The organism is Luteimonas lutimaris (assembly GCF_039537065.1).
In the GTDB taxonomy this organism is placed as follows: Bacteria; Pseudomonadota; Gammaproteobacteria; order Xanthomonadales; family Xanthomonadaceae; genus Luteimonas; species Luteimonas lutimaris.
The window spans coordinates 56,791-113,444 of the sequence record NZ_BAAAZU010000004.1; the positions used below are offsets into that span (position 1 = coordinate 56,791).

Genomic DNA, 56,654 nt, shown 5'->3' on the forward strand with positions numbered 1-56,654 from the left:
GCGTGGCCGGAGGCACAGGTCGACTTCGCGCGCCCGGAGCTGTTCGCGCTGTCGCCGCCGCTGGAAGTCGAGATCGAGGGCAACAACCTCGACCAGATCCGCGTGGCCGGCAACCGGCTGGCCGACATGCTTCGGCAGAACGGGCACTACGCCGACGTCAAGTCGTCGGTGGAGCAGGGCTTCCCCGAGATCCAGGTGGTGTTCGACCAGGACCGTGCCGCCGCGCTCGGCCTGACCACGCGCCAGATCGCCGACGCGGTGGTCAACAAGGTCAAGGGCAACGTCGCCACCCGCTACAGCTTCCGCGACCGCAAGATCGACGTGCTGGTGCGCCTGCAGGAGTCCGAGCGGTCTTCGGTCGACGACATCCGCCACCTGATCGTCAACCCGACCGGCAGCAAGCCGGTGGAGCTGGCGTCGGTCGCCGACATCATCGCCACCACCGGGCCGAGCGAGATCCACCGTTCCGACCAGCGCCGCGTGGCGATCGTGTCGGCCAACCTGCGCGACATCGACCTGGGCACCGCGATCACCGAGGTGCAGGACATGGTGGCGAAGAACCCGCTGGGCGCGGACGTGGGCATGCACATCGGCGGCCAGGGCCAGGAGCTGGGCGAATCGATCCGCTCGCTGCTGTTCGCGTTCGGCCTGGCGGTGTTCCTGGTCTATCTGGTGATGGCCTCGCAGTTCGAATCGCTGCTGCATCCGTTCGTGATCCTGTTCACCATCCCGCTGGCGCTGGTGGGCGCGGTGGCGTCGCTGCTGCTGACGCGCTCGCCGGTGTCGGTGGTGGTGTTCATCGGCCTGATCCTGCTGGTCGGCCTGGTGGTGAAGAACGCGATCATCCTGATCGACAAGGTCAACCAGCTGCGCGAACAGGGCGTGGCCAAGCGCGAGGCGCTGGTGGAAGGCGCGCGCTCGCGCCTGCGGCCGATCATGATGACCACGCTGTGCGCGGTGTTCGGCTTCCTGCCGCTGGCGCTGGCCTTCGGCGAGGGTGCAGAGGTGCGTTCGCCGATGGCGATCACGGTGATCGGTGGCTTGCTGGTCTCCACGCTGCTGACGCTGCTGGTGATCCCGGTGGTCTACGACCTGCTGGATCGCACGCCCGACGCCTCGTACGTCGAGCGCGGCCGCCGCGCCCGCCGCGACGCCGAGCAGGTCGCGCAAGTGCTGGCGCACGAACAGGACGCCCTGGACGACGGCGGCGGGGCGGGAGAGCCCGCGCGATGAACATCACCGAGCTGTCGATCCACCGTCCGGTCACCACCATCATGCTGTTCGTGTCGATGGTGGCGATCGGCCTGATCGCCGCCTTCCGGCTGCCGCTGGAGGCCGAACCGGAAGCGACCATCCCCTTCTTCTTCGTCTCGCTGCCGTACGCGGGATCGACGCCGGAGGAAGTCGAGCGCAACCTGCTGCGGCCGGTGGAAGAGGCGCTGGCGACGATGCCCGGCATCCGCTCGATGAACTCGCGCGCCAACGCCGAGGGTGCGTCGATCCAGGTCGAATTCAGCGACTGGAACCAGGACATCGCCATCGCCGCATCCGAGGCGCGCGAGCGCATCGACGCGATCCGGGACCAGCTGCCCGACGATTTCCGGCGCTATTACGTGCAGCGCTGGAGTACCAGCGACCGCGAGGCGATCAGCCTGCGCCTGAGCAGCAAGGAGGACCTGACCGCGCGCGCGGACCTGATCGAGCGCAGCCTCAAGCAGCGGCTGGAGCGCCTGCCCGGCGTGGCCCGCGTCGAAGTGGAGGGCGTGGCGAAGCAGGAAGTGCTGGTGGCGCTGGACAAGGACCGCCTCAGCGCGCACGGCGTCGTGCTCAACGACCTGGTGCAGCGCCTGCAGGCGGCCAACTTCTCGGTCTCCGCGGGACAGATCACCGAGGCCGGGCGGCGCCTGCGGGTGCAGCCAAAAGGCGAACTGCAGCAGCTGCAGGCCCTGCGCGACCTGCCGGTAAACGGCACCGGCACGCGCCTGTCGGACATCGCCGACGTCAGCCTGCAGCCGCAGCGCATGAGCTACGTGCGGCAGATGGACGGCCGGCCCAGCGTCGGCGTGGACATCTACCGGGAGCGCTCGGCCAACCTGGTCGACCTGTCGCGCGCGGTGCGCGCGGAGATCGAGGTGCTGGAGCAGGACCCGTCGATGCGCGGCATCGGCTTCGAGGTCACCGACGACCAGGGCCAGGCCGTGACCAGTTCGCTGTCGGCGCTGGCCGAGGCCGGCGCGATCGGCCTGCTGCTGTCGGTGGTCGTGCTGTACGGCTTCCTGCGCCACTGGCCGTCGACGCTGATGGTGAGCCTGGCGATCCCGATCTGCTTCATCATGACCCTGGGCTTCATGTACTTCGCCGGGCTGACCCTGAACATCATTTCGATGATGGGCCTGCTGCTGGCGGTCGGCATGCTCGTGGACAACGCCGTGGTCGTGGTCGAGAGCATCTACCAGGAACGCGAGAAATATCCCGGCCGGCCGTCGCTGGCGTCGATTGTCGGCACCCGCCACGTGGCCATCGCGCTGTCGGCCGGCACGCTGTGCCACTGCGTGGTGTTCCTGCCGATGATCTTCGGCGAGAAGAACATCATCACCGTCTACCTGTCGCAGCTGGCGGTGACGATTTCGGTGTCGCTGCTGGCCTCGTGGCTGGTGGCCGTCAGCCTGATCCCGATGCTGTCGGCGCGGATGAAGACGCCGCCGGCGCTGAAGTCGTCGTTCATCAGCCGGCTGCAGGACCGTTACGCGCGTGCACTGCGCTGGACCCTGCAGCACCGCGGCTGGAGCGTGGCCGGCATCCTCGCCATCTCGCTGGCCAGCATGTGGCCGATGACGCACACCCAGGGCAGCACCGACAACGGCGACCCGAGCGAGATCAACATCTTCTACCAGTGGCGCGGCGCCTACTCCAAGGAGGAGATGGGCAACGAGGTGGCGAAGGTGGAGGCGTTCGTCAACGCCCACCGCGACGAGTTCCACGTCGAGCGCGTCTACAGCCGCTACTCCGAGCAGGGCTGGGCGATGACGCGCCTGTTCCTGGACATCGACGACCGCGACCTGAGCAAGCAGATCGAGGAAAAGGTACGCGCGGGCCTGCCGCCGTCGGCGCGGGCCAAGACCGGCATCGGCTGGCCTGGCAGCGCGGACAACCAGGACCAGGGCATCAAGTTCAGCCTGGTCGGCGACTCGTCGGAGGTGCTGAAGGAACTGTCCGACGACATCGTGCCGATGCTGGCGCGCAACCCCAACCTGCGCGACGTGCGCGTGGACACCGGCGACGCCAACACCGAGCTGTCGGTGCGCGTGGACCGCGAGCGCGCGGCCGCGTACGGCTTCAACGCGCAGCAGGTGGCGCAGTTCGTCGGCATGGCGCTGCGCGGCTCGTCGCTGCGCGACTTCCATCGCGACGAGCTGGAAATCCCGGTCAACGTCCGCTTCGCGGGCTCCGAGGACTACGGCTTCGAGGACCTGTCCGGCTTCATGGTCCGCGCGCCGGACGGCACCGAGGTGCCGCTGGGCGCGCTGGTGGAGGTCAGCTTCAATCCCTCGGCCACGTCGATCCAGCGCCTGAACCGGCAGACCATGCTGCGCGTGGAGGCCGGACTGGCCAAGGACGTGGCCATAGACCAGGCGCGCAAGTCGATCGAGGCGACGCTCGACGGCATGGAGTTCCCGCCCGGCTACAGCTACACCTTCGACAGCGGCAGCTTCAACATCAACTTCGACGGCATGGACCAGATGGTGCGTGCGATCGCCATCGCGCTGGTGCTGATGCTGGTGATCATGGCCGCGGTGTTCGAGTCGCTGCTGTTCCCGGCGGCGATCATGTCGTGCGTGCTGTTCTCGATCTTCGGCGTGTACTGGCTGTTCTGGATCACCGGCACCGAGATGAACATCATGGCGGTGATCGGCATCCTGGTGCTGATGGGCGTGGTGGTGAACAACGGCATCGTGATGATCGAGCACATCAACAACCTGCGCCGGCGCGGCATGGACCGCATGGAGGCGCTGGTGGAGGGCAGCCGCGAGCGCCTGCGCCCGATCATGATGACGATGGGCACGGCGATCCTGGCGATGATCCCGATCGCGCTGCAGACCGACACCGCCGACGGCATGCCGCCGTACTACCCGATGGCGCGCGCGATCGCCGGCGGGCTGGCGTTCTCGACCGTGGTCAGCCTGCTGTTCCTGCCGACGATCTACGCGATGCTCGACGACCTGCGCCGCGGGACGGCGCGGCTGGTGCGGCGGGCGAGGGGAGTTGCCGACGTGCCGGCGGCGGTGTTGACGGAAGGCTAGCGCCAGACAAACCGGGCCCTTCTCCCGCAAGCGGGAGAAGGTGCCGAAGGCGGATGAGGGGGCGAGCGCAGCGAGCTGCCCTTGGGGGTTCCGCGGAGATCAAGATCCAGTTCAATGGCGTTTCGCGCGCTGAGCGCGCGAGCCACCTTTCCCTGCCTGTGCAAAGAAACCTGGCGCAAAGAAACTGCGCACATTCCGGTGCGACGCCGTCGGGTCTGATCCGCCGGCTCCGCCGCTTCGGAAGGGCCCCGAAGTCCAAGAGCAAAAACAACGGCAACAGCAACGCCTGGAGAGGCGGGGCGCAATCCCGGGGTCAGCAGGATTCCCGTGCGAATCCTGCGTGTCGATCCGGCCGCATCAGCGTTGAATCGGGCGCATCATTCGCAGCCACCGGCTCGCAGGTCCGCGTCAATGCGTGCTCGAGCAGCGGACGCAGGCGCTGCAATTGCGCGCAGTAGGCTTCGCTGCCGCGCCAGCGCCTCTTCTCCGCGCGCGAGTGGAATTCGGTGACGACCACCACCGCCTCGCCGTCGAGCGACCGGTAGACGCGGCTGTCGCCGCCCACGCCGTTATGGCCGCTGCGGTGGATCTCTTCGGCCAGTTCGGCGAGGAATGCGCCGCGCAGGCCGGGTCGGGGCAGATAAGTGTCGATCACCATGACCGGGCCGTCTGCTGCTTCGACATGCGGAAAGCCGTCCGCGATGTGGACGCGCGGATGGGCATCGCCGGTTGCGGTCTTGTGCGTGCTGCGTTTCATGCGGCCTCCGCGTAGGGGATTTCCGTGCGGGCGGCACGCAGCGCACGCGCCCACCAGCGCAGCCGCGCGAGCAGGACGCGCATGGCTTCTTCCGCCGCCCCGGGGTCGAGCAAGGCGCCGCCGGCGTCGAAGCGCCGGGCCGAGTCGGCGAAGCTCACGCAGTCCCGCAGGGTGGTCGCGTGCAGCTCGGCGAAGACCTGCCGCAGCTGTTCCACCGCGCGCAGGCCGCCGGAGATGCCGCCGTAGCTGACGAACGCCACCGGCTTGGCCTGCCAGGGCTGGCCGACGGCGTCGATCAGCGCCTTCAGCGGGGCCGGGTAGCCGTGGTTGTATTCGGGCGTGACCACGATGAAGGCATCGGCGCGCTGCAGCCGTGCGGCCAGTTCCTCGGGGCCGCCGGCCTCGCCCAGCCGCCGCGGGTCGACCACGTCGATTCCGAAGCCACCGGCCTGCTCGATCCGCGACAGCGTCCATTCGGTGACCGTGTCGCAGAAGCGGCCTTCGCGCGTGCTGCCGCAGACCACGGCCAGGCGCAGGGGAGGGAAGTCGCGCATGTGTCGTCACTCGTTGCATGAAGTCGGCATGCAGGGTAAAACCTCAACATTACTTGAGGTCAAGGCATCCATGGCTGGCAAGGCAACGAAGCCCGCGCTGCACGCGGAACTCGGCGTGGGCGAACTGTCCGCGCGCAGCTGCGTGGCGGTATCGGCGCTGCACTTCTACGAATCGAAGGGGCTGATCCACAGCCTGCGTACCGCGGGCAACCAGCGTCGTTACCCGCGCGACGTGCTGCGCAGGGTCGCGGTTATCAAGGCGGCGCAGCGGCTGGGCCTGCCGCTGGCGACGATCCGCGAGGCGCTCGACTCGCTGCCCGACAACCGCACGCCCACCGCCGCCGACTGGCGCCGTTTCTCCGCCGCGTGGCGCGCCGAGCTGGACGACCGCATCGAACACCTCCTGCGCCTGCGCGACCAGCTCGATGGCTGCATCGGCTGCGGCTGCCTGTCGCTGAAGGAGTGTCCGCTGCGCAATCCCGGCGACGTGGCAGCCAGGGAGGGGCGTGGTTCGCGCCTGCTCGATCCGGGCGAATGAGTGCGTCAGCCCGCGGGTGGGTCCGGTGCGCGCTCCCACGATGCCACCGGGCCGGGGACGCGGCGGAACAACGGATGGCAGCGCGGCCGCTGCAGCGACTGCAGCCGGTCGTGCCGCTGCGGGTCACGCACGGAAAGCTTCGCCAGCAGGTGCGCCCATTCGCGCATGAGCTGGCCGTCGGCCACCGCGATCGGCGGCACCGGTCGCAGCGGCCCGATCTTGCCGCGGTCGAATGCATAGCCGCGCGCAGTGGCCTCGGCATGCAGGCCGGCCAGGTAGGCGCTGATGGCCAGCCGCGGCGCCGGATGTGCGTGAAAGCGTTCCAGCTGCGGATGCCGGGTATAGCCGCGCGTTTGGCCGCGCAGCACCGCGCGCGCCAGCAGCGCCTCGCGCCAGGCCGCCAGCAGGCCCTGGCGATCGAGGTAACCGGGATGGAGCGACCACAGGCGCATGCGTCCTGCCGGGGCGCTCAGCCGAGCAGCTTGCCGACGATGCGCAGCCCCGCCAGCCACACGCCGATGCCGGTGCCCAGGTTGGTGAGGATGAAGTTGAGCACCACCCGCGTGACCCGGTTGCGGTACCAGCCGCGCACGGTCTGCGCGTCGTCGCGCAGGGCGAGGAAGTCGCCGTAGGCCGGCTTGCGGATGCGTAGCTCGACCAGCGCGCTGAACATGCCCGAGGGAATCCCGGGCCGGAACGGCTTGAGTGGCGCCGCGATGGCGCCTGCCAGGATGCTCAGCGGGTGGCCGCCGGCGATCGCGCAGCCCAGCGCCGCCAGTCCCGCGGTGTACAGCACCCACTGCTGGAGCAGGTCCGCGCCCAGCTCGAAGCCGCCGCGCCAGAAGCCCCAGGCGATGCCGCCCAGCACCAGCGCGGTGATCGCCAGGGTGAACCACGGCACCTTCTTTTTCTTGCGGACGGCGTCGAGTTCCTCGCAGATCGTGTCGGGGTCGCGGGTTTCCTCGCGCAGGTAGCGGGCCAGCCCCTGCAGGTGGCCGGCGCCGACCACCGCCAGCACGTTGCGCGATTCGCCGCTGGTCGCGCGCAGGCGCGCGGCCATGTAGCGGTCGCGCTCGTCGATCAGGGTTTCGTACAGGGCCGGGCTTTGCCTGGCGAATTCGCCGAAGCTGGCTTCGAGCATGTCGCCCTGCTTGAGCTTCTCGATTTCGTCCTCGCCAACCTCGTCGTCGACCAGCAGCCCGGCCAGCAGGCCGCTGAGCAGGCGGATGCGCCCAAAGAAGCCCAGCCGCGCCGAGATGCGCTTGAAGGTGGTGCCGACCTCGCGGTCGACCAGGTGCACGGGCAGGCCGCGCGCCTTGCCCTCGACGGCCGCGGCCTTGAGCTCCGCGCCCGGCTCGATGCCGAGCTGCTCGGCCAGCCGGCGCTGGTAGGCGGCCAGGCCCAGGTTGGCCGCGAACAGCGCCGCCTTGCCCTCGCGAAGCACCTTGACCAGGTCGAGTTTCGCCAGCGCGTCGGGATCGCTGAGTGCCTGCATGCGCTGCGCGTCGAGTTCCACCGACACCGCGTCGTAGGCGCCGCCGTCGATCGCCGCGCGCACCGCGCCGAGGCTGTCGTGCGAGACGTGGGCGGTGCCGAGCAGGGTGTAGCGCACGCCGTCGCGTTCGACGATGGCGTGCGGCTGGCTGGCAAGGGGATCCGGGGCGGCGTGCGGCGTGGTTTCGGTTTCGGTCGTCATCGATGCGATGCGTCAGCGGCGTGCGTCCGGCCGCGTGTGGTCTGGAGGGCGCCACGGCATCGCCACGACGGGGGCGGGCAGGATAGTCGCTCGCGGCGCCCGCCCGCAAAGCGTGCCGCCGCGCGGTTCAGGCGATGCCGTAGGGCAGGGCGGTGGTGGAGACGACGCGCTGGCCCACCGCCTCGCCGCGCAGGAAGCCCAGCACCGCGCTGATCACGGCCGGGTCGTCCACGATCCGGTTGTGGCCCAGGCCGTGCGTGCTCAGCAGCCGCGACCCGTGCCAGAACCGCGCGTAGCGCTCGCCTTCCTCCCACGGCACCTCGCGGTCGCACAGGTCGTGCACGACCAGCGCCGGGCAGCCGATCCGCGGCGCGTTGCGCTGGGCCTGGAATTCGTCGAACGACGCGCCAACCATCGCCTCGAACATCGCCACCATCCGCCGGCACAGCCGCATCGGCAGGCCGATCACGCGCGCGAACCGCTGCGCCGCGGCGACGGGGTCCGCAGCCGGTGCGATCAGCACCGCGCGGTTGGCGTGCAGCCCGCGCGCCATCGCGATCGTCACCGCCGCGCCACCCAGCGAATGCCCCAGCACCGCCGCGGCCGGGCCGTGCCGCCCGGCGACCGCCGCCAGCGTGTCCACGAACTCCGGCAGGTTGCTGCGTCGCCCCTCGCTGCGCCCGTGCGCGGGCTGGTCGAAGGCGACCACCGCGTAACCGGCCTCGCGCAGCGGCGCGATCCAGGGCAGGAAGCGTGTGCCGTGGCTGGACCAACCGTGGGCCAGCAGCACCCAGGGCTGCGAGGCGGGATCGCCCCAGGTGTAGGTGTGGATTCGGCGTCCGCCGACGTCGAGCGCCTCCTCCACAGCGCCGCCGCTGGAGGCGCGCAGCGCCCGGCTGCGGGTGCTGGGCAGCGGGGTGCTGAAGAGGTTGCCGGCGCGCTCCAGCGTGCGCCGCGGCTGCAGCCACGCGCCGACGCGGAAGCCGGTGCGGAGCAGGGCGAGTTTCGGATTGAATCGAACGATCGTGCTAATCGAAGGCGATGCCGTGGACATGGGGGAGTACCTGGTCGAGTCAGGGGGAGGTGTGGGTGGGCGCGTGCAGGCCGGCCCAGCGGTCGACCGCTGTTTCGCCGTGCGCACGCGCGGTCTCGAAGCCGTAGAACCCGGCGTCGTGGTGCACCGCCAGGGCGATCGCGTACAGCTCGAAGACGCGCTGGTCGGCGTCGCCGGGGGCGAGGTGCCCGGCTTCGACGGACTGTTCGATGGTCCGGTGCAGCACATCGCGCCAGCGGCGGTCGTTGTGCAGCACGCGGTCGTGCAGCGGGCCGTCGCGGTCGTCGTACTCGGTCGCCGCGCCCAGCAGCACGCAGCCGCCGCTGGTGCTGCGCACCCATTCGAACCAGTTGTGCATGATCGCCCGCAGCCGCGGCAGGCCGCGCGGCCGCGACAGGGCAGGGACCAGCACTGCATTGCCGAACCGCTCCGCCGCGCCATCCAGCACGGCCAGCTGCAGCCCCTCGCGCGAACCGAAGTGCGCGAACACGCCGCTCTTGGACATGCCGACCGCTTCGGCCAGCGGCGCGATCGACAGGCCTTCCAGCCCGTTGGCGCAGGCGATCGCATAGGCCCGGTCAATGATGCTGTCGCGGGTGGCGACGCCCTTGGGGGTGGCGGTCAGGCTGGACATGGATCTGAAAATAGCACGATCGTTCGATCAGGTGCGACCGTTCGTCTGCGTGTATGTCGTCCAGAGATAATCTATATCATTAAATATATGTTTTATCTTATTGAAATAGATTGCAAATCATTGATTCAAGAAAAGCCATTGAACCTGATAGAAGCGGTTTCAGCTGCGAGCTTTGGATCTCCGCGGGGCCGAAAATCTCGCGGCTGAAGCCGCTCCTGCCGGCAAAGGGCAAAGGTGAAAGCGACGGGATGGCAATGGCGATGGCTAATCGTTCAACGCCGTCATCTCGACGATCTCGCTCCACGGCGGCACCAGGATGTCCATGTGGTCGCGCAGTGCCTTCGCCGACGCCGGCGACAGTTCGTCGAACGGGTCGCCCGCCAGCCGCTCCCGCCACACGGGATCGGCCTTCTCGAGGTCGATGCTGCGGGCAGGGCCGATCTTTCCCTGGAAGTTGAGCGTCGTGAACACGCGGTCGACCACGTCCTGCACCGCCCGGTAGTCCTCGTGGGACAGGCCCGCGGCCCTGACCACCTCGGGGCCCTCTTCGCCGTACTTCGAGACCGTCACGCCGTAGTGCGTACCGCGGCCCGGACGGCGGATGATCTCGACCTCCTTGCGCAGGCCCTTCGCATACGCTTCCAGCAGGGCCGGGGTGAGTTCGATTGCTGCCCCCGGCTCTGCTGTCTGGCCTGCACCGGCATTGCCGCCGGCGCCCGGGCCGGTCGAAGCAGCGGGCGCAACCGGCGGCCCCTCCGGCTCGGGCGCGCCGCGGCAGGTGGCCAGCGCGACCGCAATGACCAGCAACGCCGCCATCGCTGCGACGATTTTCAGATGACGTGTGGCCATTTCCGATCTCCCTGCATCCATTGCCCGCGATGCGGGCAGCCTCCGGCCCTTCGCCCGGCCCCGACGCAATCGGCGCCGGACAGGTCGAACAACGGCGGGAACGGGCGCCGACTGCCACCCGGCGTTGCCGGCGCCACCACCGCGGCCGGCGCCGTTTGCAAGCGGCCTGCGGCCGCTATACTCGGGCGTCGATTTCATCTTTCGACTTCCCGTCACGTCGAATCAATGACTTGACGCGGGAATCGAATCCCGGTTCTCCATCACGAACGCCGTCCCGACCGCGGGGCCGCGCCGAGGCATTCCGACCGCCGCATGCGCCTGTCCACGATCAAGCTGTCCGGTTTCAAGTCCTTCGTCGACCCCACCACGCTGCACCTGCCGACCAACATGACCGGCGTGGTCGGCCCCAACGGCTGCGGCAAGTCGAACATCATCGACGCGGTGCGCTGGGTGATGGGCGAAAGCTCGGCCAGCCGCCTGCGCGGCGATTCGCTGACGGATGTGATCTTTTCCGGCTCCACCGCGCGCAAGCCGGTGTCGCAGGCCACCGTCGAGCTCATCTTCGACAACGCCGACCACACCATCAGCGGCGAGTACGCAGCGTTCAACGAGATCTCGGTCAAGCGCACGGTTTCGCGCGACGGCCAGAGCACCTACTACCTCAACGGCGGCAAGTGCCGGCGGCGCGACATCACCGACCTGTTCCTCGGCACGGGCCTGGGCCCGCGCAGCTACTCGATCATCGAGCAGGGCATGATCAGCCAGATCATCGAGGCCAGGCCCGAGGAACTGCGCGTGTACCTGGAGGAGGCCGCCGGCATCTCCAAGTACAAGGAGCGGCGCAAGGAAACCGAGACCCGCATCCGCCACACCCGCGAGAATCTCGACCGCCTGACCGACCTGCGCGACGAGGTCGGCAAGCAGCTGCAGCACCTGGCGCGGCAGGCCAGGCAGGCCGAGCAGTACACGCAGATCCAGGCCGAGCGGAAGATCCGCGACGCCGAGTGGAAGGCGCTCGAGTACCGCGCGCTGGACCAGAAGCTCGCAGCGCTGCGCGAAGGCCTGTCGCAGGAGGAAACCCGCCTGCAGCAGTTGATCGCCGAACAGCGCGAGGCCGAGGCCCGGATCGAGACCGGCCGCGTGCGCCGCGAAGAAGCGATGGAAGCGCTGAACAAGGCGCAGGCCGCGGGCTACGAAGTCGGCGGCAACCTCGCCCGCATCGAACAACAGATCGCCCACCAGCGCGAGATGGCGCAGCGCCTGCAGCGCGCCCGCGACGAGGCGCAGGCCGCGCTGGCCGAGATCGGCGAACACATCCAGGGCGACGAGGCGCGCCTGCAGGTGCTGCAGGAGGCGATCCTCGACGCCGAGCCGCGGCTCGAACAGCTGCGCGAGGAGGACGGCGTCCGCCAGGACGCGCTGCGCGATGCCGAAGCCGCGCTTGCGGACTGGCAGCAGCGCCAGGACGCGCACGCCCGCGAGCAGGCCGAGGCCGCGCGCGCCGGCGACGTCGAGCGCACGCGCGTGGATTACCTCGACCGCCAGGCCTTCGACGCCGACCGCCGCCGCGAGCAACTGGCCACCGAACGCGGTGCGCTCGACCTGGAAGCGCTGGCGGAAGCCTTCGCCGGCATCGAGACGCAGCACGAGGAGCAGAAGGCCTCGCTCGACACCCTCAACGAGCAGCTCGAGCAGCGCAAGCAGGCCGTCACCGAACTGCAGGACCAGCAGCGCACCGCGCAGACCGAACTGGCGGAAGTGCGCAAGCAGGCGCAGGAAAAGCGCGGCCGGCTGTCGTCGCTGGAAACCCTGCAGCACGCCGCGCTCGGCCAGGAGCAGGGCGCGGCGGTGGAATGGCTGCGCCAGCGCGGGCTGGATTCGGCCGCGCGCGTGGGCGAGCGGCTGGAGGTCGAAGCCGGTTGGGAAAATGCCGTCGAAGGCGCGCTCGGGCAGCTGATCGAGGGCGTGCTGGTCGACAGCCCGGAGGCGCTGGTCGAGGCGCTGGGCGACCTCGGCGAGGGCCGTCTTGCCCTGGTGTCATCCGCGCATGCCGATGAAAGCGGGGGCAGCGCCGAGTTCGCCGCCACCTCGCTCGCGGCCAAGGTGCAGGGACCGCTGGCGATCCGTCGCCTGCTGGGCCGGCTGCACGTGGCTGAAACCCTCGACGAGGCACGTGCGCTGCAGGCGCGGCTGGGCGAGGGCGATTCGGTCATCACCCGCCACGGCGAGCGCCTCGGCGCCGGCTGGGTGCGGGTGCTGCGCTCGGGCGCGGCCAAGCAGGGCGCGCTGCTGCGCGAACGCGAGATCCAGTCGCTGCGGGTCGAGATCGAGACGCTGCAGGAACGCGAGCACGAGCTCGAGCGCGGCATCGCCGCCTGGCGCGACCGCCTGCTCGCCGCCGAGCAGCAGCGCGAGGACGCACAGCGCGGGCTGTACATGGCCCACCGCAGCGTGTCCGAACTGGCCGGTCAGCTGCAGAGCCAGCAGGGACGGCTGGAATCGGCGCGCAACCGCATCGCCCGGATCGACGCCGAACTCGAACAGCTGGCCGAAACCCTCGGCAGCAGCCGCGAGCAGTCCAGCGAGGCGCGCACCAGGCTCGAGGACGCCGTGTCGCGCATGGCCGAGCTGGAGAACACCCGGCAATCGCTCGAAGCCGAGCGCCGCAGCCTGGTCGAGGCCCGCGACGCCGCCCGCACGGCGGCCCGCGAATCGCGCGAAACCGCGCACGCGCTGGCGCTGACGCTCGAATCCCAGCGCACCCAGGCCTCGGCGCTGATGCAGTCGCTCGAACGCATGGGCAGCCAGCGCGGCCAGCTCGACAGCCGCCTGGGCGAGCTGTCCACGCAACTGTCGTCCGGCGACGCCGACCCGGCCGCCGAACTGGAGCAGCAGCGACAGGCCGCGCTGGAGCAGCGCGTGGTCGCCGAGAACGCACTGGCCACCGCACGCGCGGCACTGGAAGGCATCGACAACGAGTTGCGCGAGTTCGAACAGATCCGCCACCAGCGCGACGAGCAGTCACTCGCCCAGCGCGAGGCGATCTCCCAGCGCAAGCTCGACCAGCAGGCGCTGGTGATCCACGCAGAGCAGCTGTCGGCTGCGGTGGCCGAGGCCGGGTTCGTGCTCGAGGACGTGATCAACGGGCTCGCCGGGGACGCCGAAGTGTCCGCGTGGGAGAAGATGGTCACCGATTTCGATGCAAAGCTGCGCCGGCTGGAGCCGGTCAACCTGGCCGCGATCGCCGAGCACGCCGAGGCCGCGCAGCGCAAGGAATACCTCGACGCGCAGGACGCCGACCTCACCACCGCGCTGGAAACGCTGGAAGACGCGATCCGCAAGATCGACCGCGAGACCCGCGGCCGCTTCAAGGACACCTTCGACCGGGTCAATTCCGGCGTGCAGGAGCTGTATCCGCGGCTGTTCGGCGGTGGCCACGCATATCTGGAGCTCACCGGCGAGGACCTGCTCGACACCGGCGTGGCGATCATGGCGCGCCCGCCGGGCAAGCGGGTGTCCAGCATCACCCTGCTGTCGGGCGGCGAGAAGGCGATGACGGCGGTGGCGCTGGTGTTCGCGATCTTCCAGCTCAACCCGGCGCCGTTCTGCCTGCTCGACGAGGTCGATGCCCCGCTCGACGAAGCCAACGTCGGCCGTTTCACCGCGATGGTCTCGGAGATGAGCGAGCACGTTCAGTTCCTGTTCGTCAGCCACAACAAGGCGACGATGGAGGCCGCGCAGCAGCTGTCCGGCGTTACCATGCGCGAGCCGGGCGTGAGCCGCCTGGTGTCCGTCGACCTTGCCGAAGCCGCGCGCCTGGCCGGCGCGGCCTGAGCCACCGATAGGAGAACCGCACGATGTCAGACGCCTGGCTGCTGCGCCTCGGGATCCTCGTCGCAGGCGTGGTCCTGATTGCCGCCATCTATTTCTTCGGCCGCCCGCGCAAGCCGGGGCAGGGCCGCCGCCTGCGGCCGGAAGGCAAGGGCGCGCGCGCCGAACCCACGCTGGGCGCGCAGATCGAGAGCGAACTGGCGCAGGCGCCGGAGGACGGCAGCGGCGAGAACGTCGTGCAGGCGGAAATGGAGCTGCTCGACCGCGCCGTCGGCAGCACCGCGGCGATGGCGGCCAGCGAGGTCGGCCGGCGCCAGAACGACGACTTCGACAAGATCGTGACCCTGTACATCGCCGCCAAGGCCGGCAGCGCGCTGCGCGGCCCGGACATCGTGGTCGCCGCCGAGAAGACCGGCCTGACCTATGGCCACATGAACGTGTTCCACCGCCTGGTCGAAGGCCACCCCGAACGCGGCCCGATCTTCAGCGTTGCCAACATCATGAAGCCCGGCAGCTTCGACATGGCCGAGATCCAGTCGCTGGAAACCCCGGCCATCGCGTTCTTCCTGACCCTGCCGGCGCCGATCAACGCGCTCGACGCCTGGGAGGCCATGGAGCCGACCGCCCGTCGCATGGCCGAACTGCTCGACGGCGTGGTGCTGGACGAGTCGCGCAACGCCCTGGGACGCCAGCGAATCGCCCACCTGCGCGAAGAGCTGCGCACCTACGACCGCCAGCACGAAGCGCCGCCGATCACCCGCTCGCCGCGCTGGTAACCGGTCTTGTGGGAGCGGCTTCAGCCGCGAGCTTTTGAATGCGGCGTAGGTTGGTCGACGAGTCAAGAGCAAACCCCATGGGCCCTTTTCCAGGGAAAGCCCTTTGCCAGGGAAAGCCCTTTGCCAGGGAAAGCCCTCTGCCAGGGAAAGCCCTCTGCCAGGGAAAGCCATGTCATCCCGAGCGCAGCGAGGGATCTGCTTGCGGCATGGCGCGGATGATGAAGCAGATCCCTCGCTGCGCTCGGGATGACAGTCCTATGCTTTCGGCTTTCGGCTTCCCGACTTCCCGACTTTCCAACTTCCGGGTCCTCGAACGCTCGCGGCTGAAGCCGCGCCCACGGCCATCACAGGTCCCGGCCACGTGCCATAGAATTCCCCGATGCCCGCCAAAGCCGCCGCCCGCGTCGCTGAACTGCGCCAGCTGATCGACGACGCCAACTACCGCTACCACGTCCTCGACGACCCGGACATTCCGGACATCGAGTACGACCGCCTGATGCGCGAACTCGAGGCGCTGGAAGCCGCGAATCCCGCGCTGGCCACGCCGGACTCGCCCACCCAGCGCGTTGGCGCGGCGCCGTCAGGCGCGTTCGCGCAGGTCCGGCACGCCGAGCGGATGCTGTCGCTGGCCAACGCCTTCAGCGACGGGGAAGTTGGCGAATTCGTGCGCCGGATCGAGCAGCGGCTCGATGTGTCCGGCACCGTGTTCTCGGTGGAGCCGAAGTTCGACGGCCTGGCGATCAGCCTGCGCTACGAGGACGGCGTGTTCGTGCAGGGCGCCACGCGCGGCGACGGCGAGACCGGCGAGGACGTCACTGCCAACCTGCGCACGATCCGGGCCGTTCCGCTGCGCTTGCGCGGCGGAAGCAACGAGGATGGCCCGCTGAAGCTGCGCGGCAAGGGCTGGCCGCGCGTGCTGGAGGTGCGCGGCGAGGTCTACATGCCGCGCGCGGGCTTCGAGAAGTACAACGAGAAGGCGCGTGCCTCCGACGGCAAGGTCAAGCCGCTGGTCAACCCGCGCAATGCCGCCGCCGGCAGCCTGCGCCAGCTCGACCCCCGCGTCACCGCGCAGCGTCCGTTGGCGTTCTACGCCTACGCGCTGGGCGTGGTCGAGGGGGCGACGATGCCGGCGCGCCATTCGGAAGTGATGGCCAGGCTGCGCGAGTGGGGGTTCCCGGTGAGCAAGCTCGCGGGTACCGCGCGCGGTGCCGAGGGTTGCCTTGCCTACTACGCGAAGATCGGCGCGCAGCGCGATGGCCTGCCGTTCGATATCGACGGCGTGGTCTACAAGGTCGACGACCTGTCCGCGCAGCGCGAACTGGGCTTCGTCGGCCGCACCCCGCGCTGGGCGATCGCGCACAAGTTCCCCGCGCAGGAACAGACCACCGTCGTCGAGGACATCATCGTCAACATCGGCCGCACCGGCGCGGCCACGCCGGCGGCGAAGCTCGCGCCGGTCTTCGTCGGCGGCGTCACCGTCACCAACGCCACCCTGCACAACGCCGACCAGGTCGCGCGCCTGGACGTGCGCGTGGGCGACACCGTGATCGTGCGCCGCGCCGGCGACGTGATCCCGGAAGTGGTCGCCGTGGTGCCGGGCATGCGACCGCCGGATGCGGCGCCGTGGGCGATGCCCGCGCACTGTCCGGTCTGCGGTTCGGACATCGTGCGCGAGGAGGGTGAATCCGTCGCGCGCTGCACCGGCGAGCTGTCGTGCCCTGCGCAGCGCACGCAGTCGGTGTTCCATTTCGCCAGCCGCCGCGCGATGGACGTCGACGGGCTGGGCGAGCGTTACATCGAGGCGCTGGGCGAATTCGGCTACCTGGATTCGGTTGCGGGTCTGTACCGCCTGACACTGGACGACCTGCTGGAGATGAAGCGGCAGGCGGACGAGCGTGACGGGACCACGCCGGAAACCGTCAAGGCCGGCAAGGTCGCCACCAAATGGGCCGAGAACCTGATCGCCGCCATCGACCACAGCCGCGACACCACGCTGGCGCGGTTCCTGTACGCGCTGGGCATCCAGCACGTGGGCGAAAGCACGGCCAAGGCGCTGGCACAGTGGTTCGGCAGCCTCGACCTCATCCGCCACGCGCCGTGGCCGCTGTTCAAGCGCGTGCCCGACATCGGTGGCGAGGTGGCGCGTGCGCTCGGCCATTTCCTCGACCAGCCGGGCAACCAGCAGGTGATCGACCAACTGCTCGAACGCGGCGTGCGCATCGGCGACGAACACGCGCCGAACCCGAAGTTCGGCGGCATGCTGGACCTGGCCACGCTGCTGGTCGATCTCGAAATCCCGAAGATCACCCCGGTGCGCGCCGCGCAGCTGGGCTCGGCGTTCGCCGATGCACAGGCGGTGCTGGATGCATCGGCGCACAACCTGGTCATCGCCGGCCTGCCGTCCGAGACCGCCGATGCGCTGGTCGCGTGGCTGGATGACGAGGCCAACGCCACGCTGCTGCTGCGCAGCGCGCAGGCGCAGCAGCGGCTGCGCGCGCTGCTGCCCGCCGGCGACACGGCCAGGGCCGGTCCGCTCGACGGCAAGACCGTCGTCCTGACCGGCACCCTGGCCGCGATGGGCCGCGACGAAGCCAAGGAGAAACTCGAAGCCCTGGGTGCGAAAGCCGCCGGCAGCGTCTCGAAGAAGACCTCCTTCGTCGTCGCCGGCGAAGCCGCCGGCAGCAAGCTCGCCAAGGCCGAGGAGCTGGGCATCGAGATCTGGGACGAGGCGCGGCTGCTCGCATTCCTCGCGGAACAGTCATGACCCGTGGAAGCGGCCATGTCCGCGATTGCGCGCAGACCGGTCGCGGTCAGTTCCGCAGGTTGCGGAAGGTTCGACAGCGAAGCAGTTCTGCCACGGACTTGATCCGTGGCACAAAAATCCGTTGCGAAGAAGAACGCCTTGCGGGCGCGCGCGATGCGTGACTGGAAGCCCTCCGCCACGCACGCCGCGCTGCGCCTGCGGGCGCGGCTCAATGCCGCGATCCGCGACTTTTTCGCCGCGCGCGGCGTGCTGGAAGTGGAAACGCCGGTCATGTCGCAGGCCGGCAACACCGAACCCAACATCGCCTCGTTCGCACTGGAGTTTTCCGGCCGTACCGACGGCGGGCCGCGCACGCGCTGGCTGCGCACCTCGCCCGAGCACCCGCTCAAGCGCCTGCTCTGCGCCGGGATTGGCGACTGCTATGAGCTGGGTCGCGTGTTCCGCGACGGCGAGGCCGGCCGCCGCCACAACCCCGAATTCACCATGCTCGAGTGGTACCGCCTGGGCATGGACCACGGACAGCTGGCCAGCGAGACGGCGGAGCTGGTGCGCATGGCGCTGGCCCTGGTGGGGCGCGACGCCAGCGTCGAACCGGTCACCTACCGCGAGCTGTACCTGCGCGAACTCGGCCTGGATCCGATGCTCGCGTCCGACGACGAACTGCGTGCCGCCCTCGGCGAGATCGCCATCGATCCCGAAGGCCTGACCCGCGACGACTGGCTCGACCTGCTGATGACCCACCGCATCCAGCCGAGCCTGTCGCCCGACACGATCACGGTCATGCGTGACTACCCGGCCTCGCAGTGCGCGCTGGCGCGCATCCGCGCTTCGGAGGATGGCGAACCGCCGGTCGCTGAACGCTTCGAGCTGTACCTCGGCCCGCTGGAACTGGCCAACGGCTACCACGAACTCGACGATGCCGATGAACAGCGTGCCCGGTTCGAACGCGACCACCGCGTCCGCCAGGCGCGCGACTTGTCGCTGCCGGCCATCGACGAACGCCTGCTCGACGCGCTTGCCCACGGCCTGCCGCATTGCGCCGGCGTCGCGCTGGGCGTGGACCGCCTGCTGATGGCGATGCTGGGCACCGGCGCGATCGCCGACGTCCTGGCGTTCGACTTTACGCGCGCCTGAACGGGCCGGGCCGCCGTGTCAACGACGATGCCCGCTTTCGCGCTTTCGTTCACATGGAAAGGGTAGATTCTGTCCCGTTCGCAACGAGGGGTATGCCATGAAGAACGTCATCCGGTTCCTTGTCTCCATCGCGGTCGTCAGCTTGGCCGGCTGCGTCGGATACGGCTTCCCGGGCGATTACCAGAGCGGATACCCCGGCAACAGCTATCCCGGCAACAGCGGATACCCGGGCAACCGCCATCCCTCGAACAATTACGGCGGCCGGATCCGCTGCGAATCCAACGACCGCCGGACCCGCCACTGCACGATCAACACGCGCGGCGGCGTGCAGCTGGAGCGCCAGCTGTCGAAGGCCGCCTGCATCCAGGGCTCCAGCTGGGGCTACGACAGCCGCGGCGTGTGGGTGTCGAACGGCTGCCGCGGCGAGTTCGTGACCGGCCGCGGCGGCTACCGCCCCGGCCCGGGCACGCGGCCGGGCGTCGGCGGCGGCCACGGACAGACCGTGCGCTGCGAATCCAACGACAGGAAGACCCGCCGCTGCAACGTGTCCGTGCGCAGCGGCGTCCAGATCACCCGGCAGCTCTCGCGCACGCGCTGCGTGCACGGCCAGAACTGGGGCTGGGACCGCAGCGGCATCTGGGTGCGCGGCGGCTGCCGCGCGGAGTTCAGCGTTCGCTGACGCGCGGCGCGCGCGGGATGTCGCGCCGGCCCCGGTAGACTGTCGTGATGGAAACGCCTGCCGCAAATCCCGCCATCGATTACGCGCGCCATGACCGCATCCGCCCGATCCGCTGGACCGGGCAGATGCTGGAACTGCTCGACCAGCGTCGCCTGCCTTTCGAGGTCGAGTACCTCGGCTGTGCCACCAGCGACGAAGTCGCCGCGGCCATCCACGCGTTGGCCGTGCGCGGCGCGCCGGCGATCGGCATCGCGGCCGCATGGGGTGCCGTGCTGGCGACAAGCGATATCGAAGCCGAAGACGGCGCTTCCGCGCTGGCGTTGATCGAACCCGCGCTGCAGCGTCTCAACGCCGCGCGGCCGACGGCCGTCAACCTGGCGTGGGCACTCGCGCGGATGCGCCGCGCGCTGGCCGGTGCGGGCCGTGACTGGCGCGACGTACTCGCAGCCGAGGCGCGCGCGATCGAGACCGAAGACCTGGCCGCCAACCGCCGCATGGGCGAACTGGGCGCCGGCCTGATCGCGCCGGGCTCCGGCGTGCTCACCCACTGCAACACCGGTTCGCTGGCCACCGCCGGCTTCGGCACGGCGCTGGGCGTGATCCGCGCCGGCGTCGCGCAGGGGCGGATCGACAGGGTGTTCGCCGGCGAGACGCGGCCGTGGATGCAGGGCTCGCGCCTGACCGTCTGGGAGCTTCAGCAGGACGGCATCGACGCGACCCTGATCGCCGACGCCGCCGCCTCGCACCTGATCCGGGACGGGCAGGTCGACTGGGTGGTCGTCGGCGCCGACCGCATCTGCGCCAACGGCGACGTAGCCAACAAGATCGGCACCTACCAGCTGGCGATCTCCGCGCGCCACCACGGCAAGCGCTTCATGGTCGTCGCGCCGTCGTCGACGGTGGACATGGACACCGCGTCCGGTGACCTGATCGAGATCGAGGAGCGCGATCCGGCCGAACTGCTCGGCGTCGCCGGCAGCCGCACCGTGGCCGAGGGCATCCGTGCCTGGAACCCGGTGTTCGACGTCACCCCGGCCGGACTGATCGACGCGATCGTGACCGAGAAGGGGATCGTGGAGCAGCCGGACGAGGCTTCGATGCGGGCGATGTTCGGCTAATTCCATCCAGGTGCCTGTCCCGATTGCGGAGGAGCATCCCGCCCCGCAAGGATGGAGTGGCGCGAAGCGAGGCGTCTTTGCACCGTCACGGCGCTGCGCGCGCCCCAGCCCTTCTCCCGCTTGCGGGAGAAGGTGCCCGAAGGGCGGATGAGGGTGCGAGCGCAGCGAGCTGCTTTTCTGCTCCCGGAATCAAGGCAGGATCAACAGCGTTTCGTGCGCTGAGCGCGTGACCACCTTCGATGGATGCTCGCACGCCGGTTTCCGGTCCGCCGCCACGCATCCGTGATCGGTGGTTCAAGGCGGTCCTTCGCAAGGCATTCGCGCCGCCCTTGAAAAAACCCCGCAACTCCTTGTTTCCACGTGGAAATCCGCGAGCATCGATGGGGTGTTTCGTGATAGAATTCCGCCCTTGTGCTGGCGCCTGCGCGGACCGATTCCGCGAGCGGCCCGGCGCGCTTCCGATCCATACCGAAAAGAGTCCAGATGGCCGAGCTCGCCAAGGAAATCATTCCCGTCAATCTCGAGGACGAGATGCGCCGCAGTTACCTCGATTACGCCATGAGCGTGATCGTGGGGCGCGCCCTCCCGGACGTGCGCGACGGGCTGAAACCCGTCCACCGCCGCGTGCTGTACGCCATGAACGAGCTCGGCGCGCACAGCAACAAGCCGTACTACAAGTCGGCGCGCATCGTCGGTGACGTGATCGGTAAATACCACCCGCACGGCGACCAGTCGGTGTACGACACCCTGGTGCGCATGGCGCAGCCGTTCTCGCTGCGCTACATGCTGGTGGACGGGCAGGGCAACTTCGGTTCGGTCGACGGCGACTCCGCCGCGGCGATGCGCTACACCGAGGCGCGCATGTCGCGACTTGCGCACGAGATGATGGCGGATATCGACAAGGAAACCGTCGACTTCCAGCCCAACTACGACGAGAAGGAACTGGAGCCGTCGGTCATGCCGACCCGGTTCCCGAACCTGCTGGTCAACGGCTCGGCGGGCATCGCGGTCGGCATGGCCACCAACATGCCGCCGCACAACATGTCCGAGGTCATCGACGCGCTGATCGCGCTGATTGACGCCCCGCAGATCGACATCGACGGCCTGATGGAACACATCCCGGGCCCGGATTTCCCCACCGGCGGCATCATCAACGGCGTCGGCGGCATCCACCTGGCCTACCGCACCGGCCGCGGCCGCGTGCGCATCCGCGCGAAGGCGGAGGTCGAGGTGGCCGACAATGGCCGCGAATCGATCATCGTCACCGAGATCCCGTACCAGGTGAACAAGGCGCGGCTGATCGAGAAGATCGCCGAGCTGGTCAAGGAAAAGAAGATCGACGGCATCTCGGAGCTGCGCGACGAGTCCGACAAGGACGGCATGCGCATCTACATCGAGGTCAAGCGCGGCGATTCGGCGGAGGTGGTGCTCAACAACCTCTACCAGCAGACCCAGATGGAGTCGGTGTTCGGCATCAACATGGTGGCGCTGGTCGACGGTCGCCCGCAGCTGCTGAACCTCAAGCAGATCCTCGAGGCCTTTGTCCGCCACCGCCGCGAGGTGGTCACGCGCAGGACGATCTTCGAGCTGCGCAAGGCGCGTGCGCGCGCCCACGTGCTGGAAGGCCTGACGGTCGCGCTGGCCAACATCGACGAGATGATCGAGCTGATCAAGACCTCGGCCAATCCCAACGAAGCCCGCGAACGCATGCTCGCGCGCACCTGGGCGCCGGGCCTGGTCGGTACGCTGCTGGAGGCCGCCGGCGCGGAGGCTTCGCGTCCCGAGGACCTGCCGTCCGGCGTCGGCCTGCTGGACGGTCGCTACCAGCTCACCGAGACCCAGGCCCAGCAGATCCTGGAGATGCGCCTGCATCGCCTGACCGGGCTGGAGCAGGAAAAGCTGACCGAGGAATACCGCCTGCTGCTCGACACCATCCGCGGCCTGATCGAGATCCTCGAGGATCCGGACGTGCTGCTGGAGGTGATCCGCACCGAGCTGCGCAACGTCAGGGAAGAGTTCGGCGATGCGCGCCGCAGCGAGATCCGCGCCAGCGAGGAAGACCTGGACATCCTCGACCTGATCGCGCCGGAAGACGTGGTGGTCACGCTGTCGCACTCGGGCTACGCCAAGCGCCAGCCGGTCAGTTCCTACCGCGCCCAGCGGCGCGGCGGCCGCGGCCGCAACGCGGCGGCGACCAAGGAAGAGGATTTCATCGACCAGCTGTGGCTGGTGAATACCCACGACACGCTGCTGACCTTCACCAGTGCCGGCCGCGTGTTCTGGCTGCCGGTGCACCAGCTGCCCGAGGCCGGCCCGCACGCGCGCGGCCGCCCGATCATCAACTGGATCCCGCTGGAGGAAGGCGAGCAGGTGCAGGCCGTGCTGCCGGTGCGCGAATACAGCGAGGACCTGTTCGTGTTCTTCGCCACCCGCAACGGCACGGTCAAGAAGACCCCGCTGACCGAGTACGCCTACCGCCTGCAGCGCGGCAAGATCGCGATCAACCTCGCCGAGGGCGATGCGCTGGTCAACGCGGAACTGTCCGACGGCCACCGCGACATCATGCTGTTCGCCAGCAACGGCAAGGCCGTGCGCTTCGCCGGCAGCACCGTGCGCCCGATGGGCCGCACCGCCACCGGCGTGCGCGGCATGAAGCTGGCGCCGGGCGAGGAGGTGGTGAGCCTGATCGTGGTCGACGGCGAAGGCGACATCCTCACCGCCAGCGAGCGCGGCTACGGCAAGCGCACGCCCGAATCCGAATACCCGCGTAAGGGCCGTGGCACGCAGGGCGTGATCGCGCTGCAGACCACTGCCCGCAACGGCAAGCTGGTCGGTGCGATCCAGCTGTCGGACAGCCACGAAGTGCTGCTGATTTCCGACGGTGGCACCTTGGTGCGCACGCGCGCCTCGGAGATCTCGCAGGTCGGCCGCAACACCCAGGGCGTGACCCTGATCCGCCTGGCGCCCGACGAAACCCTGCAGGCGATCGAGCGCGTCGATGCCTCGCTGGGCGAGGAGCCAGTCGGGGAAGAAGTCGGCACGGAAGTGGAAGTGCAGGCGCCACCGCCGCCGGCGGACTGAGTCCTGCCGGATGATGCGGATGCAAGGGAAGGCCCGGTTCGCCGGGCCTTTTCCTTGGTTCTTCTTCCCATTCCGGGAGCACCCGATCGCGGGCTTGTCTGGAAGACGAGTTTCTTCCCGTGCGGCAGCCAGCGCAGCTTGCAGCGCGGGTGCGGATGGCCCGGAGGCGAAATCCAGGGGGAGGCGGCGCCCCGGGGCCATCCGCACCCGCGCCCGGGCATCAAACCGAAGCTACCATTCCTTTGAAGCCTGCGAACGAGATTGTCCCGGTACGTGCAGGAGGACCACGGCCACCGCAGGACGCCCCCAAAAAGCCCGGATAGCCGTCATATACTCGGGGCGAGCCGGAAGATGGACCTGACATGCGCAAGCGCGACTTCGTGGTGGCCGCGGCCGTGGCCAAATGGACTTTCATACTGCTGCTGGCCATCGGCCTGGTGGCCTGCAAGCGCAGCCCGCACGGACAGATGCCGGAGCCGAGCGGCGAGCCGATCAAGGCCGAGCGCGCGGAGATCGAGGGCTTCGGCCTGGTGCGTGCGTTCCCGGACCAGGGCAGCGACTCGCTGGCTATCGCGCTGGAGTTCTCCCGCCCGCTGGTCGGCACCCAGGATTTCGACAAGCTGCTGACCTTCGCAGAGCCGATGGCCGAGCCGAGCAGCTGGTCGCTGGACGATTCCGGCAAGGTGCTGCGCTACCCGCACGTCAAGCCCAACCAGACGTTCACCTTGCGCATTTCCGGCGATCTGACCGCCGCGGACGGATCGAAGATCGGCAAGGACATCGAACAGGAGGTCTTCACCGGCGAGCTTGACCCGGCGGTGGGCTTCGCCTCGCAGGGCAGCGTGCTGCCGGCGAAGGAATCGCGCGGGCTGCCGGTGGTGTCGGTCAACGTCGACGAGGTCGACGTCGAGTTCCTGCGCGTCGACGACAAGTCGCTGCCGCAGTTCTTCAACGAGTACCAGCGCGGCGGACGCCGCGGCAGCTGGGAACTCGAGCGCGACTACGGCGACCACGTGCCGCTTTCCAGGCTGGCAAAGTCGGTATACGTGAACCGCTTCGTGCTTGGCGGCAAGCGCAACGAGCGCACGCTGACCTACCTGCCGTTGCAGAACATCGCCGAACTGCAGGAACCCGGGCTGTACTTCGCGGTGATGAAGCGCTCCGGGCAGTTCGAGGACCGCTTCGAGACCGCGTTCTTCACCGTCAGCGACATCGGCCTGCACGCGCGCGCCTACAAGGACAAGCTGTACGTACACACTGCCTCGCTGCGCGACGGCGGCTCGGTCGGCGGCGTGGAGCTGCAGGTGCTCGATCCGCAGGGCGACACCTTCCTCAAGGGCCAGACCGACGGCAACGGCAACGCGCTGCTGAACTACAAGCTGCAGGCCGGGCACGTGCTGGTCGCGCGGCGCGGCAGCGACGTGTCGCTGCTGCCCTTCAACCAGCCGGCGCTGGACCTGTCGGAGTTCGCGGTGTCCGGGCGCGAGTCGGCGTGGTTCGACGTGTTCGCCTGGGCCGGGCGCGACCTGTACCGGCCCGGCGAAACGGTGCGCGTGTCCGCGCTGTTCCGCGACAACGACGGCAAGCCGGTCGCGGCGAAGGACAAGGCGGCGCAGCCGCTGTTCGTGCGGCTCAAGCAGCCGGACGGCAAGACCTTCATCGAAAGCCGGATCGAGCCCGGCGCGCTGGGCTACTTCCAGTTCGAGAAGGTCATCCCCGTGGACGCGCCGACGGGGCGCTGGCGGGTGGAATTCCGCACCGATCCGGCGAGCGCGGAAGCAGTCGAGGGCATGACGCTGCGGATCGAGGAATTCCTGCCGGAGCGCATGAAGCTCGACCTGGCCAGCGCCGACGCGGTACTCAAGCCGGGGCAGCCGTTCCGCCTGGAAGCCACCGGCGCCTACCTCTATGGCGCACCGGCCGCCGGCAACCGCTTCAGCGCGAAGCTGGCGGTGATGGTGGAACAGCATCCGCTGGAGCAGCTGCCCGGCTACTTCTTCGGCGACCCGACGCTGGAGCTGCCGCGCGAGGCCAAGGACGTGCTCGATACCAAGCTCGACGACAAGGGCAAGCTGGCGCAGGACATCCCGCTGCCGGCCGAGGCCAAGCCGGTCACGCCGGTGGCCGCGGTGGTGTCGGGCAGCCTGTACGAAACCGGCGGGCGCAGCGTCAACCGTTCGCTCAAGCGGGTGATGTGGCCGGCCGACGCGCTGGTGGGCGTGCGCCCGCTGTTCGACGACGCGGACGGCGCCGACAGCAACGCGACCGCCCGATTCGAACTGGTGCGCGTGGGCAGCGATGCGAAGCCGCGGCCGGGCAAGGGCCTCAAGGTCACACTGGTGCGCGAGCACCGCGACTACCATTGGAACTACGACGAGGACGACGGCTGGGACTATGACTTCACCCGCCGCTTCGAGGACGTCGAAACGAAAACGATCGACTCGGCCGCCACCGCGGTGCGCTTCGACTTCCCGGTGGAGTGGGGCGAGTACCGCGTCGACGTGTTCGACCCGGCCACGAAACTGACCACGCGCTACCCGTTCCGCGCCGGCTGGAGCTGGAACGACGACAACCGCGGCCTCGACGCGCGCCCGGACAAGGTCAAGCTGTCGCTGGACAAGACCGGCTACAGGGCGGGCGACAAGCTCAAGGTCACGGTCACGCCGCCGCACGCCGGCAAGGGCGTGCTGCTGGTCGAGAGCGACAAGCTGCTGTACGTGCAGGACATTGACGTCAAGGCCGGCGGCAGTGCCTTCGAGATCCCGGTGACGGACGAATGGGAACGCCATGACGTCTATGTCACCGCGCTGGTGTTCCGCGGCGGCAGCGTGCCGAGCAAGGTCACGCCGGCGCGCGCGGTGGGCGTGGCCTGGGTGCCGATGGACCGCAAGGCGCGCCGTGTCGCGGTCGGCCTCAAGGTGCCGGAGAAGATGCGGCCCGAGCAGCCGATGCACGTCACCGTCAGCGTGCCCGAACTCGCGGGCAAGGAGGCCTACGCCACGGTGTCGGCGGTGGATGTGGGCATCCTCAACATCACCCGGTTCCCGGTTCCGGACGCCAACAAGCACTTCTTTGCCCAGCGCAGGCTGGGCGTGGACGCCTACGACCTGTACGGGCGCGTGATCGAAAGCTTCGAGGGCGGCATGGCCAGGCTGCGCTTCGGCGGAGACATGGCGCTCGAGGCGCTGCCGCAGGCGCGGCGGCCGACCGCGCGGGTGCAGACCGTCGACCTGTTCGCGGGGCCGGTGAAGCTCGATGCAAAGGGCAATGCGCGCATCGACCTGCCGGTGCCCGATTTCAACGGCACGCTGCGGGTGTCCGCGCTGGTGTTCTCTGCTGAGCGTTACGGCAACCGCGACCTGGAAACCGTCGTCCGCGCGCCGATCGTGGCCGAGGCCAGCCTGCCGCGCGTGCTGGCGCCGGGCGACAGCAGCACGGTCACGCTGGACCTGACCAACTTCACTGGCAAGGCCGGCGACTTCAAGGTGCGCGTGGACGGGATCGGGCCAGTGTCGATCGGCGAGAACGCGCGCGAGGCGAAGATCGGCGTCGACGGCAAGTCGACGCTGAGCTTCCCGCTCACCGCGCGCGCCGGCTACAGCACCGCCAACGTGCGCGTGCGCGTGGAGGGCAACGGCTTCAAGGTCGATCGCCGCTACGACCTGCCGGTGCGCCCGGCCTGGCCGAGCGTGCTGCGTGCGCGCACCCGCGTACTGGACCAGCTGGCCGCCGTCTCGCTGGGTCCGGATTTCGCCGAAGGCCTGATGCCCGGTTCGATCAACGCGCGGATGACGGTCAGCGCGATCCCGCCGATTCCGTTCGCCAGCGCCCTGCAGGGTGCGCTGAACTATCCCTACGGCTGCGCCGAGCAGACGACCAGCAAGGGCTACGCCGCACTGGAGCTGGATCCGGCGACGGCGAAGATGCTCGGTGCGACCGGCCTTGACGCCGAGAAACGGCAGGCGCGGATGGAAGGCGCGTTTGGCCGCCTGGCGTCGATGCAGGTCAGCTCCGGCCACTTCTCGATGTGGGGCGACGACAGCGACATCAGCCCGAACCTCACCCCGTACATCGTCGAGTTCCTGCTCGACGCGCGCGAAGGCGGGTTCCAGGTCCCGGACAACGTGCTGCAGAAGGCGCTGGACCGGCTCAAGGAGGACCTGCTGGCCGGCGGCAACGAGTTCTACGGCCGCGACCATCGCTCGCACCTCAAGTTCGCCTACCAGGCGCAGGCCGGCTACGTGCTGGCGCGGGTCAACCGTGCGCCGCTGGGGACCCTGCGTGCGCTCTACGACAACGAGCGCGACAAGACCCTGACCGGCCTGCCGCTGGTGCACCTGGGGCTGGCGCTGGCGCTGCAGGGCGACAAGGCGCGCGGCGAGAAGGCGATCGCCGAGGGCTTCGCGTTCAAGGGCGACCGTCCGGGCTACCTGGGCGATTACGGCAGCCCGCTGCGCGACATCGCGCTGATGATCGCGCTGACCCACGAGCGTGGTTTTGCCAAGCCCGAGTACGACGCGAAGGCCGTCACTCTGGGCCGCGAACTCGACGCGCGCCGCAACAGCCGCTGGCTGTACCTGAGTACGCAGGAGCAGGTCGCGCTGGCGCGCGTGGGCAAGGCGCTGATGGCCGGGCAGGACAAGCGCGTTTCGGGCAGCTGGAAGATCGGCGACGCGGAGGAGGCGCAGGATGCCGCCCGGATCGTCGGCCGCGTGTTCGATTACGACACGCTGGCCAGCGGCGTGCGCTTCGACCCGCAGGGTACGCCGCCGCTGTACGCGAACCTCGAGGTCGCCGGCGTGCCGGCCACCGCGCCGCCCGCCGACTTCAGCCAGCTGAAGGTGGAACGCAAATGGTATGGCACCGACGGCAAGCCGTGGAAGCCGGCGCCGCTCAAGGAAGGCGAGGCGCTCATCGTCGGCGTCACCATCACCGCCGACCGCGACATGCCCGACGCGCTGCTCACCGACCTGCTGCCGGCGGGGCTGGAGATCGAGAACTTCAATCTCGGCGACGAGAAGCAGTGGGCGGACGTGGTGGTCGACGGCATCGAGATCACCAACAGAGCCCGCGCCGCCGACGTGCTGCACGAGGAGTACCGCGAGGACCGCTACGTCGCCGCGCTCAAGCTGCGCGCCGGCCGCGCCGCGCGCGTGTTCTACCTGGTGCGCGCGGTGACGCCGGGCACCTACACCGCGCCGCCGCCGCTGGTCGAGGACATGTACCGGCCCGAGCTGCGCGGGGTGGGGCGCTCGGAGCCGGCGAGCATCCAGGTGGTGCAGCCGTGAGGGCAGGGAATCGGCGACCGGGGAACGGGGAGCCGATCCACTTCCTCGCTTTCCCGCGCGCCGGCGGCCGGCGACGGAAGCTGCGCCACGCCCGTGATCGCCGTTCCCGTGCAAGCGGGAGCCCGGTGACTTGCCGTTCCTGCCCCGTCCAGTCCGGAAACTGTTGAAGGCGCCGGGTTCCCGCCTGCGCGGGAATGACGGTTCCGGACACGGTGGACATGCCGGCACCGCCGCCCAAGCACGCGGGGCAGGGGGCGTGGCTGGTGGTGCGGCCGGGCGTCCCCGGCGCCGCGGCTGGCGCCGCCTGCTGCCCTGGCTGCGCTGGGGCACGGTTGCGGTGCTCGTTTTGCTGCTGGTCCTCGATTTCGCCTTCCCGCTGCCGCTGCCGGGCCGGCGCGACCTGAGCACGCTGGTCGTCGCGCGCGACGGCACGCCGCTGCGCGCGTTCGCCGACGCAGGCGGCGTGTGGCGCTACCCGGTCACGCCGGAGCAGGTCTCGCCGCTGTACGTCGACGTCCTGCTGCACTACGAGGACCGCTGGTTCTGGTACCACCCGGGCGTCAATCCGGTGTCGCTGCTGCGCGCGGCCGGCCAGTGGCTGGTGCGTGGGCACATCGTGTCCGGCGGCTCGACGCTGACGATGCAGGTCGCGCGGCTGCTGGATCCGCACACGCGCACGCCCTGGGGCAAGCTCAAGCAGATCCTGCGCGCGCTGCAACTGGAGGCGCATCTTTCCAAGCGCGAGATCCTGCAGTTGTATCTGGAGCGTGCACCTTTCGGCGGCACCATCGAGGGGGTGGAAACCGCAAGCCGCGCCTACCTCGGCAAGCCCGCCGCACGGCTGTCGCGGGCCGAGGCCGCGCTGCTGGCGGTGCTGCCGCAGTCGCCGAGCCGCTGGCGCCCCGACCGGCACCCGGAGGCCGCGCAGGCCGCGCGCGACAAGGTGCTCGACCGTATGGCCGAACTGGGCGTATGGACGCCGGCGCAGGTGGCGGACGCGAAGATCGAGGCCGTGGTCTCGCGCAGCCTGCAGGCGCCGATGTCGGCCGCGCTGCTGGCGCGGCGGCTGCGCGGCGGGCATGCCGGCGCCGCGCGCATCGAGTCGACGCTCGACGCCGGGCTGCAGCGCACGCTGGAGGAGCGCGTGACCGCGTACTTTTCCGACCTGCCGCCACGCACTTCGGCCGCGCTGCTGGTGATCGACAACGCGACCATGGAGGCGCGCGCCTACGTCGGCTCGGTCGCGTTCGGCGACAAGGTCCGGCTCGGCGACGTGGACATGGTGCAGGCGTGGCGCTCGCCGGGTTCCACGCTCAAGCCGTTCCTGTATGGCATGGCGCTCGACGACGGGCTGATCCATTCGGAAAGCCTGCTGGTCGATGCGCCGCAGTCCTTCGGCGGCTACCGGCCGGGCAACTTCGGTTCCACCTTCAACGGCCCGGTCGGCGTGGCCGAGGCGCTGCGGCTGTCGCTGAACATTCCCGCGGTCGACCTGCTGGACCGCGTCGGCGCGGCGCGCTTTTCGGCGCGGCTGGACAACGCCGGCATCTCACTGAAATACCCGCGCGGCGCGCAGCCCAACCTGTCGCTGATCCTCGGCGGCACCGGCGCGCGGCTGGAAGACCTGGTCGGCGCGTACGCGGCGCTCAACCGCGACGGCATCGCCGGCCGTGTGCGCTACACACGCGATGATCCGCGCATCGACCGGCGGGTGATGTCGCCGGGCGCGGCGTGGATCGTGCGCACGATGCTCGAGGCCAACCCGCGCCCCGGCGAACGCGCCGACACCTTCGATCGCGGCGGTCGCGCGCGCGTGGCGTGGAAGACCGGCACCAGCTACGGCTTCCGCGATGCCTGGGCGATCGGCGGCACGCGGCGCTACACGGTGGGGGTGTGGGTTGGCCGTCCCGACGGCACGCCGCTGCCCGGCCAGTACGGCGCCGTGACCGCGCTGCCGCTGCTGTTCGAAGTCGTCGACACCCTGCCGCGCGGACGTGGCGCAGGCATCGCGCGGCCGCCGCCGGCCAGTGTTTCCGAGATCGAAATCTGCTGGCCGCTCGGCATCGCCGCCGACGCGCAGCCGGCAGGCCTGTGCCAGCGCAGGATGAAGGCGTGGACGCTCGACGGCGTCGTTCCGCCGACGTTCGCCGAACGCGGGGCGCGGCTGTGGAGCGCGGGGCGCGAGCGCTTCGAATTCGACGAAGACAGCGGCGAGCGGCTTTCGGCGACGTGCTCGCTCGAACACCGCAGGCGCGCGGCCGAGATCGCGCGCTGGCCGGCGCTGGCGTCACCCTGGCTGTCGGTGGCCGAACGCCGCGCGTCGCGGCTGCCGCCGCTGGCCCGCGACTGCATGGCCGACGGGCGCGACGCGCTGGAGCAGCTGCGCATCGAGGGGCTCAACGACCACGCCACATTGGCGCGCGCGCCCGGCAGCCGGCACCCGGTCCGGCTGTCGCTGCGTGCGCTGGGCACGGGATCACCGGTGCAGTGGCTGCTCGACGGGCGCCGGATCGGCGAGTCGGAGGGCGCGCGGGCGTTCGTGCATGACTTCGACGCGCCGGGCGAACACACCCTGACCGCGCTGGCGCAGAGCGGGGCGTGGGCGAGCCTGGAGTTCCGGGTGCTGGAATGACGACCGGGCGTTGCCCGGATCCGCAGGCGCGGCGAAAGCCGCGACGGGACGCAGGGAAGGCCGCGGGTTGCGTGTGCATCTCGTAGGAGCGGCTTCAGCCGCGAGCTTTTTTTGTTTGCCGCCAATATCCGGCCAGGCTTCGCGCGTGTTGCGTCCACGAGAACTCACGGCGGAAGCCGCTCTTGCAGGAGTTACATGGGCGCGGCGCCGGGTAGGCACCCAGCGCCTTCCTTCAGCCGATCCATCCCTCCAGCAGATCGGCGAACTCGTCCGCATGCTCTTCCTCCTGCGCGAGGATGTCCTCGAGGATGCGCTTGGTGGTGGTGTCGCGGTCGCCCACGTAGTTGATCATCTCGCGGTAGCTGTCGATCGCGATACGTTCGGCGACCAGGTTTTCCTTGACCATGTCGCGCAGGTCCTTGCCTTCCTTGTATTCGGCGTGCGAGCGCGCGGTCAGCGTGTCCGGGTTGAGGTCCGGCTCGCCGCCTAGCTGCACGATGCGTTCGGCGAGTTTGCCCGCGTGCGCCTGCTCCTGCTGCGCATGCTCGAGGAACTCGGCCTTGACCGCGTCGGCCAGCATGCCCTTGGCCATGAAGTAATGGCGGTAGTAGCGCAGCACGCAGACGTATTCGGTGGCCAACGCATCGTTGAGCATGCGGATCACCGCCTTGCGGTCGGCGGCATAGCTGTCCGTGATCGCGCCGTCGTCGATGTTCTTGCGCGCGCGGGCGCGCAGGGTTGCGGTGGCTGTGATCGGAGAGGCGGGGCTGGCTGCTTTCTTCTTCGCGGCTTGCTTGGCCATGGGGAGTCTCCTCGGGTCAGGGAAGTTGGCCGAGCATGTGCTCGGCGGAAGACACCCGGAACTCGCCGGGCGCCTCGATGTTGACGATGCGTGCGACGGCGTCGTCGGCATACAGGGAGAAGCGCTTGGCGCGCAAACCCATGCCGTAGGAGCTGGCATCCATTTCCAGGCCCAGCGCACGGGCGAACTCGCCGTTGCCGTCGGCCAGCATCAGCAGGCCTTCGGGGGCGTGCTGGCTCTGGCCCCAGGCCTGCATCACGAACGGATCGTTGACCGCCATGCAGACCACTTCGATGCCCTTGGCGCGGAACTCCTCGAAGTGCTGGATATAGCCGGGCAGGTGCTTTTCCGAACAGGTCGGGGTGAACGCGCCGGGCACGGCGAACAGCACCACTTTCCTGCCGCTGAACAGGCTGGGCGTATCGATGATCTCGACGCCTTCGTCGATGCGCTGCAGGCGTGCCTCCGGGATCGGGTCGCCGGGCTGGATGGGCATGGGGTTCGCCTTGGGGGATGACGGCCCAGTCTAGGCCACCCATGCAAAGGTGGCGTCAAGCCGGATACACGGGCCTTGAATCGGCGGTGGGCGCGCCTATATCCGGGACATCGCGGCCGCGGTGGCCGCACCGACCAGACCCAGGAGGTCATCATGCGACACTTGACCCGTTACCAGCGTCAGTGGCCTGGACAGTCGATGTTCCAGGACGAAATCAAGCAGGTCTTCGACCGTTTCCTGCAGCTCGACGAGAGCCAGGACGAATCCTCGGTGGTCACCAGCGCGTGGACGCCGCGGGTGGACATCAAGGAAGAGGCGGACCGCTTCGTCATCTATGCCGACCTGCCGGGCATCGACCCGCAGGACGTCGAGGTGCTGATGGACAAGGGCATCCTCTCGATCAAGGGCGAGCGCAGGAGCGAGACCGCCGATGAGAACGAGCGCTTCTCGCGGGTGGAACGCCGCTACGGCAGCTTCCATCGCCGCTTCGCGCTGCCCGACAGCGCCGACCCGGACGGCGTCGCCGCGTCCGGCCACAACGGGGTGCTGGAGATCACCATCCCGAAGCGGCCGGAGACCACGCCGCGCCGCATCCAGGTGGGCAACGGCGGCCTTCCGGCGGGGTCGGCCGGGCACTGAGCCAGGCGCTTGCCGTCCCGTGCGTTAACCTCGGCCTGCGACAGCGATGTCGCAGGCTGAGTGCTTTGGAGACCCCATGCAGTTCAAGGATTACTACCAGACCCTGGGCGTCGAACCGAACGCGGGCGACGCCGAGATCAAGACCGCCTACCGGCGGCTGGCGCGCAAGTACCATCCGGACGTCAGCAAGGAAGCTGGCGCCGAGGACAAGTTCAAGGCGGTCAACGAGGCCTACGAGGCGCTGCGCGATCCGCAGAAGCGCGCGGCCTACGACCAGCTGCGCACGCGCGGGTATCGCCCCGGCGACGAGGTGCAGCCACCGCCCGGTGGTTACGGTTACGGCCAGGGCGGCGGCGCGCAGGATTTCGACTTCGACGAGATCTTCGCCGGCGGCGGCGCGGGCGGCGGGTTCAGCGATTTCTTCGAAAGCCTGTTCCGGCGCGGCGGCGGGTTCTCGCAGCAGCATGCGGGACCCGGTCCCGGCGCGCAGGGACGCGGCGACCTGCGCGCGCGCCTGGCGGTGTCGCTGGAAACGGTCTACCGCGGCGACAGCGTGCGCGTGTCGCTCAACGGCAGGACCTTCGACGTGCGCGTGCCCAAGGGCATCAAGCAGGGCCAGGCGATCCGGCTGGCCGGGCAGGGCAACGGCGGCGGCAACCTGCTGCTGGAAATCGAATACGCGGCGCACCCGCAGTTCGAGGTCGACGACCGCAACATCATCTACACCCTGCCGGTGGCGCCCTGGGAAGCGGCGCTCGGCGCGACGATCGCGGTGCCCACGCTGGGCGGCCGGGTGGACCTGAAGATCCCGGCCGGTTCCGAGGCCGGCCGCAAGCTGCGGCTGCGCGGGCGCGGGCTGCCCGCCACCGGCGGCGCGGCCAGCGGCGACCAGATCGTCGAGCTTGAAGTGGAAGCGCCGTCCCCGCGCGACGACGACCAGCACAAGGCCTACGAAGGCCTCAGGGATGCCTTCGCGAACAGCTGGCGGCGGGAATAGGGCACCACGTGCGTGATGCCGGCGCGTGGCTCAGGCCGCGCTCGGCGGCTCGGGTTCGTCAGGCGCACCCACGCCGATCGTGCTGCCGATGGTCTCGGCCAGTTCGGTTTCGGAGAACGGCTTGGTCAGGTAGGCCTTGGCGCCCTGGCGCATGCCCCAGACGCGGTCGGTTTCCTGGTCCTTGGTCGTGACCAGGACCACCGGGATGTGTTTGGTGGCCGGGTCGCGCGTGATCGAGCGCGTCGCCTGGAACCCGTTGAGGTTGGGCATCACCACGTCCATCAGGATCAGGTCCGGCAGTTCGCGCTTGGCGGCCTCGACGCCGGCGGCGCCGTCTTCGGCGGTGAGCGCCTCGTGGCCGAGCTTCTCGACGATGCGCCGGATGCCCATCAGCTGCGAGGGTGAATCGTCCACGATCAGGATGCGCGCCATGATGTTCCCCGTTGGGTGCGTGAAGATTGTAGCGGCGGGGATGCGCGCCGCAAGCGGGCCGGTCAGGCCTTCGCCACCGCTTCGCCGATCCTGACCAGCGTGCGCCCGGTCGAGCCGCCCGCGAGCATGGTGTCGAACACGTCGGACAGCTGTTCCAGCGTCACCTCGCGGGTGCAGATGCGATCGAGATGGCGCGGCTTCCAGCCGGAGGCGAGCCGGCGCCAGACCTCGTCGCGGATGTCGCGCGCGGTGCCGGCCGAGGCCACGCCCAGCAGCGACACGCCGCGGATGATGAAAGGCATCACCGTGGCCGGCAGGTCGTGGGTGGCGGCCAGCCCGGCGCTGGCGACGTTGCCGTAGGGTGCGGTCTGCGCGAGCAGGCTGGCGAGCATCGGCCCGCCGGCGTTGTCCAGGCCGCCGCCGAAGCGCGCCGATTCCATCGGCTTGCGGGTGGCGAGCGCGTCGCGGCCGAGCACTTCACCGGCGCCGATGGCCTTGAGGTAGCCTGCCTGTTCCGGCTTGCCGCTGATCGCGTGCACCTCATAGCCGGCACTGCTGAAGATGTCGACCGCCAGCGAGCCGACGCCGCCGGTGGCGCCGGTCACTGCCAGCGGCCCGAGTGCCGGCGACTGGCGGTTTTCCTCCATGCGCAGCAGCGCCAGCGCGGCGGTGAAGCCGGCGGTGCCCAGGATCATGCTTTCGCGCAGCGCCAGGCCCGCCGGCAGCGCGACGGCCCAGCGCGATTGCAGCCGCGCGTACTCGCTGTAGCCGCCGTCGCGGGTTTCGCTCAGGCCCGAACCGGTGACGAGCACGGCATCGCCTTCGCGAAAGCCCGCGTCCGTGGACGCGACCACGTGGCCGGCGACGTCGATGCCGCCAACCAGCGGGAAGCGGCGCAGGATCTTGCCCTGGCCCGTGCCCGCCAGCGCGTCCTTGAAGTTGACCGATGAGTACGCGACCCGGATGACGATTTCACCGGGCGCGAGATCGTCGAGCGTCACCTGCTCGATGCCGCTGCGATAGCCGGCGTCGTCGCTGTGGATGCGGAAAGCATTGAAGGCGTGCGGGATCGTCATGGCGTGGCTGGCTCGACTGTGCGGGGGCGCTTCGATGATGCCCGCCAAAGGCGCGCCATTCCACCGGCCGGAGGGCAACCGGAGGACAACATGCCGGAAACGCACCAGGCGCCCCATGCTGTGGGAGCGGCCATGGCCGCGATGCCGCCCCCTCTCCACCCTGGCAAGCCCCGTTTTCCGGCCCTGCCCCGAAAACGACCGTGGCCACTCCCACAAGCACACCCTCGCCAACCACGTGCGACGTCGCAAACCTTGCGATCGAACCGGGGCACAATACCGGCATGTCCGATACCCCCGCCGAACTGCTGACCGTTGCCATCTCCTCGCGCGCGCTGTTCGATCTCGAAGAGAGCAACACCCTGTTCGAGGCGCAGGGCATCGACGCCTATGCCGAACACCAGCGCAGCCGCGAGGACGACGTGCTCGAGCCGGGCATCGCCTTCCCGCTGGTGCGCAAGCTGCTCGCGCTCAACGACGGCGCGCCGGCCGACGCGCCGCGGGTGGAGGTGATCCTGCTCTCGCGCAACTCCTCGGACACCGGCCTGCGCGTGTTCAATTCGATCCAGCACCACGGGCTGGCGATTTCGCGCGCGACGTTCACGTCCGGCGCGCCGACCTGGCCCTACATCAAGCCTTTCGGCGCGCAGCTGTTCCTGTCGGCGAATCCAGAGTCGGTGCGCGGTGCGCTGGAGAACGGCGTCGCCGCGGCCACGATCCTCCCCGCGCGCGCGCCGGCCAGCCGCCACGACCAGCTGCGCATCGCCTTCGACGGCGACGCGGTGATCTTCGGCGACGAAGGCGAGCGGATTTCGCGCGAAGGCGGCATCGAAGCCTTCCACCGCCACGAGCGCGAACGCGCGCGCGAGCCGCTGTCGGGCGGGCCGTTCCGCGGCTTCCTCGACGCGCTGCACCACCTGCAGGCGGCGTATCCGCCGGGCGAGGCGTCGCCGATCCGCACCGCCCTGGTCACCGCGCGCTCCGCGCCTGCGCACGAGCGCGTGATCCGCACCCTGCGCGAGTGGGGCGTGCGGCTGGACGAGGCGCTGTTCCTCGGCGGCCGCGCCAAGGGACCGTTCCTGGACGTGTTCGGCGCCGACATCTTCTTCGACGATTCGCTGCACAACATCGACTCCGCGCGCCAGCACGTGGCGACGGGGCATGTGCCACATGGGGTGTCGAACAGCGGGGACTAGGGACCAGGGGCCGGATGCCGGCCTTTCATGGCGGCGGCAGGCGGATGTCGGATAGCTTCCAGTTCAATCCCCTGCGGGTGAGCACGAAGACCACCGGCCGGCCCGAGGCGTCGTGCACGGTTGCGGTGAAGCGCGACGTCGATTCGAATCGGTGTTCGGCATCATGCAGCGGGCGCGGTTGCACCTGCGTGCCATCGCCGGATGGGCGTGGACGCGCGCCGATGCGGTCCCAGGTCCGCCTGCCTTCCATGATCGCGCCCAGTCCCATCGGCGTGACCATCGCATCGACCAGGCCGCCGGCCAGCCCGGTGGCGACGGTCAGGCCGAAGGCGGCGAGCGGGTTGTCCTGCGCACGCCCGCCGGCCTCGCGCACGATGCGGTCGGCCACCTGCGCCTTGAGGCTGCTGCGCAGGGCCGGGAAGTCGACCTGTTTCGCCAGTGCCCTCTCATCGCGCGCCTGCACCGCGTCACCGATGGCGCGGATGGTCAGGTAGGGGCCGGCCGCGGTCCAGGCCAGCAGCGCGAGCACCAGTGCGACGGCGAGCCACAGCCATTTCTTCATCGTTGCGACATCCGGTGGCGATGCCCGGATTGTAGCCAGCCGCACGCGGGCCACGCTGCGCGGCGGTTCAGAACTCCAGGTCCAGCGCGGCGCACAGGTAATCGACGAAGGGCGCCAGCGCCTGCAGGTCCCTGGCCAGCGTCGCGCGCAGCCGCGGGCCGGTCATCACGCTGTCATCCACGTCGCGCCAGGCGACGAAGTTCCTGTGGCGCAGGTCGTCGATGAAGGCGAAGTCGGGCGGGAACCCGCGCGGCGGACGCACCAGCATCTCGTCCTCGTCGAGGTCGAAGCGGCGCCGGAACGCAGGCGCGTGCGCGGCGCGCTCCCAGCTGCCCGGATTGTCGAAGATGAACTGCCGCACGCGTCGCTGGGTCGGTGTTTCCGGGTGCCAGAGCCCGGCGCCGACGAAGCAGTGGCCCGGCTGCAGGTGGATGTAGAACGAGGGCGCCGGCACCTGCTTGCGGCGCTCGTGGAACAGGCGCGCACCCTGCCACGCCTTGTACGGCGTCTTGTCGCTGGCGAAACGCGTGTCGCGCTGGATGCGGAACAGCGAGCCGCCGACGGTCTTCGGCTCGGATCGGAAATGTTCGCTCACCGTGCGCAGATCCGGCTGCAGGTCCGTGAGCAGCGCCCGGAACGGCTCGCGCACGTGCGCCTCGTAGTCGCTCTTGCGGGCCTGGAACCAGGCGCGGTTGTTGTTGCGGGCCAGCGCGCGCAGGAAGCGGAAGCTCTTGTCGGTGAAATACGTGGTCATGGCTGGCGATGATATGCCCGACGGCGCGTCGGTTCTCCTGCGGCTTCTCCGGCTCCCTGGGACTCGTGGGGCTCCCGGGATTCATGTGGGAGCGGCCATGGCCGCGATTGGCTCCTGCCGGCAATGCATCGCGGCCATGGCCGCTCCCACACAGACAACACACGCACCGCCTCGGTCAGGAGAGCGATGCCTGCAGCTGGTGGCCCCAGTCTTCAAGCCGGTCGAGCAGGACCTGCCTGCCGCCGTCGTCGACGTGCCTGGCCCGCAGTTCCAGGATTTGCGCTGCGTACTGCGCGAACGTCACCTCGGACAACCCGGAGTCGTCGACCAGCCGGTGGCGGCGGTAGTCATCCCAGCGCGCCCGCTCGTCGACCGACAGCGTCTCTGGCCAGTTGCGCGCGCGGTAGCGGAACAGCAGTTCCACCAGCCGCGGGTCCTCGAAGCCGAAATCGCGGCTGCCCAGCGCCTCCGGCGGCGTGGCCCGCACGTCCGCGCAGCGGCGTTTGTCGCTGTCGCCGATGAAGCCGTCGTAGAGCGAGGCGTCGGCGTCGGACGGCTCGCGTTCGGCCACGTTGGCGAAGACGCGGCGGACCTTCTCGGCCAGCGCAGGCGCCACAGCGCGCAGTCGCGCGGCGCGCGCCTCCACGACGGCCGGGTCGATCTGCAGGCGCTGGAAATCCGGCTCGCGCAGGTGCGCCCACTGGATCAGCGCCGGGCAGCGGTTGAGGTGGACTTCCTTCAGCGGGACCCGCGACTCGCCTTCGGGCAGGTCGGCGGCGCGCACGTACAGGCGGTCGGCGATGGCCCCGGCGTCGAGGTCGAGCAGGGCGTCGGGCTCGCCGTCGAGGTCGAACACGATCACCCGGCTGTCGATGCGGGGGTGCCGCGCCAGCGGCAGCACCGCGGCCGAACACAGGCGGCTGGCGGGATAGCGCTGCGAGACGTGCAGCACCGGCGTCATCGCCGTGATGTCGAGCAGGCTGGCCGCGTGGCGCTTGTTGCGCAGCAGCGCGGCGTGTTCCCAAAGGCGCGGCTGCGCGCGGCGCAGGAGCCGCGCCATGCCGATCAGCGCGCGCACGTCGGACAGCGCCTCGTGCGCGTCGCCGATGCGCACGTTATTGGCGGTGGCAAGGTGTTCGAGGCGGAACGAGGTCGCGCCGTCTTCGCGCTTCGGCCACTCGATGCCCTCGGGCCGCAGCGCGTGCGCCAGCCGCATCACGTCGAGCAGGTCCCAGCGCGAATTGCCGCCGCGCCACTCGCGTTCGTACGGATCGCGGAAATTGCGGAACAGGCCGTGGCGGATGAACTCGTCGTCGAAGCGCAGCGAGTTGTAGCCCAGGGTGCAGGTGTCCGGGCGCGCCATCTCCTCGAAGATGCGGGCGAAGGCCTCGGCCTCGACGATGCCGTCGCGCAGTGCGTCCTGCGGCGTGATGCCGGTGACCAGCGTCGCCATGGGCGAGGGCAGCAGATCGTCGGCGGGCTGGACGAAGAATTCGACCGGCGCCTCGATCTCGTTGAGCTGCGCATCGGTGCGGATCGCCGCGAACTGCGCGATGCGGCTGCGGCGCGGGTCGGTGCCGAAGGTTTCGAGGTCGTAGAAGAGGAAGCTGGCGGGCATGGGCGAGACCGTAATTTGTCCGGTTCTTTTGCAGGAGTGGCTTCAGCCGCGAGCTGTCGTTCCCTCGGCTGTCAAGATAGGGGAGGTTGGGGAGGGGTACCTCTGGGATCAGCGTGACCCGTCGCCCCCTCCCAGCCTTCTCCTGCCGTCGCACAGGAGGTCGCGGCTTCCGCCGCTCCTGCGTGTGTGCAGGGTACCGGCATGGTGTCGCAGGACGCGCGACCCGTTTTCTTCATGCCCCGTCCATCAGCGGCGCCAGCTGGCGCTCGATTTCCGTGTCCACCGCGGCCCAGTCCACGCCATCCAGCGACTCCAGCCCGCGCGTGGCGCCGACGAGGATTTCGCGCTGGATGTTGCTGCGCTCCAGCGCCAGCGCATACGGGATCCGCATGAACGTCACCATCGAATAGTGCGGCACGAAGCGGCCCGGATGGCGCGCCTGCAGCTTGCGCTCCAGCGCCTGCTGCAGCAGGAAATCCGGGTCGTCGACCAGGTCGCGCATCTCGATGTAGTTCTCCAGCGCCATGTCCTGGATCGCGGTGGCGTTGGGCTTGCGGTCGGCCTCGAAGGCGGCGAACGCGGCTTCCAGGCTGTCGTGCTCCTCCATGCAGCCGGCCAGTGCCACGCAGTCCTCGAACGCGCAGTTCATGCCCTGTCCGTGGAAGGGCACCATCGCGTGCGCGGCGTCGCCCAGCAGCACGGCATCGCCGCCCAGGTGCCAGCGGTCCAGGCGCAGCGTGGCCAGGCTGCCGACCGGATTGGCCACGAAATCGTGCTCCAGCTCCGGGATCAGCGGCAGCGTGTCGGGGAAGTCGCGCTCGAACAAGGCACGCGCGTCCGCGGCGGTGGTGACCGAGTCGAAATCCGGGTCGTCGTTGCCGGACTCGGCGTGCAGCGCCATGAACAGGGTGACGGTGAAGGTGCGCTCGTCATTGGGCAGGGCGATGCACATGTAGCGGCCGCGCGGCCAGATATGCAGCGCGTTGGGTTCGATGCGGAAGCCGCCGTCGGCGGCAGGCGGGATTTCCAGCTCCTTGTAGCCGTGGCCGAGCCATTCCGTGCGCTCGCCGAGGTCACGGCGGGCGGCCATCTGCGCGCGCAGCGTGGAGCCGGCGCCATCGCAACCGAGCAGGGTGGTGAACGGGTGCGTGTGGATTTCGCCGCTGCCGCTGCAGGTGATGGTGCGGGCGTCGAAATCGACCGAATCCAGCCCGCGGTCGAAGTGCAGGGTGGCACCGGCGGCTTCGGCCGCATTGATCAGGGTGATGTTCAGCTCGCCGCGGCTGACCGACCAGATCACCTCGCTGTCGTCGCGCCCGTAGCGCTGCAGCTGCGGCTCGCCGCCGAGCGGATGCACCATGCGCCCGCGCATCATCACCGCCTGCTCCAGCACGGCGCCGTGCGCATCGGCCGCGCGCAGCGCGTGCAGGCCGCGTTCGGCCAGCGCGAGGTTGATCGAACGGCCGCCGGCATAGCCCTGCAGGCGCGGATCGCCGCGGCGCTCGAAGACCTCGACCTGCCAGCCGCGGCGGGCGAGCAGGGTGGCAAGCAGGGCACCGGCAAGGCCGGCGCCGATGATGGTGAGGGATTTGGGGCCAGCGTTGCTCAAGTCAGTCATCACGTGCCGCCATTCCCGCGCAAGCGGGAACCCGTTTCCATTTTTCGAGAGTACGAAGTCGCTGGGTTGACCAGCTTTCGCTGTTGAAAAGCACTTCCGCTTGCGCGGGAATGACGGTTGGCGGGCGGCTGCAACACTGGCTCATTCCCCCCGCCACGCCTCCACCGCCCGCACGAACCGCAGCACGTCCCCGTGCGTGTTGTACATCGGCGCCGGCGAGATGCGGATCACGTCGGGTTCGCGCCAGTCGCCGAGCACGCCCTGGGTGGCCAGGAATTCGAACAGGGAGCGGCCCGCGTCGCGGCCGGCAAGGCCGCGGCCTTCCACGACGCGCAGCGAGAGCTGGGCGCCGCGGCGTTCGGGCTCGCGCGGGGTGGCGATCTGCAAGGTGTCGGACAGCCGTTCGCGGATCAGCGCTTCGAGATAGCCGGTCAGGCGCTCCGACTTCTCACGCAGCGCGGCCATGCCGGCGCGGTCGAACAGTTCCAGCGAGCCGCGCAGCGGCGCCAGGCCGAGGATCGGCGGGTTGCTCAGCTGCCAGCCGTCGGCGCCGGGCGTGGGCACGAAGTCGCTGCCCATGCGGAAACGCGAGGCCTGCTCGTGCCCCCACCAGCCGGCGAAGCGCGGCCGGTCGGTGTTGGCATGACGTTCGTGCACGAAGCAGCCGGCCACCGCGCCAGGTCCGGAGTTCATGTACTTGTAGTGGCACCACACCGCGAAGTCGGCGCCGCTGTCGTGCAGCTGCAGTGGCAGGTTGCCGGCGGCGTGGGCGCAGTCGAAGCCGACCACCGCGCCGGCGGCGTGGCCCAGGCGCGCGATCTCGCGCAGGTCGAAGGCCTGTCCGCTGCGGTACTGCACGCCGGGCCAGACGACCAGCGCCAGGCGCGGGCCGTGCTCGGCGATGGCGCGTTCGATCGCCGCCATGGAGAAGGTGCCGTCGGGTTCGTCCGGCTGCAGTTCGATCAGGTCGGTGGCCGGGTCGAAGCCGTGGAAGCGCACCTGCGATTCGAGCGCGTAGCGGTCGGAGGGAAACGCACCGGCCTCCATCAGGATCGCCGGGCGCTCGCGGGTGGGCCGGTAGAAGCTGACCATCATCAGGTGCAGGTTGGCGGTGAGCGAGTTCATCGCCACCACTTCCAAGGGCTGCGCACCAACCACACGCGCCAGCCCGTCGCGGACCAGCTCGTGGTAGGGCATCCACTGTGCCTGGCCGGTGAAGTGGCCTTCGACGGCTTCAACCGCCCACTTGTCCAGCACTTCCTCGACGTGGGCGCGCGCCGCCTTCGGCTGCAGGCCGAGGGAATTGCCGCAGAAGTAGGCCTGGTCGCGGCCGTCGTGCTGCGGGATCAGGAATTCGTCGCGCAGCCCGCGCAGCGGGTCGGCGGCGTCGAGGGCCTGGGCGCGGGTGTCGTCGTGGGTGTCGAGTTCGGTCATCGGGCTTGTTCTTCGGGTTTTGCCGCGGGTTGCGCGGATGGACGCGGATAGGGCCAAAGCTGTGCAGCCGTGCGCAGGGCTTCCAGTCCGTCATCCCCGCGAAAGCGGACGTGCGCAATCCGTGGCAAGAACAGCACTTCGATGCCACGCACTACGCAAACCGCGATTTCGACAGCCCCAGCCACTCCAGCGCCGTGCCGTGGAACAGGCGCTCCTTGCCGGTCTCGTCCAGGTCCATCGCGTCGATGCCGGCGCCGGGCGTCTGTTCGCCGAGCGGGAACGGGTAGTCGGTGCCGAGCATCACCCGGTCCGCGCCGCAGGTATCGAGCAGGTACTGCAGCGCGCGCGAGTCGGCGACCCAGGAGTCGAAGTACAGGCGTTCGAGGTACTCGCGCGGGTTGCGCGGGTTGTCGGTGGCGACCAGGTCGGGGCGCATGTTGAAGCCGTGCTCGATGCGGCCGATGGTGTAGGGGAAGCTGCCGCCGCCGTGGGCGAGGCAGACCTTGAGCTTGGGCAGGCGTTCGAGCACGCCGCCGAACACCAGGCAGCAGGCCGCGCGCGACTGTTCGGCCGGCATGCCGACCAGCCACGGCAGCCAGTACTTGGGCATCGACTCGGTGCCCATCATGTCCCAGGGATGCACGAGGATCGCGGCGCCGAGGTCGGCGGCAGCCTCGAAGAACGGGAACAGCTCCGGCGCGTCGAGGTTCCAGTCGCCGATGTGCGAGCCGATCTGCACGCCCTGCAGGCCGAGCTGGTCGATGCAGCGCTCCAGCTCCTGCACCGCAAGCCGCGGCGACTGCATCGGCACGGTGCCGATGCCGGCGTAGTGGCGCGGATGTGCGCGCAGGGTTTCGGCCATGTGGTCGTTGAGCGCGGCGTGCAGTTCCAGCGCCTGGTTGGCCTTCGCCCAGTAGCTGAACATCACCGGCACGGTGCTGATAACCTGCACCTGCACGCCGAAGCGTGCGTATTCGTCGATGCGTTCCTGCGCGTCCCAGGTGTTGGACCAGATCTCGCGGAAGAACTTGCCGTCCTTGTAGATGCGGTGGCGGCCGTCGTCGGTGTGGTGGATGACCGGGAAGCGGTCGTCGCCGTATTTCTTCGCCAGGTCCGGCCAGTCGCGCGGCAGGTAGTGGGCGTGGATGTCGATCTTGAGCATGCGGGCCAGTTTACCCGGCTGCCACGGGGGCCGCTCCGATCCCGCGTTCGCGCGCCTGGCGCAGCAGGTGGGCGAGGGTGTCGATGGAGTCGGCGATGCGGTCGCAGGTGTCGGCCAGGGCGATGCCGGCGGGACTCGCGGCCAGCGCCGGATCGTCAGCCAGCGCCCTGGCGAGCTGGCGTTCGGCCGCGCGCGGGGAGCGCAGCTGCGGCGACGTGCGGTTGCGCAGGGCATCGGCGATGGCGTCGAGCGCGGCGTCGACCTCGCCGGCGAACGCCGACAGCTCCGGCGGCTGCGGCAACGCGCCCTCGTCGCGCAGCGCCGCTTCCAGCGACAGCGAGGTACGGATCAGGCGGTGGGCGTTGGCGAGGAAGGATTCGGTGGCGGCCAGTTCCGCGGCGCGCTCGCGGCCGGGCTCGGCGCGCATGCGGTCTATCGAGGCCAGCACGCGCGTGCGGGCGGCGCGTGCGGCGGTGCGGGTCTCGTGCAGGGCGCCGATGTCGTTGCCGAGCACGGCCAGGATGTGTGCGCGGTAATTGTCGATCAGCGCGGCGAGCGCGACGTTCGAACGCCGGCCTTCCCACGTCGGCCACAGCAGGTAGGCGACCAGCGCGAGGGCACTGCCCAGGGTGGTGCCCAGTACCCGCATGTGGATGGAGTCGGCCGGCGCGATGCCCTCGAAGGCCAGCAGCAGCACCAGCATGCCGGTCAGCATCGCCACGCCGAGGCCGTAGTTGACGGTGGCCAGCATGCGGAAGGCGATGCACAGCAGCGCCATCAGCAGCAGCGACAGCACTACGCTGTCGACCACCAGGTGCACGACCAGCGAGGTCAGCAGCAGGCCGCCGAAGGTGCCGGCCACGCGCAGCAGGCCGAAGCGCAGGGTGCCGCCGAAGTCGGGCCGCAGCACGATGGCGGCGGTCATCGGGATCCACGCGCCGTGCGGAATCCGCAGCAGGCGTTCGCTGGCGACGGCGATGCCCAGGCACGCCGCGCAGCGGATCGCGTGACGCATCGCCACCGACGACAGGCCGAGGTTGGCGCGCAGGGTCTGCAACGGGTTGCCCGGGCGCAGCGCGGCGGGCAGCTTCGCCTCGGCCAGTTCGGCGCGGATCTCGCCGCGGCTGCTGGCCCAGTCGCTGTTGCGGACCAGTGCGCGCAGCTGGCCGGCCAGGCCTTGCGCGCGCGCCGCGGCGATGCGCAGCAGGCGCCGGTCGCGGCTGCCGGAGGCCTCGTCGACTGCCTGCACCAGCGCATCGACGCGCTGGCCGAGGAGGGTCACTTCCTGCTCCGCGCGCAGCGGCTTTTCCGCCGCAAGCATCGCGTCTGACAAGTGGCCGAGGATGGCTTCGGCGCTGGCGAGCACGTGGTCGATGCGGGCGACCTGCGCGGGCTCCTCGATGCGCACGGACACATCGCCGAGCGACAGCAGGCCGATGCGCACGCGCTCGCACAGTTCGGCGATGATGCGGAACGACTGCATCGCGCGGCCGCGCGAGCGGTACTCGCCGTGCAGGGTTTCCAGCGCATCCATGGCCGCCATCGACACCGGCGGCGGCTGCGAGGCGTCGGGGCGGCTGCGCGCAACGTCGGCCAGCTGCCGCAGCACCGTGGACAGCGCGAAACGTTCCGGGCGGTAGCGCTGCAGCGGCCAGGCGGCCACCGCCATCAGCGTCTGCAGCAGGCCACCGGCGAAGATCAGGGCCGCCACGCCCGGCGCGTGCACGGTCGCCACCTCCATCTCGGCGGTGATGACCAGCACGATCATGCTGGTCATGCCGACGCGGGCGATGGTCGGCCCCAGCGCGACCAGCAGGCCGCCAATCAGCCCGGCCAGCGCGGCGGCCAGCACGAACAGCCACGTGTGCGCGCCGACCAGGATGCCGACCAGCGCCGACAGGCCCGCCACCACCGACGACATCAGCATGCGCTGCATGCGCTGGCGGTACGGACCGGGCTGGTCGGTGAACATGGTGTTGATCGCACCGGTGGTCATCGCCAGCCCGGCGGGGACCTGGCCGATGGCGAGCCCGACCGCAAGCGGCGCGACCACCGCGATGGTGTTGCGCAGCGCGACGGGGAACGGGACGTCACGCGGCTTGAGGTCGATCAGGGTGCGCAGCACGGAGCGGTTCCTGGGGAATTCCGGCCAATCGGGCACGCCATTGTAGGAGCGGCTTCAGCCGCGAGCTCTTCGTGGCGCGCGCGGATGTCCAGGAACGCGCGGCCGGAGCCGCTCCTGCAGGATGGGGTGCGGTCAGGTGTCCGGGAATTCGTACTTCGACGGAGCCGGGTTCAGGTGCCCGCACTGCTTGCAGGTGCGGTGCTCGCGCGAGGCGTAGAAGCGGTCGAACACGGGCGGGAAATCCTTCTCGATGTCGTGCAGGAAGAAGTATTCCTCGTACAGCTTGTGATTGCACTGCTCGCAGAACCACATCAGGCCGTCGTCCTCGTGCGGCAGGCGCTTGCGCTCGATCACCAGGCCGATCGAGTCGGGCATGCGCTGCGGCGAGTGCGGCACGCGCGGCGGGAGCAGGAAGATCTCGCCGGCCCGGATCGGGATGTCGCGCGGTGCGCCGTCCTCCTGGATGCGCAGTACCATTTCACCTTCGAGCTGGTAGAACCACTCGGGGCCTTCGTCCCAGTGGTAGTCGGTGCGGATGTTCGGGCCGCCGACGACCATCACGATGAAATCGCCGTCGTAGATGCACTTGTTGCCCACCGGCGGCTTGAGCAGGTGGCGGTGTTCCTCGATCCAGGCCTGGAGGTTCAGCGGGGTGGGCAGCATGGCTTACTCCTTGAATGAGGCGATGCACTTGAGTTCGATCGCGATCGGCGTGGGCAGCGCGTCGATGCCGAGCGTGGTGCGGCAGGGTGCGGTGGCGGGATCCGGGAAGTATTCCGCCCACACCGCGTTGTAGCCCTTGAAGTCGCCCGCCATGTCGGTGAGATAGACGGTGACGTCGACCAGGTCTTCCCAGCGCGCGCCGCTGGCTTCGAGCACCGCGCGTACGTTGGCGAACACCGCGCGCGTCTGTGCCGCGATGTCGTGGGCAATGAGATTTCCGCCTGCGTCGTGCTCGTTGCCGGGCACGGCGTTGGTGGCCGGGTCGCGCGGGCCGATGCCGGACATCAGCAGCAGGTTGCCGACGCGGCGCGCGTGCGGGTAGGCCCCGACCGGGCGCGGTGCGCCGCCGGCGTCGATGCCCTGGCTCACGGCGCCTCTCCCTGGCGACCGCGCAGTTGCCCGATCGCGCCGCGATACACCTTCTCCAGCACCGCGGGGGAGTCCACGTCCATGCCCAGCTCGCGCACGCGCCCGTCCTGCAGGCTGTAGACCCAACCGTGCACGGACAGCTTCTGGCCGCGCGCCCAGGCGTCCTGCACGACGGTGGACAGGCACACGTTCTCGGCCTGCTCGATCGCGTTGAGTTCGCACAGGCGATTGCCGCGTTCCTCCCTGGGGAAGCCATCCAGCAGCGCCGCGTGCTTCTGCGCGACGTCGCCGACGTGGCGGATCCAGTTGTCCGACAGTCCGATGCGCAGGCCGTTGAGCGCGGCGTTGACGCCGCCGCAGCCGTAATGGCCGACAACGAGGATGTGCTCGACTTTCAGCACGTCGACCGCGAACTGGATCACCGACATGCAGTTCAGGTCGGTATGCACCATCACGTTGGCGATGTTGCGGTGGACGAACACCTCGCCCGGCGCCAGGCCGATGACCTGGTTGGCCGGCACGCGCGAGTCGGAGCAACCGATCCACAGGTACTTGGGCGCCTGCAGTTCGGACAGGCGCTCGAAGAACTGCGGGTTCTCGCGGCGCACGCCGTCGGCCCAGGCGCGGTTGTTGCTGAGGAGTTTTGCAAGTGCCTGTTTCATGGACTCAGTCCTGCGGGCTGGCGAAGCGCATGCGTCGCACCAGCACGCGCGCGAGTGAAGTGACCCACGCCACCACCAGCCCGAGCAGGATCGGCCCCGCCAGCGTGGAAACGAAGGGACGGGACATGCCAAGCAGCGGTTCGGACAGGTACAGCAGCACCACGATGGCGCCGACGACCACTGCCAGCGAATAACCCAGGATGCGTGCCACGCCGAGGAAGTCGAGCACGGAGGTCCGTTTCATGGCGTCAGGTTCCCAGCTGGATGCCAACGTTGCGGGGTTCGGTAAAGAAACGCATCGCCTCCAGGCCGCCTTCGCTGCCCAGGCCGGACTGGCCCATGCCGCCGAACGGGGTGCGCAGGTCGCGCATGAGCCAGCAGTTGATCCAGACGATGCCGGCGTGGATGCCGGCAGCAAGGCGGTGGGCACGGGTCAGGTCGCGCGTCCAGATCGAGGCCGCCAGGCCGTAGTCGCCGGCGTTGGCCAGCCTGAGCGCCTGCGCATCGTCGTCGAAGGACTGCAGGGTCGCGACCGGGCCGAAGATTTCCTCGCGGTTGGTCGTGCAATCCGGGCCGAGGCCTTCGAACAGCGTCGGCGCGACGAACCAGCCGGGCCGCTCAAGCGCGTTGCCGCCGCACAACACGCGGCCGCCTTCGTCGCGGGCGCGCGTGATGGCCGCGACGACCTTGTCGAAGTGCGCCTGCGACACCAGCGGACCCATCTGCGCGTCCGGATCCATCGGGTCGCCGACGCGCAGCGCGAGCGCGCGTTCGACCAGCGCGTCGCGGAACTCGTGGTAGATGCCCTTCTCGACCAGCAGGCGCGAGCCGCACAGGCAGATCTGCCCGGAGTTCTGGAACACCGAGCGCACGATCGTGTCCAGGTGCGCGCGCCAGTCGCTGTCGGCGAAGACCAGGGTCGGGTTCTTGCCGCCCAGTTCCAGCGATACCTTCTTGAGCATCGGCGCGGCGACGCCGGCGATGCGCCGGCCCACGGCCGTGCTGCCGGTGAACGAGACGGCCTTAACCGCGGGGTGCGCGACCATCGCCTCGCCGACCTTCGGACCGAGCCCGTGCACGACGTTGAGCACGCCCGCGGGGAATCCGATCTCCGCGGCCAGCGCGCCGAGCATCGTTGCGGTCACCGGCGTGACCTCGGACGGCTTGGCGACCACGGTGTTGCCGGCGGCCAGCGCCGGCGCGATCTTCCAGGTGAACAGGTACAGCGGCAGGTTCCACGGCGAGATCGTGGCGACCACGCCCAGCGGCTGGCGCAGGGTGTAGTTCAGCCCGGCCTGGCCGTGGTGCGATTCGCTGGCGAACTGGGTCGCGGCATGGGCGAAGAAGCGCAGATTGGATACCGCGCGCGGGATTTCCACGTCGCGGGCGAGGGCATACGGCTTGCCGCCGTCGCGCGCCTCGGCGTGGGCGAAATCGTCCAGCCGTGCTTCCAGCGCATCGGCCAGTTTTTCCAGCCAGCGTGCCCGCGCTTCGTTGGGCAGCGACGACCAGGCGGGGAAGGCCGCTTCGGCCGCGGCGACCGCCGCCTCGACGTCGCCGGCATCGCCATCGGCCACCTGCGCGAAGGGCTTGCCGGTGGCCGGCTCGAACACGTCCAGCCAGCCCCGCGTGGACGCCTCACGGGCCTTGCCGTCGATCCAGTGGGCGAGCTGCTGCATCCGCGTAGCTTACCCGCTGCGCGGCCGCGACCGAAGGACTCCGCATGTCATTTCTGGCAACCCGGGCACAGGTAAAGCCGGCGCGAACCGTCCTGCCGGCGCAGCAGCGGCGTGCCGCACGCGACGCAGGGTTCGCCTTCGCGGTCGAACACGCGGAAGCGGAATCCCTCCGGCGTGTCGGCCAGGTAGTCGTCGCGCATCCCGCGCGCCGGCTCGATGCCGCGGGTGGCATAGCTGTGGCGCGGGATGGCGAGCAATTCACGCGCCAGCGCGCGGCGTTCGGCGTTGTCGAGGTCGCGCGGTCGCCGCTGCGGCAGCAGGCCGGCCGCGAACAGCACCTCCGAGCGCAGGTAATTGCCCATGCCGGCGAGGAAGCCCTGGTCGAGCAGCAGGCCGCCGAGCGCGCGACCGGAAAAGCGCGGGTCGTCCAGGCGTGCCTCGACGGCTGCCTCGTCCAGCGCCGGGTCGAGCACGTCGGGGCCGAGCCGGGCCAGGAAGGGATGCCGGTGCAGCTCGTTGCTTCGCCACATCGCGACATCCGACGCCGAGTACAGCAGGATCGCCTTGCGCGGGGTTTCCAGCGCCACCCGCAGCGAGCGGCTGGTGTCCGGCCGCTCGCCGGCCTTCGCCACGCGCCACACGCCGTAGAGCTGGTTGTGGCTGTAGAGCGTCCAGCCGTTGTCGAAGCGCGTGAGCATCGCCTTGCCGTGCGGGGTGATCGATTCGATGCGCGCGCCGGGCAGCGATTGCTCGAAGTGCTTGAGCGCGGGGAATGCGAACCACGCCGAGGCCAGGCGCTTGCCCACGACCGCTTCGGCGAGGCGGTCGGCTGCGCGGCGGATTTCGGGGCCTTCGGGCATGGGGTCTCGGGGCTCGAAGCGTCACCAACGCTTGTTGTAGGAGCGGCTTCAGCCGCGAGCTTTTGCTCCTCCCCTGCAAACGCAGGGGAGGAGCCAAGCGCCTCAGATCGAATGCATCCGCCCGCCGTCCACCGCCAGGCTGACGCCGTTGATGTACGCCGCGGCCTGCGAGCACAGGAAGGCGATCACGCCGCCGGTCTCCTCCGGCGTGGCGAAGCGGCCGGCCGGCACGCCGGCGCGCATGGCGGCGCGGATGTCGTCTTCGGACTTGCCTTCCGCCGAAACCCGGTTGCGTACGATCTGCTCGATGCGCCCGGTCTCGGTGAAGCCGGGCAGCACGTTGTTGACGGTGATGCCGTCGCCGGCCAACTCGCGCGACAGCGTCTTGGCCCAGGACGCCACTGCGCCGCGGGTGGTGTTGGACACGCCCAGTCCAGGGATCGGTTCGCGCACCGAGGTCGAGATCACGTTGACGATGCGGCCCCAGCGCGCCTGGCGCATGCCGGGCAGCACCGCCTGCAGCAGGGTCTGGTTGGCGACCAGGTGCTTGTTGAACGCGTCGAGGTAGGCCTCAATCGGCGCCTCGTGCGCCGCGCCGCCCGGCGGGCCGCCGGTGTTGTTGACCAGAATGTGCACCGGGTTCGCGCTGGCGAGCGCGGAGACGTCGGTGCGCAGCGCGTCGGTCCGCGACACGTCCGCAGCCAGCAGGCCGTGGGCCTGCCCGTCGCCGCGGGGCAGGGCGTCCACCACCTCCTGCAGCGTTTCTGCGCGGCGGGCGAGCACGGTGACGCTGGCGCCGAGCAGGGCGAGTTCGTGCGCGGTGGCGCGGCCGATGCCTTCGGAGGCGCCGCAGACGAGGGCGTGCCGGCCGGTGAGATTCAGGTCCATGGTTCGGGTTCTCCGCAGGTCAGGGTTCGCGTGCGCGCATCAGCGCGGCGATTGCGTTCGCACCGGGGTCCGGCAGCGCCCGCAGCGCGTCGGCGACGGAGCGGCGGTTGGCTTCGGGATGGTTCTGGCTGAGCTTGGACTTGAGCTCGATCCGCTCCGGCACGAACCGGAAACCCACGATCCCGCGCAGCTGCACGCGGTGGTCTTCGCGCTCGGGTTCGAAGGCCCAGTCGCTGCCGAGCGCCTGTTCGAAGCGGTCGCTCAGCCGCATGACCAAGTCCGCCAGGCCGGCTTCGTCCTCGAAGCGTTCCAGCGTCCCGTGCAGGTGGGCGACGACGTAGTTCCAGGTGGGGACCCGCGCCTGCTCCTCCTTGTCGGGATACCAGCCGGGAGACACGTACGCGTGCGGCCCGTGGACGATCACCAGCGCCGCCCCGTCGTGGCGGGCCTGCGGATTGGGTCGCGCCCAGTGGCCCTCGACCAGGACCCGCCCGCCATCGCGGCGATACAGGACGGGCAGGTGGGTGACCTGCGGCGCGCCGTCGCCGTCGACCGTCACCAGGGTGACGAAGGGATCGCGCGCAACCAGCGCATCGAGCCGGGCGAGGTCGGTGTCGACGAAGGCGCGCGGCGTATACATCGGCGGGCGCTACGCGCTGCCGCCGAGCTTGCGCACCATCCGTGCGCGCAGGTCGTCGTCGCTGCCGCCCGTGGGGGGCGAGAGTTCGTCGAGCGAGAAGCCGCGTTCCAGCGCGTCTTCCTCGTCGAGGCCGTCGAAGGACACGAACTCGGCGTCCATCAGCATGGCGCGCGCGGTGTCCTCGCTGTCGTAGGCCAGGGTGTTGCCGTCGCTGTCGAAGACCTCGGCCGTGCCGGCCTCGCGCACGCGCAGCCGTGCCCACACGATCGTGCGGCCGAGCGTGGCCAGCCACCACTGTCCGGATGCGTCGGGCGCGTGCTCGTCGCTCATGCTGACAGCACCGTCGCCAGCAGCCACAGCAGGCCCGCCATGATCAACGCGACCACGATCACGATCAGCGCCACGCGCGCCGGCGTGGCCAGGCCGCTGAAGTTGTAGTCCCGCACCTGCCGGTAGCGGCCGCTGAACAGCCACCACAGCGCTTCGGGCTTGATGAAGGCGCCGTCGCCCAGCTGCGCCTTCACCTCCGGATGGCGGTCGCGCAGGTGCACCAGCGCCAGCGGCCAGAAGATCACGAACGCGGTGGCGCCGGCGATGGCCGCGGCGACGAACAGCAGGGCGAAGAACATGATCATGGCGTCAGAACTCCGCGTTCCCCGGCGCGCGCGGGTAGGGGATCGCGTCGCGGATGTTGGCCAGCCCGCACACGTACACCACCAGCCGCTCGAAGCCCAGGCCGAAGCCGGCGTGCGGCACGCTGCCGTAGCGGCGGAAATCGCGGTACCAGCCGTAGTGCGCCGCGTCGAGGCCGAACTGCGCCATGCGCGCGTCGAGCACGTCCAGCCGCTCTTCGCGCTGCGAGCCGCCGATGATCTCGCCGATGCCCGGCGCCAGCACGTCCATCGCCGCGACCGTCTTGCCGTCGTCGTTCAGGCGCATGTAGAACGCCTTGATGTGCTCGGGGTAGTCGGTGACCACCACCGGGCGGCCGACGTGTTCCTCGGTCAGCCAGCGCTCGTGCTCGGTCTGCAGGTCCAGGCCCCATTCGACCGGGAAGTCGAACTTTTTCCCCGAGTCCTGCAGCAGCTTGACCGCATCGGTGTAGCTGATGCGCTCGAACGGCGCGTTGATGAAGGCCTCCAGCCGGGTGACCGCATCCTTCTGCACGCGCTGGGCGATGAAGGCCATGTCGTCGGCGCGCTCGTCCAGCACCGCGCGGAACAGGTACTTGAGGAAGTCCTCGGCCACCCGCGCGTCCTCGGCCAGGTCGGCGAAGGCGATCTCCGGCTCGACCATCCAGAACTCGGCCAGGTGGCGGGTGGTGTTGGAGTTTTCGGCGCGGAAGGTCGGGCCGAAGGTATAGACCTTGCTCAGGCTCAGGCAGTAGGCCTCGACATTGAGCTGGCCGGACACGGTGAGGAAGGTTTCCTTGCCGAAGAAGTCGCGGCCGAAGTCCACCTCGCCCTTGCCGTCGCGTGGCAGGTTGGCCATGTCCAGCGTCGAGACCCGGAACATCTGCCCGGCGCCCTCGGCGTCGGAGGTGGTGATGATCGGGGTGGTGATCCAGTAGTAGCCGTTCTCGTGGAAGTAGCGGTGCGTGGCCTTGGCCAGGCAGTCGCGGATGCGGGTCACCGCGCCGAATAGGTTGGTGCGCGGGCGCAGGTGCGCGACTTCGCGCAGGAATTCCAGCGAGTGCGCCTTGGGCTGGATCGGATAGGTTTCGGGGTCGTCGACCCAGCCGACCACTTCGATCGCGTCGGCCTGGATCTCGAAGCTCTGGCCCTGGCCCTGCGACGGCACCAGCGTGCCGGTGGCGATGACCGCGCAGCCGGCGGTGAGGTGCTTGACCTCGTCCTCGTAATTGCCCAGCGCGCTGGGCGCCACCACCTGGATCGGCGCGAAGCAGGAGCCGTCGCTGACGTTGACGAAGCTCAGCCCGGCCTTGGAGTCGCGCCGCGTGCGCACCCAGCCGCGGACCGTGACTTCGCCGCCTTCAGGCACCTTGCCCGCCAGCGCCTGCGCAACACTCACCGTTGTCATGCCTTGAATCCCTGCCGGATCGAGCCGATATGAGCCGTACAGTTTACCGGAGCCGCAAGGGCTACAATGGCCACCATGTCGATCCAGCTCGCCCCCGCCGCCCTCGAACGCGTCCAGGGCTTCCTCTCTGCCGACGCCGCGGCGATCGGCCTGCGCTTCGGCGTCAAGCGCACCGGGTGCTCGGGTTGGGGGTACCTGGTCGACCTGGCCCGCGAGCAGCACGATGACGACACCGTGTTCGAGCAGGGCGGCGTGCGCATCCTCGTCGACGCCGACAGCCTGGCGCTGGTCGACGGCACCCGGATCGATTTCCTGAAGCAGGGCCTGAACGAACAGTTCGTGTTCGAGAACCCCAACGTCTCGGCCGAGTGCGGCTGCGGCGAAAGCTTCACCACCGACGCCGACAAGGCCGCCTGACCGTCGCGGACAGGGCTGTGGGTGGCCGGGCAGGAGCCGCGGAGGCTGCGCCCGGGCCTGCCGGTGGCCTGCCGCGGCTTCGGCCGCCTGCGGGGAAATGATCCAGCTCCCGGAGCGGGGCACCTCCCGGCGCCACTGAGTAGTTGCCCGCAAGTCATTGAACTGCGATAATTTCCGGCTCCCGTTCGCCGGGAGACCTTGCTCCACCGTGCCCGTTCTCGGGTGCCGGGGGGCTATCCGGGCCACGCCCAGCCGGGCGCCGGCCGAATATCCACAAGGAAAAACAGATGCGTCATTACGAAATCGTGTTCCTGGTCCATCCGGACCAGAGCGAGCAGGTGCCTGCCATGGTCGAGCGCTACAAGGCGCTGATCGAAGGCGGCGAAGGCAAGATCCACCGTCTCGAGGACTGGGGCCGCCGCCAGCTCGCCTATCCGATCAACAACCTGGTCAAGGCGCACTACGTGCTGCTCAACATCGAGGCCGACCAGGCCGTGCTCGACGAACTCGTCGAAAGCTTCCGCTTCAACGACGCCGTGCTCCGCCACCTGGTGATGCGCCGCGACGAGGCCGAGACCGAGCAGTCGCTGATCATGAAGAACAAGGACGAGAAGGGCGACAAGCCCGAGCGTGGCGAGCGTCGTCGCCGTGACGACGACAACGACAGCGATGGCGAGAAGACGTCCGACAAGGACGAATCCGCCACCGACGACAACGCCGAAGCCGCCTGAGGAATCCTGACATGTCCAAGTTCTTTCGCCGCCGCAAGTACTGCAAGTTCACCGCCGAGGGCGTCAAGGAGATCGATTACAAGGATCTCAACACCCTGCGCCAGAACCTGACCGAGAACGGCAAGATCGTTCCCAGTCGCATCACCGGCACCAAGTCTCGCTACCAGCGCCAGCTCGCCACCGCCGTCAAGCGCGCGCGGTTCCTGGCGCTGATTCCGTATACGGACAACCACAACATCTGAAAACGGCGCCTCCCGCAGGGAGGCACCGGCTCCTCCCCTTGAAAGGGAGGGCAAGCCAGGAATCCCGTCCGTTCGGACAGCTGAAAGTTGCGGCGCGCTGCGCTGCTAACGAATACGGAGCAACACCATGCAACTGATCCTGCTGCAGAAAGTCACCAACCTCGGCAACCTCGGCGACAAGGTCGACGTCAAGCCGGGCTACGGCCGCAACTACCTGGTCCCGCAGGGCAAGGCCGTGCCGGCGACCGAGGCGAACGTGGCCGAGTTCGAGGCCAAGCGCGCCGAGTACGAGGCCAAGGCCAAGGCCGTGCACGACGACGCCACCGGCCGCCTGGCCAAGCTCGAAGGCGCCAGCGTCACCATCTACGCCAACGCTTCCACCGAGGGCAAGCTGTACGGCTCGGTCGGCCCGCGCGACATCGCCGAGGCGCTGACCAAGGCCGGTACCCCGGTCGAGAAGTCGGAAGTGGTGATGGGCGAGGGTGCGTTCCGCACCACCGGCGAGTTCGAGGTCATCGTGCACCTGCATGCCGACGTCGAGACCCCGGTCAAGGTGATCGTCGAGCCCGAAGCGGCCTGATCGCCGCACGCGGTTCGAGGAGAAGGGCGCCGCGAGGCGCCCTTTTTCGTTGTGGCGATCCCGGTGACCCCAGTGATCCCTGCGATCGCGGCAACCCTGTGGGAGCGGCTACAGCCGCGAGCTTTTCGTCCTTGTGGCAACAGGCCAGAAGCTCGCGGCTGTAGCCGCTCCCACGAGGCACTAAGGGCACCATCGCACCGGGTGAGACCACGATCTGCCAAGAAACCTG

General features: G+C 69.5%; 48 protein-coding genes (1 of these 48 running past the window's edge). 19 read left to right on the plus strand and 29 right to left on the minus strand.

The window, feature by feature from the left end; translation table 11 throughout:
• Both ABD679_RS04420 and ABD679_RS04425 read left to right on the plus strand, forming a co-directional pair.
• A protein-coding gene (locus ABD679_RS04420; protein WP_344758751.1) for an efflux RND transporter permease subunit crosses the window boundary here: on the plus strand, positions 1-1,233 show its final stretch. Its footprint begins 2,262 nt before the window's first position; 1,233 of the gene's 3,495 nt are visible here — the last part of the coding sequence; its start codon lies off the left edge, out of view; its stop codon occupies positions 1,231-1,233.
• Positions 1,230-4,301: an efflux RND transporter permease subunit gene (locus tag ABD679_RS04425; RefSeq protein ID WP_344758752.1), complete on the plus strand. Its 3,072-nt coding sequence runs from the start codon at positions 1,230-1,232 to the stop codon at positions 4,299-4,301. The genes ABD679_RS04420 and ABD679_RS04425 overlap by 4 nt, the downstream gene beginning before the upstream one ends.
• A gap of 313 nt (positions 4,302-4,614) precedes the next feature.
• Here ABD679_RS04425 and ABD679_RS04430 read toward each other — a convergent pair whose 3' ends face one another.
• Positions 4,615-5,058 (minus strand): hypothetical protein, encoded by a 444-nt coding sequence (locus ABD679_RS04430; RefSeq protein WP_344758753.1) that lies wholly within the window; start codon positions 5,056-5,058, stop codon positions 4,615-4,617.
• Entirely contained in the window at positions 5,055-5,612 is a 558-nt protein-coding gene (locus ABD679_RS04435; RefSeq protein WP_344758754.1) for an NADPH-dependent FMN reductase, read from the minus strand. The genes ABD679_RS04430 and ABD679_RS04435 overlap by 4 nt, the downstream gene beginning before the upstream one ends.
• 70 nt (positions 5,613-5,682) lie before the next feature.
• Here ABD679_RS04435 and soxR point away from each other — a divergent pair, with 70 nt between their 5' ends.
• On the plus strand, positions 5,683-6,150 hold the full coding sequence (soxR, locus tag ABD679_RS04440; RefSeq protein ID WP_344758755.1) for a redox-sensitive transcriptional activator SoxR: 468 nt from the start codon (positions 5,683-5,685) through the stop codon (positions 6,148-6,150).
• 5 nt (positions 6,151-6,155) lie between these two features.
• On the opposite strand, the gene ABD679_RS04445 is transcribed toward soxR, so the two are convergent.
• The 5 genes from ABD679_RS04445 to ABD679_RS04465 form a co-directional block, all read right to left on the minus strand.
• Complete coding sequence (locus ABD679_RS04445; RefSeq protein WP_344758756.1) at positions 6,156-6,602, minus strand: pyrimidine dimer DNA glycosylase/endonuclease V; 447 nt, start codon at positions 6,600-6,602, stop codon at positions 6,156-6,158.
• A 17-nt stretch (positions 6,603-6,619) separates the two neighbouring features.
• Positions 6,620-7,846 (minus strand): TraB/GumN family protein, encoded by a 1,227-nt coding sequence (locus ABD679_RS04450; RefSeq protein ID WP_344758757.1) that lies wholly within the window; start codon positions 7,844-7,846, stop codon positions 6,620-6,622.
• A gap of 127 nt (positions 7,847-7,973) precedes the next feature.
• Positions 7,974-8,900 (minus strand): alpha/beta hydrolase, encoded by a 927-nt coding sequence (locus tag ABD679_RS04455; protein WP_344758758.1) that lies wholly within the window; start codon positions 8,898-8,900, stop codon positions 7,974-7,976.
• A 19-nt stretch (positions 8,901-8,919) separates the two neighbouring features.
• Positions 8,920-9,534, minus strand: coding sequence for a TetR/AcrR family transcriptional regulator (locus ABD679_RS04460; protein ID WP_344758759.1), 615 nt, complete (start codon positions 9,532-9,534; stop codon positions 8,920-8,922).
• A 264-nt stretch (positions 9,535-9,798) separates the two neighbouring features.
• Entirely contained in the window at positions 9,799-10,383 is a 585-nt protein-coding gene (locus ABD679_RS04465) for a hypothetical protein (RefSeq protein ID WP_344758760.1), read from the minus strand.
• A gap of 312 nt (positions 10,384-10,695) precedes the next feature.
• Here ABD679_RS04465 and smc point away from each other — a divergent pair, with 312 nt between their 5' ends.
• The 9 genes from smc to pbpC all read left to right on the plus strand — a co-directional run bounded on the left by smc (position 10,696) and on the right by pbpC (position 31,686).
• Positions 10,696-14,217: a chromosome segregation protein SMC gene (smc, locus tag ABD679_RS04470; protein ID WP_344758761.1), complete on the plus strand. Its 3,522-nt coding sequence runs from the start codon at positions 10,696-10,698 to the stop codon at positions 14,215-14,217.
• A gap of 23 nt (positions 14,218-14,240) precedes the next feature.
• Positions 14,241-14,990, plus strand: a complete 750-nt coding sequence (gene zipA, locus ABD679_RS04475; protein WP_344758762.1) for a cell division protein ZipA — start codon at positions 14,241-14,243, stop codon at positions 14,988-14,990.
• A gap of 379 nt (positions 14,991-15,369) precedes the next feature.
• On the plus strand, positions 15,370-17,754 hold the full coding sequence (ligA, locus tag ABD679_RS04480) for an NAD-dependent DNA ligase LigA (RefSeq protein ID WP_344758763.1): 2,385 nt from the start codon (positions 15,370-15,372) through the stop codon (positions 17,752-17,754).
• A 153-nt stretch (positions 17,755-17,907) separates the two neighbouring features.
• Positions 17,908-18,888: an EF-P lysine aminoacylase EpmA gene (gene epmA / locus ABD679_RS04485; protein ID WP_344759128.1), complete on the plus strand. Its 981-nt coding sequence runs from the start codon at positions 17,908-17,910 to the stop codon at positions 18,886-18,888.
• 97 nt (positions 18,889-18,985) lie between these two features.
• Positions 18,986-19,567 carry a DUF3011 domain-containing protein gene (locus ABD679_RS04490; protein ID WP_344758764.1) on the plus strand — a complete coding sequence of 194 codons (582 nt, stop codon included), beginning with the start codon at positions 18,986-18,988 and terminating at the stop codon, positions 19,565-19,567.
• 47 nt (positions 19,568-19,614) lie between these two features.
• Complete coding sequence (gene mtnA / locus ABD679_RS04495; protein ID WP_344758765.1) at positions 19,615-20,685, plus strand: S-methyl-5-thioribose-1-phosphate isomerase; 1,071 nt, start codon at positions 19,615-19,617, stop codon at positions 20,683-20,685.
• Between the two features lie 483 nt (positions 20,686-21,168).
• Entirely contained in the window at positions 21,169-23,766 is a 2,598-nt protein-coding gene (gyrA, locus tag ABD679_RS04500; RefSeq protein WP_344758766.1) for a DNA gyrase subunit A, read from the plus strand.
• Positions 23,767-24,128: 362 nt separating this feature from the next.
• Positions 24,129-29,054 (plus strand): alpha-2-macroglobulin family protein, encoded by a 4,926-nt coding sequence (locus ABD679_RS04505; RefSeq protein ID WP_344758767.1) that lies wholly within the window; start codon positions 24,129-24,131, stop codon positions 29,052-29,054.
• 256 nt (positions 29,055-29,310) lie between these two features.
• Positions 29,311-31,686 carry a penicillin-binding protein 1C gene (gene pbpC, locus ABD679_RS04510; RefSeq protein ID WP_344758768.1) on the plus strand — a complete coding sequence of 792 codons (2,376 nt, stop codon included), beginning with the start codon at positions 29,311-29,313 and terminating at the stop codon, positions 31,684-31,686.
• Between the two features lie 232 nt (positions 31,687-31,918).
• Here the strand turns inward: pbpC and ABD679_RS04515 are convergent, their stop codons facing one another.
• On the minus strand, positions 31,919-32,488 hold the full coding sequence (locus ABD679_RS04515) for a ferritin-like domain-containing protein (RefSeq protein ID WP_344758769.1): 570 nt from the start codon (positions 32,486-32,488) through the stop codon (positions 31,919-31,921).
• 16 nt (positions 32,489-32,504) lie between these two features.
• A complete protein-coding gene (locus tag ABD679_RS04520) occupies positions 32,505-32,984 on the minus strand; it encodes a peroxiredoxin (protein ID WP_344758770.1) in 480 nt (159 codons plus the stop codon).
• A gap of 153 nt (positions 32,985-33,137) precedes the next feature.
• Here ABD679_RS04520 and ABD679_RS04525 point away from each other — a divergent pair, with 153 nt between their 5' ends.
• Positions 33,138-33,623 (plus strand): Hsp20/alpha crystallin family protein, encoded by a 486-nt coding sequence (locus ABD679_RS04525; RefSeq protein WP_344758771.1) that lies wholly within the window; start codon positions 33,138-33,140, stop codon positions 33,621-33,623.
• A gap of 76 nt (positions 33,624-33,699) precedes the next feature.
• The gene (locus ABD679_RS04530; protein WP_344758772.1) at positions 33,700-34,620 is read left to right on the plus strand and encodes a DnaJ C-terminal domain-containing protein; all 921 of its coding nucleotides are present in this window, start codon (positions 33,700-33,702) and stop codon (positions 34,618-34,620) included.
• A 30-nt stretch (positions 34,621-34,650) separates the two neighbouring features.
• Here the strand turns inward: ABD679_RS04530 and pilH are convergent, their stop codons facing one another.
• Together pilH and ABD679_RS04540 are read right to left on the minus strand one after the other, a co-directional pair.
• On the minus strand, positions 34,651-35,052 hold the full coding sequence (gene pilH, locus ABD679_RS04535; RefSeq protein ID WP_344758773.1) for a twitching motility response regulator PilH: 402 nt from the start codon (positions 35,050-35,052) through the stop codon (positions 34,651-34,653).
• A 62-nt stretch (positions 35,053-35,114) separates the two neighbouring features.
• Positions 35,115-36,128: a YhdH/YhfP family quinone oxidoreductase gene (locus tag ABD679_RS04540; RefSeq protein ID WP_344758774.1), complete on the minus strand. Its 1,014-nt coding sequence runs from the start codon at positions 36,126-36,128 to the stop codon at positions 35,115-35,117.
• Positions 36,129-36,409: 281 nt separating this feature from the next.
• Here ABD679_RS04540 and ABD679_RS04545 point away from each other — a divergent pair, with 281 nt between their 5' ends.
• A complete protein-coding gene (locus ABD679_RS04545; protein ID WP_344758775.1) occupies positions 36,410-37,321 on the plus strand; it encodes a 5'-nucleotidase in 912 nt (303 codons plus the stop codon).
• A gap of 25 nt (positions 37,322-37,346) precedes the next feature.
• Here ABD679_RS04545 and ABD679_RS04550 read toward each other — a convergent pair whose 3' ends face one another.
• From ABD679_RS04550 to asnS, 18 genes are all read right to left on the minus strand, one after another.
• Positions 37,347-37,883, minus strand: coding sequence for a DUF2939 domain-containing protein (locus tag ABD679_RS04550; RefSeq protein WP_344758777.1), 537 nt, complete (start codon positions 37,881-37,883; stop codon positions 37,347-37,349).
• A 67-nt stretch (positions 37,884-37,950) separates the two neighbouring features.
• Positions 37,951-38,637, minus strand: coding sequence for a DUF2461 domain-containing protein (locus tag ABD679_RS04555; protein ID WP_344758778.1), 687 nt, complete (start codon positions 38,635-38,637; stop codon positions 37,951-37,953).
• A gap of 175 nt (positions 38,638-38,812) precedes the next feature.
• Positions 38,813-40,255 (minus strand): exodeoxyribonuclease I, encoded by a 1,443-nt coding sequence (gene sbcB / locus ABD679_RS04560; RefSeq protein WP_344758779.1) that lies wholly within the window; start codon positions 40,253-40,255, stop codon positions 38,813-38,815.
• Between the two features lie 232 nt (positions 40,256-40,487).
• On the minus strand, positions 40,488-41,864 hold the full coding sequence (locus tag ABD679_RS04565) for an FAD-dependent oxidoreductase (protein ID WP_344758780.1): 1,377 nt from the start codon (positions 41,862-41,864) through the stop codon (positions 40,488-40,490).
• Positions 41,865-42,014: 150 nt separating this feature from the next.
• Positions 42,015-43,307 (minus strand): kynureninase, encoded by a 1,293-nt coding sequence (kynU, locus tag ABD679_RS04570; protein WP_344758781.1) that lies wholly within the window; start codon positions 43,305-43,307, stop codon positions 42,015-42,017.
• A 151-nt stretch (positions 43,308-43,458) separates the two neighbouring features.
• The gene (locus tag ABD679_RS04575; RefSeq protein ID WP_344758782.1) at positions 43,459-44,469 is read right to left on the minus strand and encodes an amidohydrolase family protein; all 1,011 of its coding nucleotides are present in this window, start codon (positions 44,467-44,469) and stop codon (positions 43,459-43,461) included.
• 10 nt (positions 44,470-44,479) lie between these two features.
• Positions 44,480-46,594 (minus strand): FUSC family protein, encoded by a 2,115-nt coding sequence (locus tag ABD679_RS04580; protein WP_344758783.1) that lies wholly within the window; start codon positions 46,592-46,594, stop codon positions 44,480-44,482.
• 132 nt (positions 46,595-46,726) lie between these two features.
• The gene (locus ABD679_RS04585) at positions 46,727-47,257 is read right to left on the minus strand and encodes a 3-hydroxyanthranilate 3,4-dioxygenase (RefSeq protein ID WP_344758784.1); all 531 of its coding nucleotides are present in this window, start codon (positions 47,255-47,257) and stop codon (positions 46,727-46,729) included.
• Between the two features lie 3 nt (positions 47,258-47,260).
• Positions 47,261-47,686, minus strand: coding sequence for a RidA family protein (locus ABD679_RS04590; protein ID WP_344758785.1), 426 nt, complete (start codon positions 47,684-47,686; stop codon positions 47,261-47,263).
• A complete protein-coding gene (gene can, locus ABD679_RS04595) occupies positions 47,683-48,348 on the minus strand; it encodes a carbonate dehydratase (protein WP_344758786.1) in 666 nt (221 codons plus the stop codon). The genes ABD679_RS04590 and can overlap by 4 nt, the downstream gene beginning before the upstream one ends.
• A gap of 4 nt (positions 48,349-48,352) precedes the next feature.
• Complete coding sequence (locus ABD679_RS04600; protein WP_344758787.1) at positions 48,353-48,592, minus strand: hypothetical protein; 240 nt, start codon at positions 48,590-48,592, stop codon at positions 48,353-48,355.
• A 4-nt stretch (positions 48,593-48,596) separates the two neighbouring features.
• The gene (locus ABD679_RS04605) at positions 48,597-50,027 is read right to left on the minus strand and encodes an aldehyde dehydrogenase (RefSeq protein ID WP_344758788.1); all 1,431 of its coding nucleotides are present in this window, start codon (positions 50,025-50,027) and stop codon (positions 48,597-48,599) included.
• A 47-nt stretch (positions 50,028-50,074) separates the two neighbouring features.
• The gene (nei, locus tag ABD679_RS04610; RefSeq protein ID WP_344758789.1) at positions 50,075-50,887 is read right to left on the minus strand and encodes an endonuclease VIII; all 813 of its coding nucleotides are present in this window, start codon (positions 50,885-50,887) and stop codon (positions 50,075-50,077) included.
• 102 nt (positions 50,888-50,989) lie between these two features.
• Positions 50,990-51,775: an SDR family oxidoreductase gene (locus ABD679_RS04615; protein ID WP_344758790.1), complete on the minus strand. Its 786-nt coding sequence runs from the start codon at positions 51,773-51,775 to the stop codon at positions 50,990-50,992.
• 19 nt (positions 51,776-51,794) lie between these two features.
• Complete coding sequence (locus ABD679_RS04620) at positions 51,795-52,415, minus strand: FMN-binding negative transcriptional regulator (protein ID WP_344758791.1); 621 nt, start codon at positions 52,413-52,415, stop codon at positions 51,795-51,797.
• A gap of 9 nt (positions 52,416-52,424) precedes the next feature.
• Positions 52,425-52,745 (minus strand): hypothetical protein, encoded by a 321-nt coding sequence (locus ABD679_RS04625; protein WP_344758792.1) that lies wholly within the window; start codon positions 52,743-52,745, stop codon positions 52,425-52,427.
• Positions 52,742-53,050: a hypothetical protein gene (locus ABD679_RS04630; protein ID WP_344758793.1), complete on the minus strand. Its 309-nt coding sequence runs from the start codon at positions 53,048-53,050 to the stop codon at positions 52,742-52,744. The genes ABD679_RS04625 and ABD679_RS04630 overlap by 4 nt, the downstream gene beginning before the upstream one ends.
• A gap of 4 nt (positions 53,051-53,054) precedes the next feature.
• Entirely contained in the window at positions 53,055-54,455 is a 1,401-nt protein-coding gene (gene asnS / locus ABD679_RS04635) for an asparagine--tRNA ligase (RefSeq protein WP_344758794.1), read from the minus strand.
• A 75-nt stretch (positions 54,456-54,530) separates the two neighbouring features.
• Here asnS and ABD679_RS04640 point away from each other — a divergent pair, with 75 nt between their 5' ends.
• From ABD679_RS04640 to rplI, 4 genes are all read left to right on the plus strand, one after another.
• Positions 54,531-54,872, plus strand: coding sequence for a HesB/IscA family protein (locus tag ABD679_RS04640; protein WP_344758796.1), 342 nt, complete (start codon positions 54,531-54,533; stop codon positions 54,870-54,872).
• 287 nt (positions 54,873-55,159) lie between these two features.
• Positions 55,160-55,603 (plus strand): 30S ribosomal protein S6, encoded by a 444-nt coding sequence (gene rpsF / locus ABD679_RS04645; RefSeq protein ID WP_344758797.1) that lies wholly within the window; start codon positions 55,160-55,162, stop codon positions 55,601-55,603.
• An 11-nt stretch (positions 55,604-55,614) separates the two neighbouring features.
• A complete protein-coding gene (gene rpsR, locus ABD679_RS04650) occupies positions 55,615-55,845 on the plus strand; it encodes a 30S ribosomal protein S18 (protein ID WP_344758799.1) in 231 nt (76 codons plus the stop codon).
• Between the two features lie 127 nt (positions 55,846-55,972).
• Positions 55,973-56,425: a 50S ribosomal protein L9 gene (rplI, locus tag ABD679_RS04655; protein WP_344758801.1), complete on the plus strand. Its 453-nt coding sequence runs from the start codon at positions 55,973-55,975 to the stop codon at positions 56,423-56,425.
• Positions 56,426-56,654: the final 229 nt, after the last annotated feature.

What these genes read in the sequence shown, in the direction of transcription:
- ABD679_RS04425 (WP_344758752.1), top strand. Translation starts at nt 1,230, where the DNA reads ATGAACATCACCGAGCTGTCGATCCACCGTCCGGTCACCACCATCATG.
- ABD679_RS04430 (WP_344758753.1), bottom strand. Translation starts at nt 5,058, where the DNA reads ATGAAACGCAGCACGCACAAGACCGCAACCGGCGATGCCCATCCGCGC.
- ABD679_RS04435 (WP_344758754.1), bottom strand. Translation starts at nt 5,612, where the DNA reads ATGCGCGACTTCCCTCCCCTGCGCCTGGCCGTGGTCTGCGGCAGCACG.
- soxR (WP_344758755.1), top strand. Translation starts at nt 5,683, where the DNA reads ATGGCTGGCAAGGCAACGAAGCCCGCGCTGCACGCGGAACTCGGCGTG.
- ABD679_RS04445 (WP_344758756.1), bottom strand. Translation starts at nt 6,602, where the DNA reads ATGCGCCTGTGGTCGCTCCATCCCGGTTACCTCGATCGCCAGGGCCTG.
- ABD679_RS04450 (WP_344758757.1), bottom strand. Translation starts at nt 7,846, where the DNA reads ATGACGACCGAAACCGAAACCACGCCGCACGCCGCCCCGGATCCCCTT.
- ABD679_RS04455 (WP_344758758.1), bottom strand. Translation starts at nt 8,900, where the DNA reads ATGTCCACGGCATCGCCTTCGATTAGCACGATCGTTCGATTCAATCCG.
- ABD679_RS04460 (WP_344758759.1), bottom strand. Translation starts at nt 9,534, where the DNA reads ATGTCCAGCCTGACCGCCACCCCCAAGGGCGTCGCCACCCGCGACAGC.
- ABD679_RS04465 (WP_344758760.1), bottom strand. Translation starts at nt 10,383, where the DNA reads ATGGCCACACGTCATCTGAAAATCGTCGCAGCGATGGCGGCGTTGCTG.
- smc (WP_344758761.1), top strand. Translation starts at nt 10,696, where the DNA reads ATGCGCCTGTCCACGATCAAGCTGTCCGGTTTCAAGTCCTTCGTCGAC.
- zipA (WP_344758762.1), top strand. Translation starts at nt 14,241, where the DNA reads ATGTCAGACGCCTGGCTGCTGCGCCTCGGGATCCTCGTCGCAGGCGTG.
- ligA (WP_344758763.1), top strand. Translation starts at nt 15,370, where the DNA reads ATGCCCGCCAAAGCCGCCGCCCGCGTCGCTGAACTGCGCCAGCTGATC.
- epmA (WP_344759128.1), top strand. Translation starts at nt 17,908, where the DNA reads ATGCGTGACTGGAAGCCCTCCGCCACGCACGCCGCGCTGCGCCTGCGG.
- ABD679_RS04490 (WP_344758764.1), top strand. Translation starts at nt 18,986, where the DNA reads ATGAAGAACGTCATCCGGTTCCTTGTCTCCATCGCGGTCGTCAGCTTG.
- mtnA (WP_344758765.1), top strand. Translation starts at nt 19,615, where the DNA reads ATGGAAACGCCTGCCGCAAATCCCGCCATCGATTACGCGCGCCATGAC.
- gyrA (WP_344758766.1), top strand. Translation starts at nt 21,169, where the DNA reads ATGGCCGAGCTCGCCAAGGAAATCATTCCCGTCAATCTCGAGGACGAG.
- ABD679_RS04505 (WP_344758767.1), top strand. Translation starts at nt 24,129, where the DNA reads ATGCGCAAGCGCGACTTCGTGGTGGCCGCGGCCGTGGCCAAATGGACT.
- ABD679_RS04515 (WP_344758769.1), bottom strand. Translation starts at nt 32,488, where the DNA reads ATGGCCAAGCAAGCCGCGAAGAAGAAAGCAGCCAGCCCCGCCTCTCCG.
- ABD679_RS04520 (WP_344758770.1), bottom strand. Translation starts at nt 32,984, where the DNA reads ATGCCCATCCAGCCCGGCGACCCGATCCCGGAGGCACGCCTGCAGCGC.
- ABD679_RS04525 (WP_344758771.1), top strand. Translation starts at nt 33,138, where the DNA reads ATGCGACACTTGACCCGTTACCAGCGTCAGTGGCCTGGACAGTCGATG.
- ABD679_RS04530 (WP_344758772.1), top strand. Translation starts at nt 33,700, where the DNA reads ATGCAGTTCAAGGATTACTACCAGACCCTGGGCGTCGAACCGAACGCG.
- pilH (WP_344758773.1), bottom strand. Translation starts at nt 35,052, where the DNA reads ATGGCGCGCATCCTGATCGTGGACGATTCACCCTCGCAGCTGATGGGC.
- ABD679_RS04540 (WP_344758774.1), bottom strand. Translation starts at nt 36,128, where the DNA reads ATGACGATCCCGCACGCCTTCAATGCTTTCCGCATCCACAGCGACGAC.
- ABD679_RS04545 (WP_344758775.1), top strand. Translation starts at nt 36,410, where the DNA reads ATGTCCGATACCCCCGCCGAACTGCTGACCGTTGCCATCTCCTCGCGC.
- ABD679_RS04550 (WP_344758777.1), bottom strand. Translation starts at nt 37,883, where the DNA reads ATGAAGAAATGGCTGTGGCTCGCCGTCGCACTGGTGCTCGCGCTGCTG.
- ABD679_RS04555 (WP_344758778.1), bottom strand. Translation starts at nt 38,637, where the DNA reads ATGACCACGTATTTCACCGACAAGAGCTTCCGCTTCCTGCGCGCGCTG.
- sbcB (WP_344758779.1), bottom strand. Translation starts at nt 40,255, where the DNA reads ATGCCCGCCAGCTTCCTCTTCTACGACCTCGAAACCTTCGGCACCGAC.
- kynU (WP_344758781.1), bottom strand. Translation starts at nt 43,307, where the DNA reads ATGACCGAACTCGACACCCACGACGACACCCGCGCCCAGGCCCTCGAC.
- ABD679_RS04575 (WP_344758782.1), bottom strand. Translation starts at nt 44,469, where the DNA reads ATGCTCAAGATCGACATCCACGCCCACTACCTGCCGCGCGACTGGCCG.
- ABD679_RS04585 (WP_344758784.1), bottom strand. Translation starts at nt 47,257, where the DNA reads ATGCTGCCCACCCCGCTGAACCTCCAGGCCTGGATCGAGGAACACCGC.
- can (WP_344758786.1), bottom strand. Translation starts at nt 48,348, where the DNA reads ATGAAACAGGCACTTGCAAAACTCCTCAGCAACAACCGCGCCTGGGCC.
- ABD679_RS04600 (WP_344758787.1), bottom strand. Translation starts at nt 48,592, where the DNA reads ATGAAACGGACCTCCGTGCTCGACTTCCTCGGCGTGGCACGCATCCTG.
- ABD679_RS04605 (WP_344758788.1), bottom strand. Translation starts at nt 50,027, where the DNA reads ATGCAGCAGCTCGCCCACTGGATCGACGGCAAGGCCCGTGAGGCGTCC.
- nei (WP_344758789.1), bottom strand. Translation starts at nt 50,887, where the DNA reads ATGCCCGAAGGCCCCGAAATCCGCCGCGCAGCCGACCGCCTCGCCGAA.
- ABD679_RS04615 (WP_344758790.1), bottom strand. Translation starts at nt 51,775, where the DNA reads ATGGACCTGAATCTCACCGGCCGGCACGCCCTCGTCTGCGGCGCCTCC.
- ABD679_RS04620 (WP_344758791.1), bottom strand. Translation starts at nt 52,415, where the DNA reads ATGTATACGCCGCGCGCCTTCGTCGACACCGACCTCGCCCGGCTCGAT.
- ABD679_RS04625 (WP_344758792.1), bottom strand. Translation starts at nt 52,745, where the DNA reads ATGAGCGACGAGCACGCGCCCGACGCATCCGGACAGTGGTGGCTGGCC.
- ABD679_RS04630 (WP_344758793.1), bottom strand. Translation starts at nt 53,050, where the DNA reads ATGATCATGTTCTTCGCCCTGCTGTTCGTCGCCGCGGCCATCGCCGGC.
- asnS (WP_344758794.1), bottom strand. Translation starts at nt 54,455, where the DNA reads ATGACAACGGTGAGTGTTGCGCAGGCGCTGGCGGGCAAGGTGCCTGAA.
- ABD679_RS04640 (WP_344758796.1), top strand. Translation starts at nt 54,531, where the DNA reads ATGTCGATCCAGCTCGCCCCCGCCGCCCTCGAACGCGTCCAGGGCTTC.
- rpsF (WP_344758797.1), top strand. Translation starts at nt 55,160, where the DNA reads ATGCGTCATTACGAAATCGTGTTCCTGGTCCATCCGGACCAGAGCGAG.
- rpsR (WP_344758799.1), top strand. Translation starts at nt 55,615, where the DNA reads ATGTCCAAGTTCTTTCGCCGCCGCAAGTACTGCAAGTTCACCGCCGAG.
- rplI (WP_344758801.1), top strand. Translation starts at nt 55,973, where the DNA reads ATGCAACTGATCCTGCTGCAGAAAGTCACCAACCTCGGCAACCTCGGC.